We start from the raw sequence: 56,261 nt of genomic DNA on the forward strand, positions 1-56,261 counted from the left end.
CTTGACCAGGTTTTTCATCTGCTGAGTCACGTAGGTCGATAAGCCGTTGAGCTGGCCCATCTGCACGTCCAGGGCGGTGTAGCGATCACGCAGGCGCTTCTCGGTCAGGCTGACCTTGGTTTCGAGTCGGTCAGAGGCTTTGCCGTTGTCGTCGATGCTCTTCTTCAAGCCTGCCTGACGATTGGTCAATCGGCCATCTGCTCCCAAGACCTGGTCAGCAAAGCTGCGCAGTTGCTGGGCCAGGCCATTGTTGCTGCTGTTGGCGCTGTCGGTGCCCATGAACATTTGCTTCAGATTGCTGAGGTCGCCTAAGGCCGCGTCGAGTTTGGTGGCGTTGAGTTTGAGCGTGCCATCAGCACTGGGATCCAAACCGATGTCAGACAGGCGGCTGAACTTGCCGCCCAAAGTGGTGGTGCCCGCAGCGACCACGCGCATTTGGAAATTGACGCTGACCACGGTTGTTTCGCCTTGCAGAGGACCGGCTGTTTTATTGCCTGCGTCGTACTTGGTTTGATCTCGCATCAAAGTGGCCACCGAGTTGTAGGCGGTCATGAAGTCGTTGATGGTTTTCTTGATGGCCTCTTTGTCTGCGCCAATCGCAAGTGTGACTTCGCTGCTGGTGGTCTTCTGCAAACCAATCGTCAGCCCCTCGATGGAGTCCTTCAAAGTATTGGTCGGCGAATCGATCTTCAAACCATTCAATAAGACATCGGCGTTGTTGGCCGATTGGTCTTTTTTCATGATGGCCAGGTCGCCACCCGGGTCATAGGCCAAGGAGGACAGGCCATCGTTGTCAACGACGCCATCCGCATCCAAGACGCTGATCTTGAAGCCATTGCTCTCGCCGGTTTCGGTTGAACGCATTACCAAACGGGAGCCACTGTTGTCGGTCACGATGGAGGCTTGCACACCGGCACCGGCCGCATTGATCTTGTCGCGAATCTGACTTAGCGAGTTGGCACCATCGGTGATGTCGATGGACACAACCGAAGTTCCCGGCTTGGGAGTGAAGGTCGGCAGGCCCGGAGGGTCGCCCGGAGCAGGGGCCGGAGCGTCGGTCCACTTGCCGAGATCGATGGTGATGCGACCTTGCCCAATGGGGCCGGTGCTGGGAAGTACTTTGCTGGACAGCGATTGAACCGAAGCCAAACGGTTGACCTGCACTGAAATGTTGCCGGCTGGCGCACCAGCGCCTGTGTTCACCGTGACCGCTGTGGCGTCACTGGACGTTCCTAAATTGGCGCCCCATGTGTTCACCGAGGTCAGTTTGGCCGCGGCATCGCGCATGGCCGAAAGTGCGGCTTGCACCTTGCCATACGAGGACAGCTGGGTTTGCAGTTTGTCGGTACGGGTTTTGAGCTGATTGATGGGGGTGCGCTCGACGGCGACCAACTTACCAATCAACGACTCAATATCGAGCCCACTGCCAATTCCAGCTGACGTGATGCTAGGCATGAGAAAGCTCCAAAGCACGCTGAACGTGCAAAAGACCGATAGGCAAAAGCTCTATCGGCCAAATGATTGAGTAACTTGAGGGTGCAAAGACACCTCTCACAAAGAACTTAGCCCTTGAGCAAGGACAGAACCTGCTGCGGCAACTGGTTGGCCTGCGCCACCATTGCATTGCCGGCCTGCTGAAGAATTTGAGTGCGGCTGAGGTTGGATGTTTCCGCGGCGTAGTCCGCATCCATGATGCGGCTGCGGGCCGCGCTTTGATTCTCGACCGACACCTGCAAATTGGAGATCACCGCTTCAAAGCGGTTTTGCGAGGCACCCAGCGTTGCTCGCTGGCTGCTGATGGTGTTGAGCGCAATGTCGATGTTGTCGATCACCACCTTCAGGTCAGCCGTGGTCGACGCATTGGTAATGGCTGAGCCAGTCACCGCAGTCACGGTCGCGTCTTGCGTCAGGTCGGAGGTGGTCACCGTGATGGTGTCTTCCGCGCCGGTGTTGGGGCCGACTTGGAACTCCTGCGGCAAGGTGGCATCGGCGCCAAGGATCTTCTTGCCGTTAAAGGTGGTGCCGGCCAGCACCCGCGTGATTTCATTGGCGAGTTCGCCGTACTCCTTGCCGATCGAGTCCAAGTCGGTGGTGGTGTTGGTCGCATTGCGAGACTGCACCGACAACTCACGCATCCGCTGCAAGGTATCGCCAACTTTGGCCAATGCGCCTTCAGCCGTTTGCGCCAGCGAGATGCCGTCATTCGCGTTTCGGATCGCCACGTTCATGCCGCGGACTTGCGCATGCATACGTTCCGCAATTGCGAGACCGGCCGCATCGTCCTTGGCGGAGTTGACACGCATACCCGAGGACAGACGCTGCATCGACACCGCCAGGGAGCCTTGCGACATATTGAGATTGCGCTGCGCATTCAGCGAGGCAATATTGGTGTTAATGGTCTGGGGCATTTGAGCACTCCTACTTGTTCCGCTAACTTCCGGTCGAGCCGGCGTCTTAATGCAGCTACTGCCCCTGGGGCTTCGCAGCTACTTAACCGCCCGGCCTTTTCAAGACAACTGCCATGTCTGGCCGTCACTTGCTCCGAACGTCGGGCTTGTCATGTGATTCAACCCGATGAACAAATTCTCTGAGTGCTTGAGCTTTTCAAAAGCTCGAATAGCGGGCAAAACAACGCGCATAAAAAAGCTCCGCGCCCGACCAGGGGACGGGGCGCGGAGCGCGAGGAAACTCTGATGAGAGTCGCAGCGCCAGGGCTGCGAAGGGTCAGGTCTTGCGTCCTGACCCGGTTGGCGTTCAGCTAATTAGCCGCCGCGCAACAGCGACAAGACCTGCTGCGGCATCTGGTTGGCCTGCGACACCATCGCCGTGCCAGCTTGCTGCAGAATCTGCGCTCGGCTCAAGTTGGCGGTTTCCGAAGCGTAGTCCGCATCCATGATGCGGCTGCGAGCGGCACTTTGGTTTTCCACTGACACCTGCAGATTGGAAATCACCGCTTCAAAGCGATTCTGCGCCGCGCCCAAAGTGGCACGAGTAGAGCTGACCGTATTGATCGCGGAATCAATGTTATCGATTGTGGTCTTGAGGTCGGCGGTCGTTTTCGTGTTGTCGATCACATCGCCGGTCACCGCGGTGATGGTGGCTTCCGTGGTCATATTGGTGGTCGTCACCGTGACCGAGTCATTGACCGTCGTGTTGGCGCCAATCTGGAACTCTTGAGCACCCGCCGCACCTGCCAGCACGGCCTTTCCGTTGAAAGTGGTGCCGGCCAGAACGCGTTGGATTTCAGCGCCGAGTTCGGTGAATTCTTTGCCGATTGAATCCAGGTCGGTGGTGGTGTTGGTGGCGTTGCGGGCCTGAACACCCAGCTCACGCATGCGTTGCAAGGCGTCGCCCACTTTCGACAATGCACCTTCAGCGGTTTGCGCCAATGAGATGCCGTCATTGGCATTGCGGACCGCGACGTTCATGCCGCGAACCTGAGCTTGCATACGTTCTGCAATTGCCAGGCCGGCGGCATCGTCTTTGGAGGAATTGACGCGCATGCCGGAAGACAGGCGCTGCATCGATGTCGCCAACGAAAGCTGTGTATTTGAAGCGTTACGTTGAGCGTTCAGGGAAGCAATGTTGGTATTGATGATGGAGGGCATTTTCAATCCTTTCGGTGTCTATGACTTGCCGGAAACCCGGTCTCACGGTTCGATAACTCAGCTGCTTGAGGAGGCAGCTTTGCCAGCAGTTGGTCAGACGAATCTGTGCCTTCTGCACCGTCCGCGTCCTGCCGCTGCACTGGGGCGAAATGCCCTGTGTACACGGCCGGCTGACCGGACCACGTAGTCCATTCACTTCCTCGGACCCGTTGGTTTAGTTATCGGAGACACATTGGATTGACTTGAATTCTTTCTTAGTAAAAAGACGCCGCCGAAGCACTAAAAAATAGCTAAAGAATTTCAATCGGCGGCGTCAAGGGGCTTGTGCTGGAGGGGTGAGACTTTCCGTTCCTGCGACGACGGGGTTACTCAGGGCCAGCGTTGCTGGCCCGGGGTCATCGAAGAAGCGACAGGACTTGCTGAGGCATTTGATTGGCTTGTGCAATCATGGCCGTGCCTGCTTGCTGCAAGATCTGCGAGCGACTCAGGTTGGCGGTTTCCGTCGCGTAATCCGCATCCAAAATGCGGCTGCGGGATGCGCTCTGGTTTTCCACCGACACCATCAAGTTAGAGATCACCGCTTCAAAGCGATTTTGCGAAGCACCCAGCGTAGCTCGGTTGGAGCTGACTGTGTTGATCGCCTTATCAATATTGTCGATGGTGGTCTTCAGGTCCGCGGCGGTCTTGGTGTTGTCGATGACGTCATCGGTCACCGCCTTGACGTCGGCATCGCCAGTCAGATCGGTGGTCGTCACCGTGACCGTATCGTTGGCGGTCGTGTTGGCGCCAATTTGGAACACCTTCGCTCCTGCGCCGCCGCCGAGGATGGCGGTGCCGTTGAAGGTCGTGCCGCCCAGAACCCGTTGAATTTCCGAACCCAGTTCTTTGAATTCCTTACCGATGGAGTCCAAGTCTTGGGTGGTGTTGGTGGCATTGCGGGCCTGCACGCCCAACTCACGCATACGCTGTAGCGAATCGGCGACCTTGCCGAGTGCGCCTTCAGCCGTTTGCGCCAGCGAAATGCCGTCATTGGCGTTGCGCACCGCCACGTTCATGCCGCGCACCTGGGCGCTCATGCGTTCAGCGATGGCCAGGCCGGCGGCGTCGTCCTTGGCGGAGTTGACACGCAAACCTGAAGACAGGCGTTGCATGGAAATCGACAGGGAGTTTTGCGAGGTCGCAACATTGCGTTGCGCATTCAGAGAGGCAATATTGGAATTAATGATTGCGGGCATGATGTGCTCCTGTTTCAGCTACAAAAGTTCCCGGCTAAGCGCCGACGTGATTCGGACGTTCAAAGTGAACATCCGGGATACGGGCCTGAAGTCTTACGACCCAAACCCGCCTCGCCCGGCGCCAGTTAACCGTTGCAGCCCCGCACCTCAAGATTGGGGTGCTCAACTAGCGGCCTCCTTACCGGACCACGTGTTCCGTTTCCAGAACCCGTTGAGAGTGGTATCGGACAACGCCAAGTAGAACTTAAGCGCTGTTTGTCAAGAGGCTTGATCTGTTGATAAGCGCCGGGGTTTTGGCTCTGTTCCTGATTTCGCTGAAGGTGCTCATTTTTTGAGCAGTGCGGTCGGGATGCTGGCCTGGCGGCGCTGGGGGCTGAGGGTACTGGCTCGGGCGATATCCTTTTTCCGAAACTGATGTGTTTGGCTGAAACAGCAGCGCATTTGCTTTTGCGCTGAGGGAGAGCTGTCAGGAGGAGCATCCTGTTCATGCGCTCTGACTTGTTTTCGGCAGCAAAGCTCAGGCAGAGCTTTTGAGAAAAGGCGGCTAGCGGGCGCTATTCCTTCGATTGAAGTGGTCCGTCGATCCTAAAGTTAGGGCCATTGCTGTCGAGTCGTGTGCGCATCGCGCGCTTCCTGATCAGCAAGCGTCCAGGCCTGGTTCGGCGATAAACGGACCGACGCCGATAGAACTGATCTTGAAAGACCCGCTCGGTGAAGCGCTGCCCGAATTGCAGCGCGCTGAGCGATGACCGAAGCTCAAACCCGGAGAATCTCATGCAAGCAATGTCGCAATCCAGTTCGAAAAAGGGCAAGCGCTCCGCTCAGGCCGCTGTATTGCCGCCCAAAGAAAGTGGCATCAGCGAAGAGGCCGCATTTTTGCTAGCTCGCGCCCGCAATATGGCTTTTGCTGAAGCGGCCCAAGGTCGCATCGGCAATGGGCTGTGCTTGTTGCAAGACGCTCTGGAAACAGAGCCCATGGCGCATGACTTGCTTAGCGACATGGCTGCCTTGCTGCTCAGCGCCGGCGAACTGACCCATGCCGAGGCTTATGCCCGCAAAGCTTTGGACATTTCGCCTGAGCATGGTGCCAGTCTCTACACCCTGGCTTTTTCTCAGTCGGGCCAGCAGTCGCCAGAAAAGGCGCGCGAGACCCTGCGCCATTTGCTGCAAGGCGATGCGCTGCGCAGTCTCATGCAAGAAGCGCCCGACCTGCTGCCGGTGGCCATGACCGAGTTGTCGCGCTTGGACGGTTTGCTGGGCTGAGGCCCGAGGCCAACAGCTGCGGCTCAGGTGTCGAGCCGCGCTGCGTTGGCCAATATGTTCAGTGCCAAGACTTTTTTCTTGGCGCCGGTGATCTCACCGGGTTTACCGCACAGACCCGTGCCTGACACGCGAAGTGTTGCGCAGCCCCTGAAGCAGCCGCACTAGACGGCCCTCTGCCTGGGAAGGCAGAGTTAAACAGGGGCAGGGTTGTAGGAATTTGCCTGACAGGGGTGAGAGACAAACAAGGACTCAAGGCCTGGATTTGGGCTGATGTTCCGGGCCTGTTTGGATCTTCACAATTCGTTCCAAGTTGTTACGAATCGTGAAGTCCAAAACCTGGAGCCGCCAAATGAACGCAGACCAAATCCTCGCCGAAATCCGTGAAGCCAATCTGTCTTACCTGATGCTGGCGCAGAACCTGATCCGCGCTGACCGTGAGCAGGCGCTGTATCGCCTGGGCATCTCCGAAGACACCGCCACGCTGATCGCCACACTGAGCCCCGCTCAGCTGATGAAGATTGCCTCCGGCAACACGCTGCTGTGCCGCTTCCGCATGGACGACGATCTGGTCTGGGGTTTGCTGACCAGCCACGGCAAGTCGGCCGCCAACGACGGCGTGTCCCGCCTGCATGCTTCTATCTTGATGGCCGGCCGCCACCAAGAAGCCGCCTGATTCCAGACCTTCCCCGAACCTCTTTCTGACCGAGACCCCATCATGCGCAACAAGAGCATCGTGACCGAAGCCCGCCAAATCGAACGTGCGGTGACCCTGATCAACCTGGGCGCGCGCCTGCAGGTGCTGGAGTCGGAAACCGATATGTCTTACGAGCGTTTGCTGCGCCTGTACAAGGAAGTCTCGGGCAAGAGCCCCAGCAAGGGCCAGCTGCCGTTCTCGACCGACTGGTTCATGACTTGGCAGCCCAATATTCACGCCTCGCTGTTCTTGAATGTGCATGAGTACCTGAACAAGGTCTCGGAGCTGGACGAGATTGATGCGGTCATCAAGGCCTACCAGCTCTACCAAGAGCAGACGCAAGCCCAGGGCCTGGAAGCGATGTTGTCCATCACTCGCGCCTGGCGCCTGGTGAAGTTCATCGACAACGGCATGCTGACGATGACCAAGTGCTCGGACTGCGGCGGCCACTTTGTGACGCATCCGCACGAGATTGCGCGCCACTTTGTCTGCGGCATGTGCAACCCGCCGGCCCGCGCTGGCAAGGGCCGCGCCCAGGGTTCGATTCAGATGCACTGAAGCCATGCCTAGTTTGAATGGCAGCGGCCATGGGGGCGTAGCGCCTCGCCGGGTCTGCTTGGTGGTGATCGCCCGCGACGAAGCGGCACGCATCGAGCGGCTGCTGCAAAGTGTCAAACCTTGGGTTGATGAAATGCTGGTGCTGGACACCGGCTCGAAGGACAACACGGCGGCTTTGGCCCAGTCTCTGGGCGCCAGGGTCGAGCACTTCTCTTGGTGCGACGACTTTGCCGCCGCACGCAATGCCGCCTTGGACGCGGCGGGCGCCGATTGGCATCTGGTCTTGGATGCTGATGAGACCTTGATCTCCGGTGGTGAAGCTCTTTTGGCCCTGCGCGGGCTCAAGCCTGATTTCGTGGGCAGCATCGATTTTCTCGACCACTTTGAGGACGGCGCCAGTCGCCAGGCACACGCCCGGCTCTCGCGTGTGTTGCCGGGCTTTGTGCGTTACCAAGGCCGTGTGCATGAGCAGCCTCAGCATCAGCTGCCCATCCGTGCTTTGGACCTAAAAGTGGCCCACGACGGCTATTTGCCCGAGGCACTGCTGCGCAAGCGCGGTCGCAACGAGGCCTTGCTCCAGCGCGAGTTGCAAGAGCGGCCCGCCGACGCCTATCTCTGGTACCAATGGGGCAAGAACTGCGCGGTCTATGACGACCATGCAGGAGCCGAGGCTGGCTTCTCTCAAGCCACTGAGTTACCGCACCCCGAGCAGGGCTGGTGGCTGGATCTGGTCGCCCGGCGCCTGTATGCCCTCAAGCAATTGAAGCAGCACGAACTCGCCATGCAGTTCGCCGAGTCGCAACTGCAATGCTGTGCCGAATCGCCCGACTTCTTTTTTGCGCTGGGCGATCTTTTGCTCGACCTTGCCGCGGACACGCCGGCGCAGGGCGATGCCTTGTTGCCGATGATTGAAGACGCATGGCGGCGCTGCCTTGAAATTGGCGAGCGCCCCGATCTGAGCGGCGCGGTGGCAGGCCGTGGCAGCCACCTCGCGGCCCACAATCTGGCTTTGGTGTTGGAGGGTACAGGCCGCGGAACTGAGGCGCAGCATTTGCGTCAGCTTCATGCGCTTGGCTGATCATCGTCAGCGCAGCTGAATTGGCTGGCGCAGAACGCTTTGATCGATCGTTCAAGTCTGTCTGCTGAGGCTCCAATCCGATCTAGTGAGAACGGGCAATCCATGCCCCGCAGCAAGAGAGGTTCAGCGCGATGTCGAAATTCAGTCCGCAGGCGCAAGCGCCGCGCTATATGCAGAGCTTTCAATGCGTGGGGTCTGCATGTGTTGAAACCTGCTGCGCCGGTTGGCAGGTCAATATCGACAAAACGACCTACCAGAAGTACCAGGCCGTCAAGATCGAACCCCTGGCCGGGAAGTTGCGTCAGCATGTGCACAAGGCCAGCGGAGCTGCGCGCAACCTTGGTTACGGCGTGATCGAGCTGAAGTCTGAAGAGGCTTGCCCCTTTCTAGATCAGGCCAAGCTGTGCAGCATTCAAACAGCGCTCGGGCCAGAGGCCCTGTCGCGGACCTGTAGCGACTACCCACGCATCTACACCCAGGACGGATCACATCTTGGCCTGAGCGCCAGCCTGAGTTGTCCTGAAGCGGCCCGAATAGCCTTAACGCAGCCAGATGCACTGGAGATGGAAAGCCTCACGCTGCCTTTTGCCAACCCAGGTTTGGTGCCCGTCGGACGTCGGCTGGCGCCGCTTGCGGCGAATGAGGCTGATCCAGTGAGACGCCACGCGAGCCTCCTGCGGGAGGCTTTGTTGACCTTGATTCGTCAACCGGGTCTGAGCGCAGCCCAGGCCATGGTGGTTTGCGGCATGTTGTTGCGTCGGGTTGCTAAATCAGTCAGCGCCGATGAGATCGCGATTGGCCAGCAGGCTGAGCAGATGCAAGACCCCACGAGCGTGGCCGAGCAAGGCATGGCGGATGCCATGGCTCACTACCTGAGCCCCGAGTTCCTGTCGCGCGCACCTGGGCAGCTGCGCGCATTGCCGGTGCTCAAAGAAGTTCAATCCGCGCTCTTGATGGGGGCGACCGAGCAGTTCTTGTCACAGCATGGGGGGCGCGCTTCGTTCCGCTTGCTGATGAGCGAGGCGGGGCCGGGCTTTCAGTCGCCAGGCGCGGGCTTGGCGCGCTTTGCTGAGCTGGATGCCGCTCAGCCGCATTTGCTGAAGAACTATCTGCTCAACAGCTTGATCGGTGACTTGTTTCCTCGCAATGGCGCGGCTGAGCTGGAAGAAGAATTCATGGCGATCGCGGTGCGCTTCGCTTTGATCCAGTTCTATCTGAAGGGCTTGGCTGCCAGGGCTGAACACGACTTTGGCGCTGACGATTTTGTTCGCGTGGTCTATGTGGTGGCCCGCAATATCGAGCACAACCGGCGTTTCATGCCTACGGTGCTGAAGGCGCTGCGCGATCAGGATGCGCTGCGCTTGGAGGTGCTGGTGACGCTGGTCGGCTGAGGCTTGAGCCTCAGGTCTCGCTGGAGGCGGCGGCCTTCACCCGGTTCGCCACCACCAGCAAAGACATGCGGTTGAAGAACCACATGCCTTCCACCGCCCAGGGCGTGAACTTGCGCAGCACATTGCTCAGGGTGTAGGGCGTGTACCAGCAGTTGTGGTCGGGGTGTACCACTTCCACAAAGGTCTGCGCGCCGCTGCTGTAGTCGAAGTGGCGGCGAAAGCAGCTGTAGGCGTCGGGCACCGTGATCGCATACTGATCCGCGCCCAGTGCGTCCAGATGGCGGAAAAAGCCCTCGACATCGGGCACATGTTCCAGCACTTCGGGCACCAGCACCAGGTCGTATTGGTCTTTGACCTGACTCCAATCAGAAAAGAGCCGTCCACGCAGATGCGGCTGCATGCTGCTGAAGGCTTCGTGGTTGATGTCGAAGCCGTCGAGCTGACAAAGCGGATCCAGGCGCAGATGCAAAGACTGGTTCAGATCGGTGATGGGCCAGTCCACGCAACCGACATGCAGCACCCGTTTGCCCTCGCACATGGGGCCAAACACCTCCATGCGCGACTTGCCCACCAAGTCTTCTCCGACCCAGGTTTTTTGCACAAAGTAGGGCGCGTGCGCGTGCTCCAGCGCAGACACCGGCGTTTGCGGAACTTTCTTCATCGTCGACGTCATTCAGGCCACCTTTCGCTTGTGCAACTCGTCATAGCACTGCAAGGTGCTGCCCCAGGCTTGGTCGGCGAAGGGCAGGGCAGGGCCGCTGTACTGCGCGCCGCTGAAATGGTTTGGAATGAAATAGTGGCTGGGCCAAATCGTCAATCCGGCGTATTGATGCATGCGGTGGCACTCGGTCAGGAATAGCGGGCCGACACTTTGCCAGGCCATGCGGTCGTCCACCCGTTCGGTGTTTTGCAGATCCAGAATCATCTGGCCGAAGAAGGGGTTTTCCGGCACCGAGGCCACATAGCCGGCGGCAATCAGACCGGGCCGTGCCAACTCGTTCTCCCAGCAGGCACAAGCCTCACCTTCGAACAGCCAGGGCTCCAGGGGGCGGCGGCAAACGCTGTCGGCGTCCACCACAAAGCCACCCTCCTGGTAGAGGATTTCCCAGCGCATCAAATCGGCCACGCCATTGAGTTCGCGCCGAGACATATCTCGCATGTGGCGGGCATTGATCCAGCCATAGTCGGCCAACTCAGCATTGCCCCAGACCTTCAGCGTCCAGTCGGGATTGAGATCGCGCCAAGTGGCGATGCAGTTGTCGGGCCGCTTGCTTTCGTCGCCGACCCAGATCACATGCAGGGTACGTGGAATCATCGCTTTGCTCCACAGTCAAAACAGATCTGCAATCTAGCGGCAGGCTGCTTCGGCCAAAGCTGAGATAAGGCCTGACTTCGCTTCCTACATTCCTACAAGGAAAAATTGCCGCTTTGCCCGGAAAACTGCGGTTTACCTGGGAGGGCAAGGCCAGCGCAGGGCAGGGTTGTAGGAATTTGCCTGACAGGGGTGAGAGACAAACAAGGACTCAAGGCCTGGATTTGGGCTGATGTTCCGGGCCTGTTTGGATCTTCACAATTCGTTCCAAGTTGTTACGAATCGTGAAGTCCAAAACCTGGAGCCGCCAAATGAACGCAGACCAAATCCTCGCCGAAATCCGTGAAGCCAATCTGTCTTACCTGATGCTGGCGCAGAACCTGATCCGCGCTGACCGTGAGCAGGCCCTGTACCGCCTGGGCATCTCGGAAGACACCGCCACGCTGATCGCCACACTGAGCCCGGCTCAGCTGATGAAGATTGCCTCCGGCAACACGCTGCTGTGCCGCTTCCGCATGGACGACGATCTGGTCTGGGGCTTGCTGACCAGCCACGGCAAGTCGGCCGCCAACGACGGCGTGTCCCGCCTGCACGCTTCTATCTTGATGGCCGGCCGCCACCAAGAAGCTGCCTGATTTCAGATATTCCGACGAACCTCTTTCTGACCGAGACCCCATCATGCGCAACAAGAGCATCGTGACCGAAGCCCGCCAAATCGAACGTGCGGTGACCCTGATCAACCTGGGCGCGCGCCTGCAGGTGCTGGAGTCGGAAACCGATATGTCTTACGAGCGCCTGCTGCGCCTGTACAAGGAAGTCTCGGGCAAGAGCCCCAGCAAGGGTCAGCTGCCGTTCTCGACCGACTGGTTCATGACCTGGCAGCCGAATATCCACGCCTCGCTGTTCTTGAATGTGCATGAGTACCTGAACAAGGTCTCGGAGCTGGACGAGATTGATGCGGTCATCAAGGCCTATCAGCTCTACCAAGAGCAGACGCAGGCGCAAGGCCTGGAAGCCATGCTGTCCATCACTCGCGCCTGGCGCCTGGTGAAGTTCATCGACAACGGCATGCTGACGATGACCAAGTGCTCGGACTGCGGCGGCCACTTTGTGACGCATCCACACGAGATTGCGCGCCACTTTGTCTGCGGCATGTGCAACCCGCCGGCCCGTGCTGGCAAGGGCCGCGCCCAGGGTTCGATCCAGATGCACTGAAACATGTCGGCGAGCCCAATCTTGCCGATCGCGCCCAAAAGACTTGCCGCCGGGATTGCCCCGCTGATGCGTTGGCCGCTGCCGGCGCTCTTCAGCTGGGGTGCTGCTTGGGCGGCATTTCTTTTCTTGTCGCGCGCCGGCCTGGGTCTTCTTGCGGCCTTGCTGCTGGCGAGCGCCGTTGGAGCGAGCCTGGCTCTGCTGCACTCAGCCCGTTGGCGCCGCATCATGGTGGCCTTGGGCTTTCCTTTGTCTGTGCTGATGTCCGGCCAACTTACGGCCATGCCGGCGTGGACCTGGTTGCTGCCCCTGGCCTTGTTGGCCTTGGCCTATCCGAGCCGCAGCTGGGGCGATGCGCCGCTATTCCCCACCCCTCGCAACGCCTTGGCCTCTTTGCGCGAACTGGCCCCGCTGCCCGAGGGCGCGCGGCTCTTGGATGCGGGCTGTGGCTTGGGCCACGGCTTGCGCGAGCTGAGGCGCGCCTATCCTCAGGCCCGCATCGAAGGCATCGAGTGGAGTGGCTTGCTGGCACTGGCCGTTGCCTGGCGCTGCCGCTGGGCCAAGATCCACCGGGGTGATATGTGGGCGCAAAGCTGGCGCCCTTACGCCTTGGTCTATGTTTTTCAGCGGCCGGAAACGATGGCTCGGGTGTGGGCTAAGGCCTGCTCCGAATTGTCGCCGTCGGCCTGGTTGGTCAGCCTGGACTTTGCTGTTCCCGAGCAAAAGCCGAGGGCGACGCTGGCATTGCCGCGCGGGCACAGTCTTTGGATTTACCAGATTCCCGCCAAGCAATGAGCGCGTTAGCACGGTCAAAACCGCTCAGATGCAGGGATTGAGCCCCCACGGCTGACGGCACACTCAAGAGCCATCAATCCCCGCCGATATGGGCAGGGAAGCATCACTCAAAAAACACTATGTTCGTCATCATCGGCTGGGCCATCTCCATGGCTTGCATCTTCGGCGTCTACATTGCCCACGGCGGCAATATCAGCGTCATCTTGCATGCCTTGCCATTTGAGGTCACCACTATTCTGGGGGCCGCCATCGGCGCCTTTCTGGCGAACAACCAGATGAAGGTGGTGAAGGCGGCCGTGGCCGGCTTGGGCAGCTGCTTCAAGGGCAGCAAGTTCAGCAAGGCCCGCTATATGGAGCTGCTGGCGCTGATGTATGACATCTTGCAAAAGGCCCGCAAAGAGGGTCTGATGTCGATTGAAAAAGACGTCGAAGACCCGCACTCCTCGCCGCTGTTTCAAAAATACCCAACCGTTGGCAATGACCACCATGTCACCGAGTTCATTACTGATTACCTGCGCATGATGGTGTCCGGCAATTTGAACGCGCATGAGATCGAGTCGTTGATGGATGCTGAGATCGACACTCACCACGCCGAAGAGCACGCCGCCGTGGCCGCGCTGCAGCGCATCGCCGGCGGCCTGCCCGCCTTCGGGATTGTGGCGGCCGTGCTGGGTGTGGTGAACACCATGGGCTCGGTGGGCCAACCACCCGCCGTGCTGGGCGGCATGATCGGCTCCGCGCTGGTGGGTACGTTTCTGGGCATTTTGATGGCCTATGGTTTCGCCGAGCCACTGGCCGGTTTGCTGGAGCAAAAAGTGGAAGATGCCGGCAAAGAGTTGCAGTGCATCAAGACCACCTTGCTGGCCAGCATGCAGGGCTACGCGCCCCAGGTGGCGATCGAATTCGGCCGCAAGGTGCTGTTCTCGGGCGATCGCCCCAGCTTCTCTGAACTCGAAGGTCATGTGAAGGGCAAGAAGTGAGCCTTGTCGTCCTTCATGCTTTGCAACGCTTGATGACTGGACTCGAGGGAGGCTGTCATGGCGGGTGACGCCAAAAAGCTCCAGCCCATCATCATCAAGCGCGTCAAGAAGGGCGGCCATGCCGCGCATGGCGGCGCGTGGAAGATTGCTTACGCCGACTTCGTGACGGCCATGATGGCCTTCTTTCTTTTGATGTGGCTGCTCGGTTCCACCACCGAGGGCGACAAGAAAGGCATTGCCGACTACTTTGGCTCACCCTTGAAGGTAGCCATGCAGGGCGGTTCGGGTTCCGGGGATTCTTCGCATGTGGTCAAGGGAGGCGGCAAGGACCTCACCCGTGAGACCGGCCAGGTCAAGTCGGGCGATGTCGAGGCCAAGCAGCGCAGCTTCAGCCTACGCGCCTTGAAGGAAGAGCAGCGCAAGGCCGAGCGCGCTCGACTTGAGCAGTTGAAGGAAAAAGTCGAGGAAGTGCTGGCCAGCAACCCACAACTGGCCACCATGGGCGGGCAGATCCGGCTCGACATGACCAAAGAGGGCTTGCGCATCCAAATTGTTGACGAGAACAATCGAGCGATGTTTGACAGCGGCAGCGCGGTGGTCAAGCCCCATATGCGTCAATTGCTTCGAGAGCTGGGTTCCGTCTTGTCCGAGGTGCCCAATCGACTGACGCTGGAGGGGCACACCGACGCGCAAGCTTTTCCGGGCGGTGATCGAGGCTATAGCAATTGGGAATTGTCCGCCGATCGTGCCAACGCTTCGCGGCGAGAATTGATCGCCGGGGGCCTGCCCGAGCCGCGTACATTGCGGGTTCAGGGCTTGGCCTCCAGCAAGCTACTGGACAGCAAACAGCCGGAAAGTCCGATCAACCGACGTATCAGCATCATCGTCATGAACCGCGACGCGGAAGACGCCGTTTTAAAGAACTTGCCCCCTGATGAACCGGCCGGTGAGGGCGATGATGCGAATGCCGAAAAAAGTCCCTCAAGTTCTGCCCCCAAGCCCCGATAAATCTCTCTAGCCCTTGCGAGGAAAGCCATGAGCACAGACATGAAATTTTTGGTTGTTGACGACTTCTCCACCATGCGGCGTATCGTGCGCGGCTTGCTGAAGGAGATCGGCTACAACAACTGCGAAGAAGCCGAAGACGGGGTTGAAGCCCTGAATATGCTGAAGCAAGCCAAGTTCGACTTTGTAGTCAGCGACATCAATATGCCCAATATGACGGGTTTTGAATTGCTCAAGGCCATCAAGGAAGATCCCAATCTGAAGCACCTGCCGGTGCTGATGGTGACCGCCGAAGCGCGCAAAGAGGACATCGTGCTGGCTGCCCAGTCGGGTGCCGCCGGGTACATCGTCAAGCCTTTCACCAAGGCGACGCTGGAGGAAAAAGTCCAGAAGATCATGCAAAAACTGGCCGCTGCGGCCTGAGCGGGGGGAACACCATGTCGATTGATCAACTGAGCAAATTGAATGTGGGCACCGACCCCTTGTCGGTGTCTCCCGAGGTGTTTCAGCAAATCGGCACCATCACCCGCGTGCTGCATGACACCATGCAGCAACTGGGCGTCATGCCCAAGTTGCAGGTCGCAACCGATGGCCTGCCCGATGCCCGCAGCCGCCTGAGCTACATCGCTACCAAGACGGCAGCCGCAGCTAACAAGGTGTTGAATTCGGTCGACCAGGCCAAGGAAGACCACGCCTTCATCTCCAAGGCCACCAATGAAATGGCCGCGGCTTTGGTTGCTGACCCCGTCAAGGCGGTGGCCAGCGGTGCGGTGTTGAACTTCGTTAAAGAAGTCGATGCCCGTACGGCGCGGATTGACGGCCACCTGACCGACATCATGATGGCGCAGGACTTCCATGACCTGACGGGTCAGGTGGTTGCCAAAGTGGTGACTTTGGCCAACGATCTAGAAGACAGCCTGGTCAAGCTCTTGGTGTCCATCGTGCCGCCCGAGCAGCGCGAGAAAGTGGACCCGAACATCTTGCAAGGCCCCGTGGTCAACCCCGAAGGCCGCACCGATGTGGTGGCCGATCAGGGCGAAGTGGACGATTTGCTGGCCAGCCTCGGTTTCTGACCCCTCGGCCCGCATCAAAAGAACCCGCATCAGGCGGGTTTTTTGTTTTTTGGAATGCAGCTTTCGGCAGAGGCTGAAGTTGGCGCATTGCAGTCCATTGTTTGGGCGGTGCTCAGGCCACTTGGGGGCTCTGCGCCGCTCCTGTCCCCCGCCCCGGTCTTCGCCCGGGGCTCCACCTTTACCTCGCGTCGCAAAGCCCCCAAGCGTCCTGATCCAGCGAGGCCGCGCGACTTCGACGCGGACGCACATCGATGGAACTGCCGAGTGGCGTCGGGGGCGTGACTCCGGGAGGTAAAGGAGGAGTCGGCGCCTGCAAGGCGACGGCGGGGGACAGGAGCGGAATTACGCCCCCGATGGCGCTCGGCACCTACCCATCCGCCGAAGACCGCTAAGTGCCAAAACCAGACTGAGTCCTAGTCGAGGCAAGCTCTTGCCTTGGCCTCGCTTTTGCTGTCGGTACTTTGTCACGCCAAAGGACGGCCTGTTTTACCGATCTTTTCTGGCTTAAGTTTTTGCGGCCACCGCGAACAATGGATCTGCGGGCAATTTCTATGCTCGCCAAGCTTCCATTGCCATGGCCGACCAAGACGCACAAGACAGAAATTTACCGGCCTCAGCCAAGAAGATCGAGAGATCTCGGGCTGAGGGCCAGCTGCCGCGTTCGCGGGATCTGCCTCATTTCGCAATGATGTTGGCGGGCGGCGCGCTGCTCAGCGTGGGGGGCCCGCGCATTGTGGATTCGCTGCAGCAAATGCTGATTTACGCGCTGCATTTCGATGCCAGCATGTTGGCGCGGGCTGACTTCATGGGCACACGCCTGATGGACCTGACCCTGCGCTTTTTGGCCCTGATGTTGCCCATCAGCCTGTTTTTGTGCCTGGTCGCGGTGGCGAGCAATATCGCCTCAGGCGGCTGGAACTGGACCATGAAGCCCTTGGCGCCGAAGTTCTCGCATCTGAATCCGATCAGCGGTTTTGGTCGCTTGTTGAGTGGACAGGGCGTGGGCCAGGCCATGAAGGCGGTGGTCTTGGCTTTGGTGCTCGGTGCCATTGGCGCGGTGGTGCTGAAGGACCGCATGGCCAGCTTCGTGGGCATCATGTCGGTGCCTTTGCCTGCGGCCTTGGCCTATGCGGGTCACCAATTGATGGGCGGCGCAGTGTTTCTGGGCATTGCGCTGGCCTTGTTTGCGGCCATCGATGTGCCCTTGCAGCGGCAGCTCTATATGCGCCGCATGCGCATGACCCGTGAAGAGGTCAAGCAAGAAATGAAAGAGGCCGAGGGTAACCAGGAAATCAAGGCCAAGATCCGCGCCAAGATGCGGGAGGCCTCGCGGCGCCGCATGATGGCCGCGGTGCCCACGGCCGACTTGGTGGTGATGAACCCGACCCACTATGCGGTGGCCCTGAAGTACGACGACGCCAGCATGGCCGCCCCGCGCGTGGTGGCCAAGGGCGCCGATCTGCTGGCGATGAAGATCCGCGATCTGGCCAAAGAGTCCAAGGTGCCGGTGTTGCAGTCGCCAGTGCTGGCGCGGGCGCTGTATGCCCATGCGGAGCTGGACAAAGAAATCCCGGTCAGCTTGTTCTCCGCCGTGGCCCAAGTGTTGGCCTATGTCTACCAACTGAAGGCCGCCATGGCCGGCCGTGGACCGAAGCCGGATCTTCCGAACCCACCGGTGCCACCGGAACTGGACCCGCACAACAAACCTGGCTCGGGCTTGCCAGCCGACCCCGATCTGGAAGGTGACGAAGAATAATGAACGCGCTGATCGCTCAATTGCAGACCTTGTTGGGGCCACGGGCGGCCGTGCTCGGCGCCCTCGGCGCCCCAATCGCCGTCATCTTGGTGTTGTCCATGATGGTGCTGCCGCTGCCCCCGTTTGCACTGGACCTGATGTTCACCTTCAACATCGCCATGGCGGTGATGGTGATGATGGTGGCGGCCAATATGGTCAAGCCGCTGGACTTTGCGGCCTTCCCAACCGTGCTGCTGCTGACCACTTTGCTGCGCCTGTCGCTGAACGTGGCTTCCACCCGCGTGGTGCTGATGGAAGGCCACACCGGCACCGGCGCGGCCGGCAAGGTCATTGAGGCCTTCGGGCACTTCTTGATCGGCGGTAACTTTGCGGTCGGTTTGATCGTGTTTGCGATTCTGGTGGTGATCAACTTCATCGTGGTCACCAAGGGTGCGGAGCGGATTGCTGAAGTCGGCGCGCGTTTCACCTTGGACGCGATGCCCGGCAAGCAGATGGCGGTAGACGCCGACTTGAACGCCGGCCTGATCAACGAGGCCGAGGCCAAGCGTCGCCGCGCCGAGCTGGGCGACGAGGCCGACTTCTTCGGCTCCATGGACGGTGCCAGCAAATTTGTGCGTGGCGATGCGGTCGCGGGCATGCTGATTCTGGTCATCAACATCGTCGGTGGCTTCATCATCGGCATGGCCCAGCACGGCTTGTCGGCCGGCCAGGCGGCCGATTCCTACATCTTGCTGGCGGTGGGCGATGCGCTGGTGGCTCAGGTGCCGGCCTTGCTGATCTCGGTGGCTGCCGCCATGGTGGTGTCGCGCGTCGGCACCGACAAAGACATCGGCAGCCAGATCGGCCGCCAAGTCTTCGGTTCGGCCAAGTCACTGGCCATCACCGCGGGCGTGATCGGCATGCTGGGCCTGATTCCGGGCATGCCGCATCTGGTGTTTCTTTTGATTGCCGGCGGCATGGGCTATCTGGCCTGGTGGCTGCGCACCCGCGATCAAGCGCAGGAGCGGGCCGCCAAAGCCAGCGCTGCCGCGCCAGTGGTGCCGACCGGCGAGCCCAATGGCGAAGCCAGCTGGGACGACCTCATTCCCATCGACACCTTGGGGCTGGAAGTGGGCTACCGCCTGATCAGCCTGGTCGACAAGGCCCGAGAAGGCGACTTGCTCAGTCGCATCAAGGGCGTGCGGCGCAAATTCGCACAGGAGGTGGGCTTTCTGCCGCCTGCGGTGCACATCCGCGACAACCTGGAGCTGCGGCCCAGCCAGTACCGCCTGAGCCTGCGCGGCGCCGTGGTGGGCGAGGCCGAGGCCTTCCCGGGCATGTGGCTGGCCATCAACCCCGGGCACGCCACCCAAAAGCTGATCGGCACCCAGACCACCGACCCCGCTTTCGGCCTGCCGGCGGTCTGGATCGAAGACCGGCAAAAGGAAATGGCGCAAATGGCTGGATTTACCGTGGTTGATTGTTCGACCGTGGTGGCCACCCATCTCTCACACTTGATGCAGGTCCACGCAGCTAAGTTGCTGGGCCGGGTGGAGACCCAGGCATTGGTCGAACACCTGACAAAACAAGCGCCCCAACTGATCGAAGACGTGATTCCAAAAATGGTCGGCATCGCAACATTGCAAAGAGTTCTCCAGCTGCTGCTGGAGGAGGGCGTGCACATCCGTGACATGCGCTCCATCGTCGAGAGCATTGCCGAGAACGGCGCTGCCGCCAATGTGGCCAATGACCCGGCCGAGCTGGCCCGTCGCATCCGCACCCACATCGCCCCGGCCATCGTGCAGCAGATCTACGGCCCCGTGAAGGAGCTGGACGTGATCGCTCTGGAGCCTGAGCTGGAGCGTCTGGTGACCCAAGCCCTGAATTCCCCCCACGGCGCTGCCCTGGACCCCGGTGTCGCCGACACCCTGGCCCGAAGCGCTGCCGAAACCTCGCAAGCCCAGGAAGACCGTGGCGTACCGGCCTGCCTGCTGGTGCCCGACCTGATCCGCGCTCCTATGGCCAAGCTGCTGCGCCGCGCTGCGCCGCGCCTGAAGGTGCTGGGCCACAGCGAGATTCCTGAAACTCATTCCATCCGTATCGGTTCCATCATCGGAGGCACCGTATGAAGAGCCCCAACGCTCGCATTCGCTCGCTTTCCCCCGAGGGGTTGCTGGCCTCCTTTGAGGCGGCTCGGCAGGAGGCCTTATGAACGTCAAACGCTTTACCGCTAAAACCTCCCGCGAAGCCATGGCCCTGGTGCGCCGGGCCTTTGGTGATGACGCCGTGGTGCTGTCCAACAAGCCTTGCGCCGAAGGTGTTGAGGTCTTGGCGATGGCACCGGAAGGCATGTCGCAAATCGAACGCGTGGCGGCCACCGCCCCGCGCGTGGCAGCACCCAGCCGTGTGCAGGCCCGTCCAGTTGCTGAAGCGCCCGAAGCCAACGCCTCGCGCAGCTTCGCGGCCCGCACCGGTCAGCGCCAGGAACCCAGCTTCGGCTATGCCGACCCGGTGGCCGGCGAGGTCGACCAAGACGTGCAGACCCTGGCCATGAGCACCTTGTCCTTCCAGGACTATGTGCGTGAGCGTGTGCTCAAGCGCCGCCAGGCCGAGCTGGAGGGTAAGCCTGATCCCATCCACAGCGCTGCAGCGGCCGAACCGGCCTTCGAGCAGCCCGGTGTCAGCTCGATTGCCGCCATTCGCCAGCAACGCGCCCAGGCGGCCTTGCAAGCGATGCAGCCGCGCCGTGCTGAGGCTGCGCCGATGCCGCAAGCGGCAGCGCCTGCTCGACGTGCGCCGCCCGTCCTGCGCGACGAGATCCGCGTGCCTGCCATGCAGCGTGATCTGGCTGGCTTGTCCGAGATGGGGCAGCTGAACGAGTTGGCCGATCTGCCCAACCGTGGCCGCCGCGATCAGCAAGACATGATGAATGAGCTGCGCTCGATGAAGGGCCTGATCGAAGAGCGCTTCGGCGCCCTGGCCTTTATGGAAAAGCTGCAGCGTCAGCCGGTGCAAGCTCGCCTGACCCAGAAGCTGCTGGAGATTGGCTTCTCGCCCGCGCTGGTGCGCAAGCTGGTCGAAGGCTGCCCTGCCGAGTTCAAGGGCGGACCCCATGAGGCGGCCGATGAAAACAGCTGGGCTGCCAATGTGCTGTCTCGCAACCTGATGACCGACGAGGCCAGCCCGGCCTTGGAAGAGCAGGGCGGTGTGTTCGCCCTGATCGGCTCCACCGGTGTCGGCAAGACCACCACCACCGCCAAGATTGCTGCCGCTTTCGCCACCCGCTTCGGCGCTGCCAATCTGGGCCTGATCACGCTGGACGCCTACCGGGTCGGCGCTCACGAACAACTGCGTGCTTATGGCCGCATCCTGGGCGTGCCGGTGCACACCGCGCATGACCGGGCTTCGCTGGAAGACCTGCTCGAGTTGTTGTCCAGCAAGAAGATGGTGCTGATCGACACCGCCGGCATGGCCCAGCGTGACAGCCGCACCAACGAGTTGTTGGACATGCTGGCCCACCGCAGCGTGCGCAAGATTTTGGTCGTCAATGCCGCTCAGCAAGGCGAGACGATTGAAGACGTGGTCACTGCATGGCGCGCGTCTGAATGCCACGGCGTGGTCTTGTCCAAGATCGACGAAGCCGTGAAATTGGCGCCTGCGCTGGACACCTTGATCCGCCACAAGCTGAAAGTCTTGGGCGTGACCAATGGTCAGCGCGTGCCAGAAGACTGGCACCGCCTGTCGTCTCAGGCCTTGGTCCAGCGCGCCCTGCGTGCAGTGGCCGCCGGCGCTTGGCGCATGGACAAGGCAGACGTCAACCTGATTTTCGCTGGTGGGCCCGCGCTTGGCCCGCAGCACGCGGCAGCGATGGGTGTCTTCTAAGCCGCCCCGCCGAACGATCAAAGAATTGGACTGCACCATGCGCGACTACGCTCTCCCTCATCATTCCTTGGCTCCTCAGGATCAGGCCGATGGCCTGCGCCGCCTGTTCGCCAGCTCCCGCGTGCGCTTCATCCCGGTGGTCAGCAACCCACATGTGGTGGGCTCGGGCGTGCTGCTCGAAGGCCTGTGCGCGGCGTTCGCTGAGCTGGGCTTGCACACCTTGGTGGTGGACGCCGGTGAGTCTTCGCCCAAGCCTTCGGAGTTGGCCCAGGTGGACCTGAGTTCTTGTGTGGACCGCTTGTCCAAAGACGTGTCCTACTTGGCCGCGCGCGGCCTGCCGATGCGCTATATCAACGCCAACGGCTCGGCTGCTCAGTTCCTGGAAGCGGTGACCGATGCCGCGCCGCACGCCGATGTGGTCTTGCTGCATGCCAGCGCTGCCGAACTGGCCCGTGTGGTGGCCTTGCGTGAAGTGCGCCCGGTGCTGCTGGCCGATACCGATTCGCAAAGCGTCACCCATGCCTATGCCGGCATGAAGTGGCTGGCCAGCCGCGCCGGTCTGATGGTGTACAGCCTCTTGCTGGCTTGCTCACCGCAGCTGCGCCTGTCGGACCGGATTGCGCAGCAGATCAGCAGCTGCGCCGATGGTTTCCTCGGTGCCGTGCTGCGTGACTGGGCCTGCATGGACCCGAAATGCCCGCCGACCGCGCCGATTGCCCCTGAAATTCGGCATCTGGCGCGTGAGCTGTTGATGGCAGCGCCCCCCGGCGCCGCTTTGGAAGCCTCGGTCAATGCCAGCCCACTGCGCCCCGCGCAGCGCTCGCCGTATTTGTCCGCCGCCACTGTTTGATTGCTGCTGGAGCTGATGATGTATACCGCCAAAGGCCGCCTCGATAATTCCTCGCTCATCAAGCAATACAGCCCCTTGGTGCGACGACTGGCGCATCAGATGATCGCCAAGCTGCCCGCCAACGTCGAGATCGATGACCTGATTCAGGTCGGTCTGATCGGCCTGAGCGACGCGCTGTCGCGTTTCGACATCGGTCAGGGCGTGCAGTTTGAAACCTTTGCCACCCAGCGCATTCGCGGCGCCATGCTCGACGAGCTGCGCGGCGGCGACTGGATGAGTCGCGGCACGCGCCGTCAGCAACGCGAGATCGAAAGCGCGGTGCGCAAGCTCGAACAGCAACTCGGCCGTGCGCCGGTGGAAAGCGAGATCGCCGCCGAAATGGGGACCTCGCTGGCCGAATACCAAGACCTGCTGGGCAAGGTGCGCGGCACGCAGCTGGTTTATTTGGAAGACATGTCGGGCGACGAAGGCGACGAAGACTTCCTCGACCGCCATGTGGCCGACCACAGCAACAACCCCATGCTCAAGCTTCAGGATCACCGCATGCGCGAAGCGTTGGTGGCCGCCATCAAGAACCTGCCGGAGCGTGAGCAGTACATGATGAGCATGTACTACGAGCACGATATGAACCTGAAGGAAATCGCGGTGGTGCTGAAGGTCACCGAGTCGCGCGTGTGCCAATTGCACAGCCAGGCGATTGCACGACTTCGCGTCAAGCTGCGCGACTGGTAAGGTTGACTTGTTGCAGGACGCAGAGAGGCCGCCGACATGTTCGCGGCCTTTTGTCCTTGGTGAGAATGACTGACAGGCGTGCACCAAGCACCCGCAGGGAGACACGATGATGGCTTTCTGGAAGAGGCGCAGCGCCGAGCCCGTTGCATTCAAGGGGGCGGCGTCGGCTGCCTCTCCGGATGCCGAGCGCCAGGATCAGCGCCAGCATCAACTGGTCCGTGATATTGCGCAGACGGTCTCCAGCGTCGGGCGAGATGCGGCGGAAGTTCGCGGCGTTCTTGAGGATACGCAAAAGGTCGTGATGTCCCAGGCCCAGGCCATGGGTGCTTTGTCGAATGAGCTGAGCGAGGTGCGCAGCGCGCAGCAAGTCATCAGCCAAGCCACCGAGCAGTCACGCGCGGCCGTGGGGCGCGCCAGCCATGCACTGGAAGGCGTGGGCCACGAAGTCGCCGGCATTGTGCAAACGCTGCGGCAGGTTTCCGATGCGGCCTCCGAGATCACCAAGATTGCCTTGCAGACGCGCTTGGTGGCTTTCAACGCTTCAGTGGAAGCTCGCCGGGCCGGCGAGGCCGGGCGAGGCTTCGGTGTTGTGGCCGACGCGGTGAAGGATCTGGCCGGCAAGGTGGAGAACTCATCGAAGGCCATCATGGGCACGGTGCTGGCGCTGGATGGCCGCATCGAGGCCTTTGCGCGCGAGTTGCGCAGCGATGCGTCGCAGGCGCAGCAAAGCGCCATCCATCAAGCCTTTGCTGAAGTGCGCAGCGACGTAGCCCAGATCGCCGCCTCCGCCCAACAAAGCGAGCACACGGTGAAATCGTTGTCCGGCCGCGCCAACGACTTGGAGCAAGAGGTGCAGCAGGCCATGATCAGCCTGGATACCGCGTTTTCTTGCAGTGATCGTTTCTTGAAATTGTCGGAGCAACTGATCGAGAAAATCGCGGGCTCGGGCGTCGAGGTGGAAGACTCGCCTTATATCCAGGCCGCCCAAGAAGCCGCCATGGAAATCAGCCAGTTGCTTGAGCAAGCGCTGGAGCGCGGCCAGATCGATAGCACCAAGCTCTTTGATGAACAGTACCGCCCGATTGCTGGCACGCAACCGGCTCAGCATCTGACGCAGTTTGTGGAGCTGGCTGATCGCCTCTTTCCGACGGTGCAAGAGCGACTGCTTGGTTTCTCCGCGAAGGTGGTGTACTGCATTGCCGTGGACCGGAATGGTTATGTCGCCACCCACAACAAGAAGTACTGCCAGCCGCAGCGCAGCGGTGATTTGGTCTGGAACACGGCCAACAGCCGCTACCGCCGCATCTTCAACGACCGTACCGGCTTGGCCTCCGCCCGAAATCAGCGGCCGTTTTTATTGCAAACCTACCGGCGCGATATGGGAGGCGGCAATTTCGTACTGCTGAAAGAAGTGTCGGCGCCCATCATGGTGAATGGGCGGCACTGGGGCGGATTACGCTTGGCCTTCAATTTCTGAGGGAAGCTCAGTATTCAAGGCGCCACACAAGCGCGGTTCTTGCCGGTGTGCTTGGCTTCATAAAGCGCCACATCGGCACGGTCCAGCGCCGCTTCCAAGGTCTCGCCAGGGCGGAAATGGGTGACGCCGGCCGAGAAGGTGATGAAGACGTCTTTGCCTTCATGCAGGAACAAGCTGGTCGAGAGCGCGCGTTGCAGGCGCTGCAAGACCGCTTGGGCCTCGTCCAAGGGCGTAGCCGGCAACATGAGCACAAACTCCTCGCCGCCGTAGCGCGCCACCAAGTCGCCCGGACGCAACTCTTTGGAGACGCGCTCGGCCAATGACTTCAAGGCTTGGTCGCCGGCGCCGTGGCCGAGCGAATCGTTCAGGCGTTTGAAGTTGTCGATGTCCAGCAGCGCCAAGGCGATGCGCTTGCTGGCCGGCACCTCGGCTGCGTCGTCGCCAGTTGTGCTCTCACCGGCTTCGCGCTCGATCTTGGCCTGCTCAACCGCAAAGGCCGCCAACAAGCCGCGCCGATTGGCAATCTGGGTCAGTTGGTCGGTTTGCACCTCGTTCGACAAGCGGCGCAGTTCACCCTCGAGTTCTTCCACGCGCTGGCTCATGCTGCTGGCGCGCTCGTTCTCCAGCGTCAGTCGCTCCTGGGTTTGCCGCACCAAGGTCTGCACGCTGCGGCTTTCTTCCACCATCTCGCGCACCACACCGGCCAAGCTCTCCAGCGAGTCCGCTTTTTCGATCACCTCGGCGTAACGGCCGACATTGTTTTGGAAACGATCGGTGTGCTGACCCAATTCGCCCAACTCGGCCAGCATTTGGTGGATCAGCGATTTGAGCGAGTCGCGCGCGCGGCTGCGTTCTTCGCGCAGGGCGCGTTGGCGCTCGCGGGTGCCCCCCAGCATCTCAGTGACCGATCGCACGCCGCGGCCACTCAGGCCTTGCTCCAGCGTGTTGTTCATCGCCTCGCATTGGCCGCGCGCCCAGGAGTCGTCCTCCGCCAAATCGACCAGGCTGGCGCTGAGTTCCCGGCACAACTGGCCCAACTCATCAAACATATGTTGGCGATGGTCCAGCATATGGCGGGCTCGCAGGCACAGTGCTTCCATCTGCGCTGCTCGCTCGGGCGTGGCACCAGCGCCTAGCAATTCCTTTTGGGCGGCATTCAGCTCGTCCATCAGCTCGGCGGCATAGCCTTCCTTGCTCTGCAGCGCGTGCTGAACCGTGCCATGCAGTGAGGTGCCAATTTGCGGCCAGTTTGAATGCGTTGAAGCAGCTGTCGAAGGCGCGAAATCTTGGGGTCTAGCCCCGGCAGGCATGGGTGCCAAGTTCAGCAAGGGCTCTGCGGAATCCTGCTCGTTGCGGCTGTCCGGGAAATCGTCTTCCTCTTCTTCCATCATGAACTGCGTGGGCGAGCCGCTGCTGGCGCCCGAGTCATCATCCGAGGTGCTGATATTGGCGTCAGCCACATCGCTGTCCCAGCTGCTGACCAATTGCTGCATGCGCTTGAGCATGCGCTTGGCATCGCTGCGGTTGTTCTCCAAGACCCGCTGCAAGCCGTCTTTCTTGCGCGCCAAGGTCCATTGCCGGCCACCTCGTTCCAGGCCTCGCACCAGACGTTCCAGCACCTGGGCCAGGGCCTCGGCTTGCGCGGCTGGGCCCTCGGTTTGCTGCAGTTGTTCAACTTGACGCACGGCGTCGTCCCAACGGCTCTCTCGCACACAGACTTGCAGGTCCATGCGCGCCTGGTTGCTGCCAACGCCCAGATTGGTCAGTTTGTTGATCAGGTTCTGTGGGCCGTCAGCCAAGCTCGAAGGCGCGGCTTCGCTGCCCGATTCAACGGCATAGGCGCGGGCATAGTTTTCCGGCGTTGGCTCAAGCTGCGCCTGCGCCAGCCGCAGCAAAGCAGCTTTGGCGATTTGGGCCGCGGGAGCCCCTGCAGGCGAGCGTGACGGGGAGGGGCGACGTTGCTCGTCCATGCCTTGTTCCTAAGTCCTAACGAAGTCCACCAACGGGGTAAAACGCGTCCGGGGGCGGCAGTTCGCCGCCGTTCTCAAGCTCGCCCTTGGCGCGCGCGATCCACGGCGCTTTGCGCGGTAAAACGGTTTGGGCCAGCCACAGCTCCACCTCTTCGGGCGGCAGCGGCTTGCTGAACAAAAAGCCTTGCATCAGGCTGCAGCCCAGGCGGTGCAGTACGTCCATTTGACGCATGGTTTCCACGCCCTCGGCAATCACGCGCAAGCCCATGGCGCGGGCCAGGGCGATGATGGCGGTGACCACCGCCGAGCTCTGCGGCGTGATGCCCAGATCGCGCACAAAAGTGCGGTCAATCTTGACTTCGGAGATCGGCAGCGTCGTCAGATAAGCCAAGGACGAATAGCCGGTGCCGAAGTCATCGATGGAGATCTCCACACCGACTTCGTTCAGACGGTGCAGCGCGGGAATCACGTTCTGCAGGTCTTTCATCAAGTTGTTTTCTGTGATCTCTAACTGGATCGCCCGGTGCGGCACGCCGTAGGCACTGACGCATTGATGAATATGCTCAACCAGGTCGGAGCGCTCAAACATGCGGCTGGGCAAATTGACCGCGATGGAGTCCGAGAATCCAAAATTCAGCTGCCAGATCTTGGCTTGGCGCGCGGCCTCTTTCAGCGCCCATTCCGACAGCGGTACGATCAAGCCGGTTTCTTCGGCCAGCGGGATGAAGTCGCCAGGCGGCACCAGCTTGTCGCCGCGCTTCCAGCGCATCAAGGCCTCGGCGCCCACCATGCGGGCGCCGCGCACATCGATCTTGGGCTGGTAGTGCAACACGATCTCGCCGCGCTCCAGCGCCTTGTGCAGGGCACTTTCCAGCTCCAGCTTCTCGCGGCCTCGGCCGGCCAGCTGTGGGGTGTAAAGCGCCGAGGCATTGCGCCCTTGCGATTTGACCGCGTACATGGCGACGTCGGAATTGCGCAGCAGGTCGGCCATGGTTTGGCCGTCGCGTGGGTAGATGGCAATACCAATGCTGGCGGTGACAAAACACTCTTGACCCGACAGAAAGATCGGCTCCCGCAAGGCTTCCAGCACCCGCTCGGCGACGCGCTCAGCATCACTCTCATCGGCCACTTCAGGCAGCAGGGCGACGAACTCATCGCCGCCGAGTCGCCCAACCGCCTCCAATGTGCGGTGTGAGCGTCCGCCAATGGTTTCGAGCATGCCTTCCATGACTTGGTCGGAGTGGCGCACGCAGCCGCGCAGGCGTCGACCCACTTCGACCAGCAACTCATCGCCGGCCGCATGACCGAGGGTGTCGTTGATGATCTTGAAACGGTCGAGGTCGATCAGCAACAGGCCCACTTCATGGCCGCCGCGGCGTGCTTGTTCGATGGCTCGCTCGACCCGCCAGATCAGCTGGCGTCGGTTTGGTAAGCCAGTCAATGCATCGAAATGGGCGAGCTGCCGGATGCGGTCCTCCGCATGGCGCCGGTCGGTCACGTCCTGCATCACGCCGGTGTAACCATTGGCATTGCCGAGTTCATTGAATTCGGGTTCGGCTTCGATATGGACCACGCGTTGGCGGCCATCGAGCAGGGTGACCGGCAGATCGGTCACCAATACCGAGTTGTGCGCAATCACATCACGTAACAAGCGCAAGAACAGCTCGCGTTCCTCGCGCGGCACCATGCGCATCACGCCAATGAAGTCGAGCCGTTCATGCGGGCCGCGGCCAAACACGCGCAGCGCCTCGGCTGCGAGGGTGAAGCCGCCACCCGCATACCACTCAAAGCTGCCCATGCGTGCCAGGTCTTGCGCACGCGCGAGCCGTGCCTTGCTGCGTTCAAGCTCGATGCGGGTGCGCGAGCTGCGCAGCAAATAGCGCAGCCGTCCGGCCAGCAGACTCCATTGTGGAGACTTGACGAAAAAATCTGTCGCGCCGACTTGGTAGGCGTGATTGATCGAGGCCTCGTCATCCAAGCCCGTCAACATCAGCACGGGGGTTGATTCAAAGCCGGGCTTTTCACGCAGCAGTTTGCAGGTCTCGAAGCCGTCCAGTTCCGGCATCAGCGCGTCCAGCACGATCATGTCCGGCACGGTGGAACTAATCAAGGCCAGCGCTTGCACGCCGCTCTGGGCTTCGGTGACCTCAAAGCCGCGTTCGCGCAAAGCGACCGCGGTCAGCAGCAGATTCACCTCGTCATCATCGACGAGAAGAATTTTCGGCTGTTCGGGCAGGTCCTTGTCCAGAAGAGAGGCTTGAACTTTCATGTGGGGTCTGGCGAAAGGTCCAGCAAGGCCTGCCGCACCAAGGCGATTTGCTCAAGCATACCGTCAAGCAGCGGGCTCAGGCCCTCGGTTTGGCCGATTCGCGCCATGGTTTCAATGGCGGCGCAGCGTTCCGCCAAATCCATCGCACCCAGGCTGGCCGAGGAGGACTTCAGCGTATGGCTTATATGCCTCACCACGTTCAAATCCATCGGCTCAGTGCGGGCTTTGTCCAGCTCCGGCAACATCCGTTCTAGCGCCTTCAGATAGGCAGCGACCACCCGTTCAATCAATTTATTAGCGCCGCTGGGGTCGAGCTCTTGCAGGCGGGCCAGTGCGAGCGGGTCCAGGCAAGGAGCAGGGGAGTTAGGACGGGTCATGGGGCTTCCATCTTGCGATGAGCGCGGCGAATTCTTGAGAGGCGAGTCAAGCTTGCCATTGTCATGTAGCGGGACCGGCGGTGGATCGCTTTTCAGCATAGCGGACGTGATGAAAAAGGGGATTGATCAGGATTCAAAGCTGTTGGCAAAAAAGCCTTCTGGTCCGCAAAACTAGCACTCCAGGACCGCCGCAGATCCAAGCGAGAGAGCGGACTGTAGCCTCAAGAAGTCCGCCGTGGCCTTGATTTGCAGTCAAGAAGACAGAAAAGTCCTCGCGACTGCGCGCCAAGTGCCCAAGGCCCTTCAAGCGGATTCATGCCATATCGGCAGCGCCGCGCCTAACTTGAGTCATCCGGAGTGGCCAATTGCCTCCGTACAATGATTCGTATGAATAGCCTCAGTGACGCACGCAATGCAGCACAACGCTCGCCCCGATGGCGTCGCGCGCTGTGGCTGGCATTGGGCTTGGGCGTAGCGGCCTTGGCTTTTCTAGCGTTGTTTTTCACAGCCCAGCCCAGTGAGGGCTGGAGTGGCTTGGGCGTGGCCAGCTTGTTGCTGGCTTTTCTTTGTTCGGCCCTGGTCCTGCTGGGCATGCTGGGTTTGGGCTGGCATCTGGGCGTGCGTTTGAGCCGGCAGCAACTCGGCGAAGCATTGCGTGAATCGCGCATGCAAACCCAGGCTTTGGCGCAATTGCGCAGCGACTATTTGTGGTCCAGCGATGCCGAACATCACCTGGTGCGTTGGCAGGCCCCGCAGGCCGGCCCCGTTTCGAGCTGGGTGGGGACGGCCTCAACCGAATGCCTGTGGCAACGCTTTGCCTTGCAAGACCATTCACTCAGCGGTGCGCAAACGGACTCGGGGGCAAGATCTGACCCTTGCGAGGCTTTGCGCCGCGAGTTGTCCCGCGGTTTGGCCACGCTAGATCTTCGAGTGGTGGCGAACGATGGGGGACAGCGCGTCTGGCGTTTGCGAGCGGTGGCTCAGTTTGATGCGCAGGGCCGCTTCAGTGGTTACCAGGGTTCGGCCCAGGAGTTGGCTGAGGCTTCGACCACGTGGCTGGATGCTTTACCAGGGCCGGCATGGTTGCTGAAAGGCCTTGATGGTCATGGCAACGCTGCCGACGGGCGCCCCGAGCTCAGCCTGACTGCGCTGCAGGTGAAGGCCATGAATGCGCAGGCGGTCGCGCTGTTGGGCTCTGAACTGGGGCTCGGCAAGCCTTGGTCGGAGTGCACCGCGCAACTGTCCCCGCTCTTGGGTGAGGTGCTGGCCAAGCATCCACCGCGCACCTTCATCGACGCGACAGGTAGCTACCAGTTGGCGGTACTTTGGCCGCAACTGGAGTCTCCGGCTGAGGCCTTGCGCGATGAAGCCGCCTCACAGGCGGCCCATGAGCATGAGTCTTTCAGCTACACGGTCTCGCATGATTTGCGCGCACCACTGCGGGTGGTCGAGGGCTTTGCCCGCATTCTGAAAGAAGACTATGGCCGTGTGCTGGACCGCATAGGCAACGATCACCTTGACCGGGTGATGGGCGCTGCCGCGCGTATGAACAGCATGATTGATTCCTTGCTGTCCCTGGCTCAGTTGTCAGCGCAGCCGCTGTCACGCCAGCCGGTCAATCTCTCGCAGTTGGCCGGCTTTGTGCTGGAGGAATTGATGCGTGCCGTCCCTGATCGGCAGGTGTCGGTCCATATCCAGCCGCATATGCTGGCGCAGGGTGATCCGACCTTGTTACGCATGGTCTTGGAGAACCTGTTGGGCAATGCCTGGAAGTACAGCAGCAAGCGTGCGCAGGCGCAGATTCGCTTTGAGGCCTTGCAGGAATCGGGTCAGTGGATTTACCGGGTCAGCGACAACGGCGCCGGTTTCGATATGCGCTTCGCCGACCGCTTGTTCGGGGTCTTCCAACGCTTGCACAGTGCCAGTGACTTCCAGGGCACCGGCGTCGGCTTGGCTTCGGTGCGGCGCATTGTGCGGCGCCATGGCGGCGAGATTTGGGCCGAGTCTGAAGTGGGCGAGGGCGCTCGCTTTTACTTCACATTGGCCGGCTGAGCCAGCATCTCTACGGCCTCTACCAACATGCGGGCCTGGGTTTCCAAATCACGCCCCTCGGTGCTCGATAGCTTTTGCAAGCGCTCGTAGGCATCCTGCCGATTCAAGGAGTAGCGGTGCATCAGCACGCCGATGGCAAGTGCCACCATTTGCTGCAGCACCAAATCGGTGGCGAGACTGTTTGAGTCGCCGCTCGGCTGCTCTTTGCTGCTGCTGCTGGCGGCTTGCGACATCTTCCGATTCGCAAACGCGGCTTCCACGGCCGGGACGATTTGATGGATATCCAGCGGTTTGACCAGATAGGCAACAGCCCCTAGTTCCTTGACTTTGGCCACCGTTTCTTCGTCGGCAAAGGCGGACAAGAACATGAAGGGGATGTGCAGATACTCGCGTAGATAGGCGGCGACATCAAAGCCGCTCAAGCCCTCCATGCGGATATCGAGCAGGGCCAACTCGGGGCGGTGCTCGCGTGCCAGCAAGATGGCATCGTCGCCATTGTCCGCGTCGATCACTTCAAAGCCGGCCTGCGCCAAGCCATAGGTCAGCGTCGCCAGAACCAGGCGGTCATCGTCGACTACGAGTATCTTGCCCTTGTTGCTCACCGTTGGAGGTCCCCCGCTGTGCTGTCTCTTCGCCGGCTGAATACCGGTTTTATAGTGCCATTGTCACCGAAACCGGCCAAGCACTTGCCCCGACTCGTATTTCGGCTTTTTTCAGCCCAGCGGCAGACTGACACTGGGTGACAGTAAATCGACTCGGCAGACCACCGACTCTTCGCGTTGCGTCAAGTTCAGTTGGGCGGTGCGACGCGGCAGCAGGGCTCTGACCAGACCCAGTCCAGAGACGCCGCCTGGCACCTGGTTCAGGCTGAAGTCCGGAGGCAGCTGGCCCAGGTTGACGATTTCGACCGCCACACTGGCTACATCGCAGATCAAGGTGCAGTGCACCTGACCGTCCTGGCTGTGCTTGATGGCATTGGTCAGCAATTCGTTCAGAGTCAGCGCAATCGGGATGGACTCGGCTTCGGGCAAGGCCCAGTCGTTGACGCGGTCAGCGGTCGCGCCTTCGATCTGGGTGACGATGCTGCGTCCATACATGCGCTGCACCGAGCCAATGATGGCATCCATCACCCGACGCACTTTGAGCGGGCCTGAACTGCCCACTTGTAGTCCGTAAACCTGCGCGATGGCATGGACTTGACCAACCGCCTCGTTGATGACCGGCGCCACTTCGGGGCGGCGCGCGGCAATTTGCTGCAAGAGACCAGCCACGCCTTGCAAATTGTTTTTGATGCGGTGATGCACCTCGCGCACCAGCAACTCGCGTTGCGAAATTGCGGCCTGCAGGCGAGCCTCTTCGGCCGCTCGGTGCTCGGTCACGTCGCTGGCCACCAGCAGCAGTTGTTCGGGCTCTCCGTCCTCGATGCCTTCCGCGCCTTCGGTGGTGCCGGCAAGATGCAAGAAGCGCGCATCCCAGACCCGCATTTGTTCACCGCTGCCGAGCTTGTACTCATGCTGTGTGACGGCGCTGGCTTGAAGGGCGGCCAACATATCGCGGCGAATCAGCTCGCCTTGCTCGCGCCCGAACAGGTCCTCGGGGCTGGCGCCCAGCAATTCCTCTTCGCTGCGGCCGGCCAAGCTGGCGGCGGCTTGGTTGATCTTCTCCACCGCCAGGGTCTTGGCGTCGTGCAAGCTGATGGCCAGCGGCGCGGCTTCGATGATGCGGCTGAGCGAGGCCTGCGCTTGCAGCGTTTGGGCCTCGGCTTGCCGGCGACGATCAATGTCCAGCAAGGCATAGGTGAGTTGACGGCCGGACGCGCGTGAACCGGTGACCACCACATTGCCCACCACCCAGAATTCGCGGCCATCGCAGGCCTTCAGCTTGCACTCGAAGGCTTCGGCTTGGCCCTCGGTCAGCTCTTCCAAGTAATGGGTGTGGCGGAAGGGGTGGTCCGAGGACGGCGTGGCCACCACGCTCATCGGCAGGCCGGCAAAGTCATTCAGGTCGCCGCCAAACATGCGCCGCGCCGAGCGGTTCATCCATTCAATGCCGCCGCGTCCAACCGTGACGATGCCGACCAGCACCGAGTCCAGCACTGCGCGTTCGCGCTCGGTTTGCAACATCAGTGATTGCTGGGCTCGCCAGCGGTCGTCCACATTGACGTAGGTGGCGATCACGCCTTCGTCGGGCGCGCCGGGGCGCATCACCCGTTTGCTGATTTGCATCCACAAAGCGGAGCCGTCGCGGCGGCGTACTCGGCGCTCGCCACGCCACAGGCCCTGGGTTTTCAAGGCCTGCTCGACCGCTTCGGTTTGGTTCTCAAAATCGAAAGAGGTGTCAAACAGCTCCTGGTGGGCCAGTCCACTGAGCTCATGGATGCGGTAGCCGGTCAGATTGGCCAAGGCGTCATTGGCGCGTGCAACGCGTCCACCGCGCAGAATCGCAATGCCCACATCCGAGAGGCTGAACATCATTTCGCGGTCCTGTACCAGCGCTTCCAGCTCGGCTTGCTGGGCTTTCAAACGACTGATGTCGCTGATGACGGCGATGGTCTCGGCCTGTGGCGGTGGGCCAGAGGCCGCGGGTTCTGCCTCGGTGTTGACCCGGCGCAGGCTCAAAGACAGCCAGCGCGGCTCGGCGGCTTCGGTGCCGACTTGCAAGAACTCGGCTTCAAAAGGCTGCTGGTCTTGCAGGCTGGGCAAGGCGGTTTGGATTTTTTGCGCCAGCTCGGGCAGGGCGGCGAACAACTGCGCAATCGGTGCGCCGGCGGCCGGGGTATCGCTCAGCCCCAGCATGTGGCCGAAGCCATGGTTGCAGCGCAACAGCGACTCACCGCGCAAATAGGCCAGGCCCAGGCTGGCGCCATCCATGATGGTGGTCAGCTCGTGCAGCAGCTGCTCGCTGCGGGTCTCGGCCTGCGCTTGGGCGGTTACGTCCAGCGTCACCACCGAAGTCGTGCGTTGGCCGGATTTCAGCTGACCAGGCTCGACCCGCGTCAACAGCCAACGCCGACCCAGCTCCGGATGCCGAACCGCATAGCGCACCTCGATACGCTCGCCTTTTTTCAGCGCCTTTTGCAGCTTTTCAAATTCGGGCAGCGAGGCGGTCTCGACGATGTCGCGTCCAATACCCTGCAGCCCGGCCAGGGGATTGCGAGAGCTGGCCGGGCTGACGCCGCCGCTGCTATTACCGCTGCGTGAGCTGCGCGGGCGCAACCAACCGGCGTCTTGCTGAAAAGTCGCCAGGCCGACGCTGGCGGTGTCCATCAAGGCGTCTAGCTGTTGATGGGCCAGATCGCGCTCTTGCTCGAACGTATGGTCTTCCAAGGCCGCCAAGAAGCGCCGCGGCAGGCCGGGGCGCGTCGGGCTGAGGGCCTGCACCCGGCCTTGCAGCCAGTGCAGCCGACCGGTGGGGCCCGGCAGGCTGGCTTGAGTGACGATGAAGGCTTCGGGCGAGTCCAGCTTCAGCAGCGCTTCCTGCACTTGGCCATGCTGCCAAGCCAGCAAGGTTTGCAAGGCCGGGTCGGCCTCGTGCAGTGCGCTAGGCACTTGCAAGCAAAGCGCGGCGAATGCGCCATTGCTCTTCAAAAGCAGGCCATTGGCGTCAAACAGCACCATGGGGGAGGGGCTGAGCTTGAACCATTGGTTCAGTTCGGCCAGCTCGCGCGCCACCACTTCGTTGGCGCAGGCTTGTAGCAGGGCTTGGCTGTCTTCGACTTCGGTGACAGGCGCTGGTGAAGCGGCATGGCCTGGCTTTAGCTTGCCGCGCGGTTTTTCTTCCGGGCGTGCATGCAGCAGCCAGCGTGCCGCGTCGTCCGGGCCTTGCGGCTCCAGGGCCACCAGGGTCAGCAGGGCGCGCTGACCGCCGGCCAACTTCAGGCCGGTGGCGGGCGGGCCTTTGCGGCCGTCGAGTAAGGCGCGGCTGGCCAGTCGCAGCCAGTCGCCCAGGCGGCCGCCATGGCTGGTGTGCAGACCGTGCAAGCCTTTGCCTGGACTTTGTCCGGGCGCGTGGTCCAACATTTGCACCGCACCGCTGTTCGCCTCCAGCACTTGCAGCGCTTCATCCAGCAGCAGCACCGGATCGCTGATCAAGTTGAAAAGGCCGCGCAAGGCGGCCTGATCTTGAGGCAAGAGGGAGAGTTGATCCGTCGACATTGGCCGCGAGTTTACGGGCAGCTTGGCAGCGCAGGTCGTATCTGGTTGAAACGGCCCGCCGCTGAGACCCTCACTCCAGCTGCGAGGCTTTGTTCAGCGCCCGCAGCACGCAATGGTTGATTTCTTCCGCACCCAGCATCAATTGTTCGGCCGCCGCTCGGAAATCGAACACCGAGGCGTTTTCAATCGCGCGCACCAACTCCAGATAGGGCTGGAAGGGGCCGCTCTCGTCTACCAGGGCTTGGCGCACCCGCTCGGGCATGGGAATCGACTGCAGCAGCTTGGTGAAGGGCTGCTTCAGCATATGGTCGAGCAAGGAGAAGAGGCCGCAGATGAACATCTCATCACGTAGCTCCGAGTCGCTCATGCCCTTGGCCAGCTCTTCCATCAGCAGGCCGCGGCGCAGCGCGGCGTACATGATGGGGCGCATCGCATGGTCTTTGCTGGCGGTGGTCAGCAGCAGGGCCAGCCAACGCTTCATGCGGGCATAACCGAGCAACATGATGGCATGGCGGAAGGACGAGACCTCAACGGGCAGCCCAAAGGCCGCCGAGTTCAGATAGCGCAGCAGCTTGAAGGCCAGACTGGGGTCTCGCTTGAGCGTTTGCTCGAGCCGCTCGACATCCTCGCCTTGGTCAATGCGCGACATCAACTCCACAATCACTTGCAGATCGGCCTGCACCTCGGGCTTGACGCTGCCCGGAGGAGGCTCGAACGCGCCTTGCATCGGCCAGCCAATGACGCCCTGCGCACCGCGCTCGAAGGCCGCATCAATGGCCGCGCTCTCGCGCAGGCCAGCAATCAAGCGGGGCAGGCCGGTGTCTGGCCCGCCACGGCTTTCATCGTCGGGGTCGAGCACGGCGAACTTAAAGCAGGGCTTGGTTTCCGGTGGCAAGGCTTGTGCTACTTGACCTTTCAGCAGCAGGGTGATGCCCCGCTTCTTCATGGCGAGCAAAGGCTCGACATGAGCGGCATCGGTGGCCATAAAGGCGGGCACTTCCAGCATCAAATTGGCGCTGGGCTCGCTGCGCAAGAGGCTCTCGAGCAAGTCTTCGCTGAGTACATTGAGGATGACCGGGCCAGCACCGGCCGGCCACACCTCGGCCACGGCGGCCAGCAATTCGATGGCCTCGAGCTTGGCGTCCGGGCGCAGCGGGATGACAGTCAGGCGGGTCGCCGTGACCATGCGCTGGCGGTCGATTTGAGGGGTGTAACCGAGCGCCACAGCGCCCAGGATCGAATGATTCATGAAGAAGGACTCAGCAAGGAGCAAATCGAGAAACTGGTGGAGGACTTGAAGGTCATCACTCAGGTGTTGATGTATTGGAACAGCGACATCTTCTGCACCATGGCATAGGTTTTCAAGGCGGCGTCATAGCCCGATTGCTGGTTCTGGAACTCTGAAATACCCTGCACCATGTCCAGGTCCTCGGCTGCCGAACGTTCAGACTGGTTGTATTGCTTCAAAGCGGCCATGCGGGCTTCGGTGCCGTCCAGATTGTTCAGCCGTTCGCCCAACTGGCTGCGTACATTTTGCAGGTTCACCATCACCGCGTCGAGATCGCGAATGCGGCCGGTGTTGGACTGAGTGATCTCTGGCCCGCTCCGCAAAGGGGTGCGCAGTTCTGCCACTGTCCGGTCAAGCACGTCGAAGAGCTTGAGCGAATTGGTCGACGGCTTGATTTCGAATTGATCCCCATCCACCGGCTCACCCGAGATGGTCGTGGCAATACCGTCAAATGAGATCGCCTTTCCAGGTGTAAAGGGGCCGGAGAAGGCAACGCTGCCCAGATCCGTATTTGTGACCGTGATCGTGGCGCCGGGGCCGGTGCCGCTAATCTGTAGCAGGTAGTTGTTGCCCGTCAGCTGCGAGGGGTCTGCCACCCGCCCAGAGTCAATCCAGCCCTTGGGTGCCGCACCGGGCGGGGCTGAGATCGGGTTGGGCAAGGGACCGGTTTCAAAATTGCCATTGCCGCTGCGAGCTTGCTCGAAAGCCATACGGCCGTCTACGGTCAATGGAAAGTTGTCGATATTGCCGGTTTGGATCGAACCTGACACTCCGTTGAAGCGCACGCCGCCCGCCTGGTCGAGGAATGGCGGGTCGCTGGAGCCCTGGCCCGAGAAGAGGAAGCCGCCGGCGCCATCGCCACGGTTGGCAATCGCCAGCAATTGGTTGCGCAGGCCGGCAATTTTGTTGGCCAGACCGGCACGTTCGGCGTCGCTGTAGCTGGCGTTGCCGGCCGCGACCATGGTCTCGCGCATTTGCTGCAGCAACTCATTGGCGTCGCCGAGTGCACCTTCGCTGAGCGTCATGCCGTTGCGGCTGGCTTCTAGGGCTCGCTGATTGGCTTCGACCCGACCAATGGTGGCCATCGCCCGCTCGGCACGTGCAGCGCCCGTGGGGTCATCGCTGGCCATCGAGATCTTCTTGCCCGAGGTCAGTTGGGTCTGCGACTCCTGCATTTTTTGCTGACGGCGTTGCAGGGTCGAAATACTGGCGTCAAAGAGATTGGAGGTGGACAAGCGCATGGTGAAATCTCCTGGACCGGTTCAATCCGTAGCGATGGGGTGGCGAGGCGCGGTGCGAATCAGCGGGAAGTTCAAGAAGACTCAGCGCTGGGTCAGGCGCATCAACTCATCGAACATCGACTGAGCCGCTTGCAGCACCTTGGCTGCGGCCTGGTAACCCTGTTGGAACTGCATCAGTCGCGAGGCTTCCTCGTCGATATTGACGCCGGCCTGGCCGGCTCGGGTGGACTCCGCATCGGCTGCCACCGCCACCGAAACGCTGGAAAGGTAGGTAGCGCCTTGAACCCGAGAGCCAATCTCGCTCATGGTCGCTGCATAGGCTTCGTTGATGGTTGAGCCGACGGCCAAGCTGCCGTCCGGCAGCAGGCGCTGACCGACAAACTTTTCGCCCTGAATGTTCAGGAAAGCTTTTGCATTGCCATTGTTGGTGGCCGGAAACTTGGTCTTTTCTAGCAGGATGGTGTCGTTCTTGCGCGGCACGCCGTTCAGGCTCAACTCGAAGCCGAGATCGATGGGGGGTACCGCATTGGGTTCATTGCCAATGCGCTGTCCGGCCGACCACGTGCCGTTCAGGACGGAGCCGTCTGCCAAGGTCAAGGTGTACTGCACCTTGGCCGCATCGGTGGGATCTGGGTCGCCGAAGGTGATGGTCATTGGCGCTTGGTTGACGTCAAGCTTGCCATTGACCGCATACAGCGAATTGACCGTGGTCGAGCCTTTGTTGTCGATGTTGGTGGTGGCGGTCATCGGTGACGCCGCAGCGATGCCGGAGGTGGAGTCCAGCACCCGCTTCATATCGATGGCTGCTTGCGCCACGGGCTCCAGAATGAAGGAGTCCCCGATGCCGGGCGCCGCCGAGGTGAAGTCGATCTTGAAACCGTCCACCGAGTCACCGTCAAATACCGTGCGTTTGCTGCCGTCACTGAGCCGGGTCAGTTGATAGGCTCCGGCGGCACCTGAAGGGTCCGGTTCTAGCTTGTAGGCACTGGCTTGTAACTGGCTGGCATTGTTGATGCTGATTTTGACGCCGGCGGTGAAGCTGCCGTCCGGGTTGCGCGCATTGGTATTAGCGGGCAGGGCGCGGGCCGCACCGATGCCGAAGATGGGCACACCTTTGCCTGGCGGGTTGGACAGATCCAAGCCTAGTGCTTGCTGATCATTGACCCGTGCAGTCAAAGCCGATGCCATTTGACCGAGCAGATTACGGGCGTCTTGCAGATCTTTGTTTTGGTATTGCAAGAGAGCGGTCAGCGAGCCGCCCGTCAGCACGCTTTCGTCCAGGGTCAGGTTGCCATTGCTGTTGACCATGCTGAGGGCGGCACGGCGGTCGTCATAGGGGTCGGGCGTGACGGCCAGTTGCTGCGCTTGCGCACCCAGCACCAGTCGCTGTCCACCACCAATGAAGACGCCCAAGGTACCGTCGTTCGCAGCGAGCGTTGTGACCTGGATGTATTCGCTCAGTTTCGAAACCAACTGATCCCGCTGGTCCAGCAAGTCGTTCGGTTCGTGGCCGGTGCCATTGGTGCGGGCGATCTGGTCGTTGGCAAATGCGATTTGTTTGCTCAGCTGATTTACCACATCGATATTGGCCTTCAAGTCGCTGACCACGCCGGATTGCAGGTCCGCCAGTTGCTGGCCGGCGCTGGAAAAGCGGGAGGCCAACTCCGTGGCTCGACCCATTACCACCTGGCGGGCCGAGGGGTCAGCGGGGCGGCTGGTCACGTCCACCATGGCGCTGAGAAACTGCCCAGCGGCGGCGCCCAGGCCGGTCTCTCCGGGGGGGAAGAGCTTCTCCAATTGCGACAGCTGGCTCATGCGAGTCGAGTCCATGCTGGCGATCGATTTGGTTGCGCCTGCTTGGCGGGTCAGGAATTCGTTGTGTGAGCGCTCCACCGTCTGCACATTGACGCCCTTGCCGAAGAAGCCGGCTCCGGTGAACTGGCCGTCCGGCGTGGTCAATACCACAGATTGGCGCGAGTAGCCCGGCGTGTTGGCGTTGGCAATGTTCTGGCCCACCGCTTGCAAGGCCGCCTGATTGGCGAACATGGCGCGGATGCCAATTGAAAGCAGGGCTCCCATGCGGTGTGCTCCTAGGCCCTATTCGTCAAGCCAGGGCGCGCTGTACGCGCACCGTGGTGTTGATGACGCGGGCCAGTTTGTCGGCGTATTCGGGGTCGGTGGCATAGCCGGCTTTTTGCAGGCCGCGAGCGAAACCTTCGGCGCTGCCGCTTTGGGCTTGGGCCACCACCTTGCTGTAGCGCTCATTGCTGCCGATCAGCTTGGCATAGTCCTTGAAGGCTTCTTCGTAGCTGCCGTAGGCGCGGAACTTGGCGGTGACCTTCTGGGCCTTGCCGTCGATGAACTCGGTGGTTTGTACCTCGGCCACCGGCCCCGTCCAGCTGGACGTGGCCTTGATACCAAAGACATTGAAGGACGGCGTGCCGCCTGCACCGGTGATCTCACGCTTGCCCCAGCCCGATTCATGGGCGGCCTGGGCCAGCATGAAGCTGGCTGGAATGCCGGTTTGCGCTTCGGCGGCTTTGGCCGCGCTGTCATGCTTTTGGATGAAGCTTTGTACATGCGGCGCCACGCCCTTTTTGGCCAAAGCGGGCAGGGGCTGCAGCGTCTTGTCGCTGGCCTTGTCTTGAATTCCCATCTGACGCTGCAGTTGGCGCTGGATGGCGTCGGACAAGCCGCCGGGCAGGCCGCTCATCTTGCCGGCGAACTGCGTGTCCAGCATCTCTGTGCCCATTTGCGTGGCCGAGTTGTCCATCATGCCGGTGGCCATGGTGGAGGCGCGCATGCTCTTCATCACTTCTTGCATGAAGAGAGATTCAAACTGCTTGGCGGTTTCGCGAATGCTGGACTTGGGGTCGCGCGCGGCCGCGCCTTTGAGCGCTTCGATTGAGCGCATGTCCACATTCAAATTGCCGCCGTTGCTGGCATTGCTGGCATTGCCAACGCTAAAGCCGCGGTTCGAGTTGCTGCCCAGGCTGCTGGGGCCGCCTGGGTTGATGGGGAGTGGGGATACAGCCATGTCAAATCACCTCAAGCTCGGCGTTCAAGGCGCCGGCGCTTTTCATCGCCTGCAAAATAGCCAGCAAGTCTTGCGGCGTTGCACCCAGTGAATTGAGGGCCTTCACCACATCGGCCAGCTTGGCTCCGGCCGGCAGTTGGATCAGGTTGCCGGGGTCCTGTTTGATCGAGATGTCGGTCTTTTCGGTGACCGTGGTCTGTCCACCTGCCATCGCGTTGGGCTGGCTGACCTGCGGCGTCGAGGTGATGGTGACGGACAGATTGCCGTGCGCCACCGCGCAGGCGGCCAAGGTCACGGCTTGGTTCAGCACCACCGAGCCGGTGCGAGCGTTGATGATGATGCGAGCGGCGGGTTCGGCCATATCGAAGGCCAGGTTTTCCATATCGGCCAGAAAGTTGACCCGCTCATTGGGGTCGATGGGGGCGCGTACCCGCACCACGCGGCCATCCAGGGCCTGGGCAACGCCGGTGCCCTTGGCGCGATTGATGGCCTGAGCGACAGCGCGCGCGGTGTTGAAGTCGGCCGAGTTCAGGTCGAGCTGGATGAATTCACCGCTTTGCAGCGGTGTGACCACGCTGCGCTCGACCAAGGCCCCGCCGGGAATCCGTCCGGCGGACAGGTGATTGACCTGAACCTTGGAGCCGCCGGCGGAAGCGCCGGCCCCGGCCACGATCAGATTGCCTTGGGCCATGGCATAGACCTGGCCATCGGCGCCGCGCAGCGGGGTGGTGATCAGGGTGCCGCCGCGCAAGCTCTTGGCATTGCCGATGGAGGCCACATTGATGTCGAGTTGCTGGCCCGGCTGTGCAAAGGCGGGCAGCTGAGTGGTCACCATCACTGCGGCCACGTTCTTGGGTTGCATGGTGACGCCGGGCGGCAGCGTCACGCCGAACTGCTGCAGCATGGCAGCCAAGCTCTGGCCGGTGAAGGGAGATTGAGTGGTTTGGTCCCCGGTGCCGTCCAGGCCGACGATCAAACCGTAGCCGGTCAGCGCATTGCTGCGCACGCCTTGCACGGCGGCCACTTCCTTGATGCGGGCGGCTTGGGCGCTTTGCGCCAGGCCCAGCAAGCCGAACAGGGCGCAGACCAGCGAGAGGGTCAGGCGGAGAGCGGCGCGGGGCTTGGGTGTGGAGGTGGTTTGCATGATGGTCGTGAAGGGGGACTTCTACGACCGATTCTGCGCAAACTTAAGTCGGCGAAAGGTTCAAAAAGAACCGTGACAACCAGCCTATTCCATGGGCATCGGCAGTGGCGCCGCGACCCTTTTGTTCAATCCGGACATTGGCCACCGAGGCCGAGGCCACGGTATTGCCCTGGGTGATCATGTGGGGGTCGACCTGGCCCGAAAAGCGCAGCACGTCGACGTTGTGGTTCACGCCGATCTGCTTTTCGCCGCTGATCATCAGGTGGCCATTGGGCAGAACGGCGGTGACCACGGCGGTGATGGTTCCGGAGAAGTCATTCGAGTTCTCGTTGGTGCCTTTGCCGGTGGACTTGGTCGCGGAGCTGCCGGTAGCCGTAGCGCGCGCAAAGGCCGCGGGGCTCACAAAGGGAATGGCGCTGACCGAGCCGCTCAGTGAGCCGCTTTTGTTCAACTCGCTGGTGGACGTTTGGCTGGCGCTGATTTTTTCGACGATCTGCACCACCAGGGTGTCGCCCACCAAGCGTGCACGGTGATCTTCGAACAAAGGGCGGTAGCTGGCCGCTTGGTAGATGGCGCCATTGCTGGGCGGCATCACCGGCAGCGAGGGCAAATGCACCACCGGCGGCGGCTGCATTTCGACCTGGGGCTCGCGGTAAAGCGTGCCGCAGGCGCTGAGCAACGCGGGGAGGGTGGCCGCCAGAAGGCTTTGCCGAAGGGCGTGTGCGTGTGTCATGAAGAAGCCCTTTATCAAATCTGCGAGAGCTTTTGCAGCATCTGATCCGAGGTCTGGATCGCTTTCGAGTTCATTTCGTAAGCGCGCTGGGTTTGGATCATGGCCACCAGCTCCTCCACCACATTGACGTTGGAGGTTTCCACATAGCCTTGCTGGATGGCGCCCAAACCATTGGTGGTGGGCGCGCCGGTAGCGGGCGTGCCGGACGCGCCGGTTTCTGCAAAGAGGTTCTGGCCCTTGGGGTCCAGACCGGCCGGATTGATGAAGTTCGCCAACTGAACCTGGCCGAGGGTTTGGGGCACCGCTGAGCCGGGTACGGTGATGCTGACCGTGCCGTCATTGCCGACCGTCAAGCTCTGTGCATTGGCGGGCACGGTGATGCCGGGCAGCACGGTGTAGCCGTTGCTGGTGACGATCTGACCAGCGTTGTCGAGCTGGAAGGACCCGTCACGGGTGTAGGCGGTGGTGCCGTCCGGCATTTGCACCTGGAAGAAACCATTGCCTTTGACGGCCATGTCCAGGTTGTTGGTGGTCTGCTGCAGATTGCCCTGGCTGTAAATTCGCGCAGTGGCGACAGGGCGCACACCCAGGCCGAGCTGCAGGCCGGTGGGCATCTGCGTCTGCTCGGTGGTGTTGCCTCCGCTTTGGCGCAGGTTTTGATAGATCAAATCTTCAAAAATCGCATGCGAGCGCTTGTAGCCATTGGTGGAGACATTGGCCAGATTGTTCGAAATGGTGTCCAGCTGGGTTTGCTGGGCTTCCATGCCCGTTTTGGAGATATGCAGTGATCGCATCATGGCGGCGGTCCTCGGTTGGTCGCTTTAGCTGTTGCCCAGCAGCTTGGCTGATTGCTGGCCCTGGGTTTGAGCGATTTGCAGCAACTTCATTTGTTGTTCGAACTGGCGGCCGGCCGCGATCATGCTGACCATGGTGGCGACCGCGCTGACGTTGGAGCCTTCCAAGGCGCCGTCTTGTAAACGGGCATTCGCATCAGCGGGCAGCTGTTCGCCTTCACCGGCGCGGAACAGACCATCGGTGCCGCGCGTCAGCGGTGCTTCGGGCGTCACCATCTTGAGTCGGCCGACCGTGGTGGTGGTACCTCGACTGTCTTTGGCGCTGATGGTGCCGTCGCTGCCGATGGAAAGCTCGCTGTTCTGCGGCACATTGATCGGACCGCCATCGCCCAACACCTGCAAGCCATTGCGCAGCACCAGCAGGCCTTCGGCATTGACGTCGATGGCGCCGGCGCGCGTGTAGGCCTCGGTACCGTCGAGCGCTTGTACTGCCAGCCAGGCCTTGTCTTTCATGGCCACGTCCAGGCTGCGGCCGGTGGCAGTCAGCGCGCCGCCATCCGGGTTGTAGCCGGTGGTGGTTTCCAGGGAGTAGACCCGCGTGCTGGCGCCGCTGCCATTGACGGGCACGGCTCGAAACGCTTGCAATTCCTCGCGAAAGCCATTGGTCGAGACATTGGCCAAATTGTTGGCCAGAACGTCCTGACGCTGCATCGCGGCCTTGGCCCCGGCCATCGAGAGGTAAATCATGCGGTCCATGGCAACTCCTGCTCAGTGCGCGGCTTGTGTCATCAACGCAGGTTGACGATGGTCTGCAGCACCTGGTCTTGCGTTTTGATGGTCTGCGCGCTGGCCTGATAGGCGCGTTGCGCCGTCACCATATTGACCAACTCGGCGGTCAGGTCCACGTTAGATTCTTCCAATGCGCCCGATTGCAGCGAGCCCAGGTTGCCGTCGCCGGGTACGCCCACCACCGGCTCGCCGGAGCCGAAGGTGCGCGACCAAACATTGCCGCCCATCGGCTGCAGGCCTTGCGGGTTGCGGAAGCTGGCCAATTCAATGCGGCCGGCGGGTTTGGACTGGCCGTTCGAGTAACGCGCCATCACGATGCCGGTGTTCTCGATCAGAATGCCGGATAACTGGCCCGGCGCGTAACCGTCTTGGGTCAGGTTGGTGACGGCAAAGCTGGAACCGTTTTCAGTGGCGCCGGTCAGATTCAGCTGAATGCCGGGAATGTCCAGCGTAGCCGCTCCGCGAGAGTTGACGCCGGCCGGGACATCCATATTGATGGGAGCCGTGGGGCTGGTCGCCTTGCCGCCATTGCGGGGGAAGGTGATGGTGGTGTAAGGGGTGGTCGGGTTGCCGGCAGCATCGGTGGCGATCGCGGCCCCCGATGAGTCCGTGGTGAAGTTGGCACCATTGGCTGTGGCGTAGACGTTCCAGGTGGTGCTGCCGTCGGCCGCAGGGTCGCTCTTTTGGAAATAAAAGGTGACGGCGACGTCTTGACCCTTGGCGTCATAAGCGGTCAAGGAGGTCGCGTTGTTGTAGGTTGCTGGGCTCTTCAGATCGATGCCGGTACCGGTGCCGCCCGGCGCGGTGGTCTTTGAGCGTGAATCCAGATTGAACTCGGTGACGATGACGCCGGTGGTCTTGGGCGCAATACCCGAGGTGGGTAGCTTCATCGGTTGCGCCAAACCCGGTTGAATGACGCCCGAGGCGTCAGCCGGATAGCCCAGCAGCTTGAGCTGGTCGTTGTTGACCACATAGCCATCTTTGCTCAGCTTGAACTGGCCGTTACGGCTGTACATCACCGGGTTGACACCGTCGCTGACTTGAAAGAATCCGCCGCCGTTGATGGCCAAGTCCATAGGACTTTCAGTGGTGGTGATATTGCCCTGGGTGAATTGCTGGGCCACGGCAGAAAGCGCGGTGCCGATGCCAACCGGGCTGCTGCCGGCGCCATTCAGCGAGCCGGCGTACACATCTTTGAATTCGGCGCGAGAGGCTTTGGAGCCGTAGGTGCTGGCGTTGGCAATATTGTTGCCGATCACGTCGAGATTGCGGCTGGCACCGTTCAAACCGGAAAGGCCTTGTTGGAAGCTCATGGTGAATCCTTGCGAAGCTACTGGAGGAGGGCGGCGGGGAGGGCCGCGCTCAATCGTCTATTTATTGATCAGTCAATCGATCAGTCAATCGTCTTGACGGCGCCGTAGTCCACCAAGCCGGCGTTCTTCAATTGCAGTTGCAAATGCGTGCCTCCGGTGTTGACGGCCAGGACCTTGTCCATGGAGAAGGGTGTGCTGGGGATGGTGCTCGTGCCTTTGCTTGCGGTGATACGGAATTGGTACTTGGCGTCCGGGGTTTCTTTGCCGCCTTCCCACTTGAAGGTTTGGCGACCCTTGCTTTGGGCACCCAGTTGCACCGTGTCCACGATGCCGCCAGCGCCGTTCAGCACCTCCAGCTTGACTTGGTCGGCCGCCGAGTCGATGGTGTAGCCGCCTTCGCCCACGCCGCCCACCATATTGAGCTTGTTGCCCTCCACGGTGACGGGGCGCCCCACCAGCGAGACGCTTTGCAGCGCCTGCATCTGGGTGAACTGGCTGGACAGATTCTTGATGCTGGTGTCCAAGGTGCTGACGCCGCTGACCGTCTGGATCTGCGCCATCTGGCTGGTCACCTGGGCGTTGTCCATCGGATTCATTGGATCTTGATTCTTCATCTGCGCCACCAGCAGCTTGAGGAAGCGATCCTGCGTGTCGGCCGCATTTTTGGTGCTTTGCTGCGGGGTCGCAGTCGGTGTCTTGACGATGGTGCTGACGTCCATGATGGGCCTTTCGGGTCAATCGGGTCGAGGGAGGGCAGGAGGAGGCCAAAGCCCTCAGGACTGACCCATTTGCAGGGTTTTGAGCAGCAGGTTCTTGGCGGTGCTCATCACTTCAATATTGTTTTGGTAGGAACGCGAGGCCGAAATCATGTTGACCATCTCCTCGACCGAATTGACATTGCTGTAGGTCACATAGCCTTCGGCGTCGGCCTTGGGGTGTTTGGGGTCATGCACACGGCGGCCGGGCGTTTGGTCCTCGCTGATCTCGCTGACCTTCACACCGGCGCTGCCGATGTCGTTGCCCGCGCCCATCAAGGCAGTTTGGAACACCACTTGCCGCGCTTTGTAGGCTTGGCCGTCCGGGCCGGCGACGGTGTCGGCATTCGCCAGATTGCTGGCCACGACGTTCAGACGCTGGCTTTGCGCACTGACCGCGCTGCCAGAGACATTGAAAATTTGGAACATGGACATGGTTAACTCCTTGGCCGGGCGCTGGGTGCTTGGGTCTTGTCAGGGTGGGGCGATCAGGCCATGCATCAAGCCGCGCATCACGCCGCGTTGTGCGACTTCATCGCATCCATCGCGGTGCGAACCGAGCCGTTGATGAAGCGCAAGGTGGCTTCGTACTTCACCGAGTTGTCCGCAAAGCTGGCGCGCTCGCGGTCCATGTCCACCGAGTTGCTGTCCATATTGGTTTGTGCGGCGGTCGAGAACAACAGCTCCGATTCACGGCGGCTGCCGATTGACAGCGCCAAGTGGCCGCTTTGGGTGCGCGCCAGATTGCTGGGGCCAGCGCTGGCGCCCGCGGTACCGGGCGAGCCCGTGTTGCCAGCGTATCCAGCGCTGCTGGCCGACGTGGCTTCACGCAAGGCACGAGAGAAATCCATATCTCGGGCCTGGTAGCCCGGGGTATCGGCATTGGCAATATTGCTGGCCAGCAAACGCTGCCGCTCGGACCGCAAGGCAAGCGCTTGGGTCTGGAAATTCAAGGCATCGGTGAGTCGGTTCAGCATGATGTGTTCCCCTTTTCGCTGCCGGGTCAGGCTGTCTATTCCTTGGCTCTGGATCAGTGCCGAATGGGGAATAGGCGATGTGACCGGATTGTGTTTTCGCGCTGTCGAAAACATTAGCGGGAATAGACAGGGCTTTGTTGCGCATTTCCAGCCGAGGACTGCCGGTCTTGAGGCCTACAGTTCGGCCATGTTTCAGATTCGCCCTCCGTCCATGATGCAAGCCCGCCCTCCAGTGCTCCGCGCCGGCCGTGTTGGCCGTTGCGTGGTCGCGGGGCTGGTTTTGTCTGGCCTGACGGTGCTTCAGGCTTGGGCGCAGCCGCCAGTGCAGCTAGAAGCTCAGACGCTGAGCGCAGATTTGCTTTCTCAGGTTCAGCAAGTGGCTCAAGCGGGAGCCCGGGGCGGTTTGCCGGCCCAGGCACGCGTTGAGGTTCAGGTGGGCGTCTTGGACCCTCGCTTGAAACTGGCGCCCTGCGCCGTGGTGCAACCCTATTTACCGCCCGGCTTGCAAATGTGGGGTCGCACCCGCATCGGACTGCGTTGTGCCCAAGGGCCGGTGCGCTGGAATGTGAGCCTGCCTGTCACGGTCAAGGTGTACGCCAAGGCGCTGGTGGCCAACGATGCCCTGGCAGCCGGGACCCAGCTGACTCAAGCTCTGCTTGGGACGGCCGAAATAGACATAGCTGCCGAAGCGGGCGCGGTGTTTACCGATGCCGCCAGCCTGACTGGACGCACCTTGGTCCGACCCTTGGGGGCGGGCGAGGCCGTGCGTAGCGGCAGCTTGAAGGCTCGTCAGTGGTTTGCTGCGGGTGACACGGTAATGGTGCGGGCCGCAGGTCCCGGCTATTCTGTGGCACGGGAAGGGCAAGCCATGGCGGTGGGTTTGGAAGGACAGAACGTCAAGGTTCGATTTGAGAGCGGCCGGATTGTGACCGGTCGGGTAGTCGGTGATCGACAGGTGGAGGTGCTGCTATGAAAGCGCTCCGCTCACAGCCTTTGATGCTCGGAAAAATGATGCGCCCTGGCTTCGCAGCCATGGCCATGGGAAGTCTTTTTGTCGAAAGTTCTAAAGTTTTCATGCCCTGCGTCGATACACCGGAAAACCTGGAAAGGTTTGGGCCTGTCCCAAATCTATGGAGAACACCATGAAGATCGGTAACAGCCATGAAGTTTCGTCGGCAGCGCTGGGGGCGGATAAAGCCTCCGCTGCTCAAACGGGACGGGCCACTGCTGGCACAGCGCAAGCTGGCACGGCATCCGTCGGCGCCAAGTCGGCGCCGGAAGCCAGTGCCAAGCTGGAGTTGTCAAGCAATGCCAAGCTTTTGTCGGGCGTCTCGGAAGACGGTAGCTTTGATTCCGCCAAGGTCGAGCGCATCTCGCAGGCCATTGCGGACGGCAAGTTCACCGTCAATGCCAATGTGATTGCCGACAAGCTGATTGCAAATGCTCAGGAAATGCTCAGTCGCATGACGCCTCATTAAGGCGCAACGTGGCAGATGGCCTCGGGCCATGGTCACCGACCGGGTGTTTTCGTTTTTGTATTCCAGCGCGTCATGATGGACGCGCTCTCAACGCCTGATGGCGGGGATAGTCATGCAAGCTTTGCCTTCCTCAGACCCGAATGCTGCTGCGGTCAGTCAGCAACTGGAACAGCCCCTGCTGGAAGTGGAGAGCTGCTTGAATCTGTTGGGCGATGCACTGCTGCGTCGCGACACTCAGGCGATTGAGCAATACGCAGCCAAGCTGCACCAATCGCTGGCCCAGGCCATTGTCAGCTTCAGTGAAGCCGCTCGCAGCGGCGCCGTGCCCCCGAATCTGCGCCACCGCCTGGCTTTGGCTGGCGGCCGAGTGGCAGCTCAGCGCGAGTCGCTGGCGCGTGCCACCGCCGCGCTGGATCGCGCCATTGATGTTTTGATGCCCGGCGAAAACACCGGCCTGTATTCCTCGCTCGGCAAGAACGAGCGCAAGACGCTGGGCGGCTCGGTACAGGCCTGACGCTCATCCTCCAACGGATACAGCCCCTGCCCGGCGACACCTGTCGCTGCTCAGGGGCTTTTTATCGCGTGGCTTTTTGCCGAACGCTGTCCAGATAGGCGTGGCCATCCGGCGGCAGACCGCTGCGCTGTGAGGTCCAGATCATCTCGCCCAAGCTATCCATGGCGGCGTGGTGAGCCTCGTGCAAGGAGTTGCGCTTGGCGGCCAGCAATTCAATCGCCTGACGAATGCCGTGCGGCTGGTCAATCGACTGCTGCTCGCTGATGGTCAGGTGCATGGATAGATGCAAAAAAGGGTTGGTGCGCCCCTCTTCCACGCTGTAGACGGCAGCTAGCGCCGCTTCTTCATCGGCCAGTTCGGCGTGGTATTCCGGATGCTGGGCGATCCAGTCGGCCGCAATCACCTCCATAGGGATCAGTGGCAGGCCGGCTTGCAGCTTTTGGTAGGTGGCGCAGAAAAAGCGACGCACCTCGAGTTGGGATGGAGCAAACATGAGCCATTGTCGCCTTTAGTGCTCTTCCGGGCGGGCCCAAGGTCTATCGGCACGCTGCTGGCGCTGTGCTTTGGCCTGTTCGCGCTCTTGGGCGAACAATTCCTCCAACTGCTGGCGTGCTTCTTTGGCCGCGGCGATCAAGGCCTTGGCGTCTTGTTGCAGCGGCACCATCTGCTCCAACTGCTCGACGTTGTGGCGCCTGAAGCGCCAAGCCAGTTGACGGGCGGCATGCGGCTGTAAACCGAGCAACTCTAAAGTCGTGCGGCCGCTCATCAGGGCCGCATCCAGGGTCTCGCGCTCGATCAGCGTGACGCCGAGTGCACGCAGCTGCAGGTAGTGACGCACATTGCGGGCCCGGGCCACCACTTGCAAATGAGGGAAATGCTCGCGGGCCAAGGCGGCAATCGCCAGGCTTTGCGCCACATCGTCTACCGCAATCACCAGTATCTGGGCGTGCTCGGCGCCGGCAGTGCGCAAGAGATCGAGCCGCGTGGCGTCGCCAAAAAACACCCGCCAGCCGAATTTGCGCAGCGACTCCACCGCCTCGGCATCATGGTCCAGCACCGTGGCTTGGAAACCGTTGGCATACAGCAAGCGACCCACAATCTGCCCGTAGCGCCCAAAGCCCGCGATCAAGGTCGGCGCTGGCTCTGGCGCGGCTTGTTCACCGCCCGGCACGGTCTTGCGCGCCAGCTTGGGCAGCAGCAAGCGGTCGGCCAACAAGAGTAGGGCCGGTGTGCAGGCGAGTGACAGCGCCACCGCCGCCACCAAGGCTGAGTTTTGCGCCGCGCTGATCAGATTGGCTTGCTGCGCCAGCTGAAACACCACAAAGCCGAATTCCCCGCCTTGCGCCAGCAGGATCACAAACACCGGCCGTTCCAGCACTGGAATCTTCATCCAGCCCGCCATCAAGCTCAGCAGCAAGCCTTTGCACAGCAGCAAGGCAGCCAGCAGGCTCAAGACCAAAAGCGGCTGTTCGGCCAAGACCGACAAGTCCAGACCCATGCCGACGGCGATGAAGAACAGACCCAGCAGCAGGCCCTTGAAGGGCTCGAGATCGGTTTCCAGCTCGCGCCGGTATTCGCTCTCGGCCAAGAGCACGCCGGCCAAAAAGGCCCCGAGCGCCATGGACAAGCCGACACTGTGCATCAAGGCCGCCGTGCTCAGTACCAGCAGCAGCGAGGCTGCAGTGAAGATCTCGGGGGTTCGGCTGTTAGCGATCCAGCGCAGCGCCGGACGCAGCAGCAGCCGCCCGCCCAACACGATGCTCACAATGGCCAGCACGGCTTTCAAGGCTTGAGTGCCGCTGCTGCCAGAGCTGGCCGGCAGGTCCACGGCGCTCGCGCCTTGCATGGCCATGATGGGCACCAAGGCCAAGACGGGAATGGCGGCAATGTCTTGCAGCAAGGCCACGCTCAAGATGCTTTGGCCTGCGGTGGTGCGCCCCAAATTGCGCTCGGCCAGCACGGCCAAAGCCACCGCCGTGGATGACATGGCCAGCCCTAGGCTCAAGACCAAGGTCATCGGCCAGGGCCAGCCCAGGGCCAAGCCCAGCGCCATCAAGAGCGCGGTGCAGCCCAGCAATTGCAGCGAGCCCCAGCCGAAGATCGGGCGGCGCAGCGCCCACAGTCGGCTGGGTTCCAACTCCAGGCCTACCAAGAACATCATCAAGACGACGCCGAACTCGGCGACCTCCAGAATGGTGGAGGGGGCGCTGACCAAGCCCAAGACGCTGGGGCCGACCAAGACGCCGGCGATCAAATAGCCCAGGACGGAGCCCAGCCGCGCCCAGCGTGCCAGCGGTACGGCGATGACGGCGGCGCCCAAGAGCACCAGCGGCAAATGCAGCCAAGAACTCTCAGTGCTCATCGTGGCAGCTCCTTGACTGAGGATTCGGGCCGTTCGTCCCGCGGCACGGGCGGCGGGGCTAGCGCTGTGTCAAAGCCCTCGCACCAATGCGGATAGTTCAAGAGCTGCTGTGCGAAGCGCAGGCTGTGCTGCTGCAATTGAGCGTCGTCCACGCGGTGCGCTCCATGCAAGATCAGCGGCGGCATGAAGCGCATGCCGCAAAGGCGAGCGGTCTGAGCTTGCGGCAACAAGAAGTCGGCTACCGCATGCTGATGGTGGCCGCTGGGGCTGTAGTCTTGCTCGGCGCCACCGCTGGAGCTGACCAGCCACAAGTCCTTGCCTTGCAGGGCATTGCCGCCTGGGCCGTAAGCCCAGCCGAACTGCAAGACCTCATCCAGCCAGAGCTTGAGCAGGGCCGGCATGCCGTACCAATGCAGCGGATGCAGCCAGACCAGCAACTGCGCCTCGGTCAAGGCGGCTTGTTCGGCGGCGATGTCGATGCTGTAGTCGGGGTAGAGGCGGTAGAGGTCTCGGCATTCGATAGAAGGCGAGTTCAGGCCTTCAGCCGCGGCCTGCAGCGCACTGGCCACGCGCGAATGCGCGAGCTCGGGGTGGGCCAGCAGGATCAGAATCTTCGGTGCTGTCATGGTCGGTGGGCGTGGTGGCGGCTACGATTGCGTGTTGAATGGATAGAAGCAAGGAGCAGACATGCCCGTCATTCTGGTCGCCAACCCCAAAGGTGGGGTCGGCAAAAGTACGGTAGCGACCAATATCGCGGGTTTTCTGGCCCGGCGCGGTCACAAGGTCATGCTCGGCGACGCCGACAAGCAACAGTCCTCGCGCCGTTGGCTGGGCCAGCGCCCGGCCGAATTGCCCGCGATTCAGGGCTGGGACTTTGACGATGAAAAGACCGTCAAGCCGCCCAAAGGCGTCAGCCATGTGGTCATTGATACGCCCGCAGGACTGAGCGGCAAGTCGCTGAAGTCGCTCTACAAATTGGCCGACCGGATTGTCATCCCGCTGCAGCCGAGTTTGTTCGACATCCAAGCGACCTTTGATTTCGTGCGCAAGCTGAATGACTTTCGTGAACAGAACCTTCGCGCCGACGCTGGGCCTGAGCTGGGCATTGTGGGCATGCGAGTCAAGGACGGCACCTTGTCGATGCAACAGCTGCAAGGCTTTCTGCCCGAGCTGGGCGTGCCGGTGCTGGCCTTGTTGCGCGACACCCAGAACTATGTGCAACTGGCTGCGCGCGGCTTGACCATTTGGGATGTGGCGCCGAGCCGCGTAGAGCGAGATTTGAGTCAGTGGCAAGAGCTGGGTGTTTGGCTGGATGCGCCGCGCGAATGAACTTGATGACTATTGCCCGGCGAGCTGCGCTGGAATTGGCGGGCTTGAGGGCCACTTCAACGGCCCTGTGAGTGAGCCGACTGGCCTATCATCTGCCAGATTGAAATCTGCTGACGCTGATCGCAGTTTCGGCTTTGAAATTTACAGAAAAAAGGGGACTGGCATGAAGGTCTTGCTGATTGATGATCACCCGCTGATCTTGTCGGCTTTGCAGTCGGTCATTGAGAGCCTGGAGGAGAGCGTGCAGGTGGTGGGCGCAGAAAGCGCTGCGGCTGCGCGCGCCGCGCTGAGCGCCCATGAGGGTTTTGATCTGGTCTTGCTTGATCTGCAACTGGGCGACGCCAGTGGCTTCGAAGTGCTGGATGAGTTCCGCGCGGCCTATCCGGCCTTGCCGGTGGTGGTGATCTCGGCCTCGGACCGGGCCAGCGATGTGATCCGCGCCATTGATCAAGGCGCGATGGGCTTCGTGCCCAAGCGGGCCGGCACCGAGCTCTTGTCGCAGGCGCTGAAGTTGGTGATGGCGGGCGGCATTTATGTGCCGCCCATGAACCTTGGGCCAGAGGCCAGCCCACCGCCGAGCAAGGCGGCCGTGGCTAACGCCAAGCTGCAGCAGATTCAGCAGCAGGCTTTAGCTTCCAACTACCAGTCCTCCACAGGGCTTGAAAGTTTGGCTCTGACGCCGCGCCAGACCGATGTGCTGGCGCTGCTCTTGCAGGGCAAACCGAACAAGATCATTGCGCGGGAGTTGGGGGTTTCGGTGGAAACCATCAAGGACCATGTGGCCGCCGTCTTGAAGGCGCTGGGCGTGGGCTCGCGCACTCAGGCCGTCTTGGCCGTGGGCCAGATGGTGCAGCGACAGCCAGATGCGCATTTCTCGACCTGGCGGGTCGCTCAGCCCTGAGGTGAGGGCGAGTCGGCTGACTGGCTCAGGCCTGCGACGTGTAGGCCAGCCGCACGTAGATGGGCGCGAAAGCCTCGGCCTGCGTGATCTCCAGCAGGCGCTCACGCGCCAGCTCCAGCATGGCGATAAAGGTCACCACCAAGACCGCCTGGCCACGGCTGACATCGAACAGATGTTCGAATTCCAAGAAACGCTGGCCTTGCAGCCGGCGCAGCACGATGCTCATGTGCTCGCGCACCGACAAATGCTCGCGGCTGATTTTGTGATGCTGGTTCAGCTTGGCGCGGCGCAAGATATCCAGCCAGGCGTCGCGCAGATCAATCGCCTCCACATCGGGGAAGCGCGGCTGTAGCGACTGTTCGATATGGACCTGGGCGCGCAAGAAGTCGCGCCCCGCCACCGGCAAGGCATCCAGCCGCGCGGCGGCGAGCTTGATCTGTTCGTACTCCAACAAGCGCCTCACCAATTCGGCACGCGGATCTTCGGGCTCTGCGCCGTCCTCGGTCTTCTTCGGCGGCAAGAGCATGCGCGACTTGATCTCGATCAGCATCGCCGCCATCAGCAGGTATTCGCTGGCCAGCTCCAGATTGTGTTTGCGCAGCTGATCGACGTAGCTGAGGTACTGACGGGTGACGTCGGCCAGCGGAATGTCGAGGATGTTGAAGTTCTGCCGCCGAATCAGGTAGAGCAGCAGGTCCAGCGGGCCTTGGAAGGCTTCGAGAAAGACCTCCAGCGCATCCGGCGGGATGTAGAGGTCCAGCGGCATCTGGAACAGCGGCTCGCCGTACAGGCGCGCCACCGCCACCGTGTCCACTACCTCGGGCATGCCGGGTGGGTCAGGGAGGCGTTGCAGATCTTCGCTCAGCGCTTCGGCTGCTTGCTTGGCGGGCAAATGCTCAGGGTGCGGCTGAGCGGACAGCTCATGCGAGGGCTGCGTCATGGCGGTGCCTGGCGAGGCAGAGCCCGAGCTTTACTTGGCCTTGGTCTGGTAGACGTAGGGCTGCTGGGCCACGCGAGCGCTGCGGAAGTCGGCTTGTGCAGCGCGGTCCACGGCCTTGTCCCACAGCAATTCGCGGCCTTGGCGCTGCTCTTGTTCCAGCGTCGGCTTCTTGGCCTTGAGCTCATCGATGAAGCTGCTGGCTTCGGACTTGTAAGGCTTCCAGAACAGTGGCATGGCTTTGGGTGGTGTGGCGTGAAAGGAAGGGATTTTACAGTGCGGAGGCTTGGCTTTGACGCAGCCAAGTGCTGAGATCGGGCTGAATGCCCTCAGGCCCCAAGGCATCGGCCAAACCGCCGCGTTGAATCAAGCTGGCCGGCTGTGGATTCAGGCCGCAAAGCACCAGCGCTTGGCCTTGTCGCTGCAGGGTGCGTTGCAACTGCTGCAAGGCGTCAAGTCCTGAGGTATCAATGGAGATCAGCTTCTCGGTGTCCAGCACCAAGACGCGGCAGGGCGGCTTCACTTGTTCGGCTAGCCCTTCGACCTTGCCGACCGCGCCAAAGAAAAGCGAGCCGTACAAGCGCATCACTTGGGTGTCGGCCGCCAAGCCAGGCAAGGCCACCGGCTCCACCCGGAACAAAGTGCTCATGCGGTAGATGAAAAAGACGCAGGCCAGGATCAGACCCACTTCGACCGCCACCGTCAGGTCGAACACCACGGTGAGTACAAAAGTGCCCAACAAAATGGTGCGGTAGGGCAGGCTGAAATGGCGCAGCCGTGCGAATTCATGCCATTCGCCCATATTCCAGGCCACGACCAGCAAGATGCCGGCCAGAGCCGCCAGGGGGATGTGCACCGCCAAGGGGGCCGCCACCAGCACGATCAGCAGCAGGCTCAGCGCGTGCACCATGCCGGCTACCGGGCTGCTGCCGCCGGCGCGCACATTGGTGACGGTGCGTGCGATGGT

General features: G+C 61.5%; 53 protein-coding genes (2 of these 53 cut by a window edge). 24 read left to right on the forward strand and 29 right to left on the reverse strand.

Annotated elements, in window-relative coordinates:
• The 4 genes from fliD to LNV06_RS18950 all read right to left on the reverse strand — a co-directional run.
• On the reverse strand, positions 1–1,455 hold the 5' portion of the coding sequence (gene fliD, locus LNV06_RS18935; protein ID WP_263539859.1) for a flagellar filament capping protein FliD. It extends 3 nt beyond the left edge of the window; only the first 1,455 of its 1,458 coding nucleotides appear in the window; the start codon lies at positions 1,453–1,455; the stop codon falls past the left edge of the window.
• A 107-nt stretch (positions 1,456–1,562) separates the two neighbouring features.
• On the reverse strand, positions 1,563–2,408 hold the full coding sequence (locus LNV06_RS18940) for a flagellin N-terminal helical domain-containing protein (RefSeq protein ID WP_263539860.1): 846 nt from the start codon (positions 2,406–2,408) through the stop codon (positions 1,563–1,565).
• Positions 2,409–2,762: 354 nt separating this feature from the next.
• Positions 2,763–3,608: a flagellin N-terminal helical domain-containing protein gene (locus tag LNV06_RS18945; protein WP_263539861.1), complete on the reverse strand. Its 846-nt coding sequence runs from the start codon at positions 3,606–3,608 to the stop codon at positions 2,763–2,765.
• A gap of 395 nt (positions 3,609–4,003) precedes the next feature.
• Complete coding sequence (locus LNV06_RS18950; RefSeq protein WP_263539862.1) at positions 4,004–4,843, reverse strand: flagellin N-terminal helical domain-containing protein; 840 nt, start codon at positions 4,841–4,843, stop codon at positions 4,004–4,006.
• 774 nt (positions 4,844–5,617) lie between these two features.
• Here LNV06_RS18950 and LNV06_RS18955 point away from each other — a divergent pair.
• The 5 genes from LNV06_RS18955 to fliB all read left to right on the forward strand — a co-directional run bounded on the left by LNV06_RS18955 (position 5,618) and on the right by fliB (position 9,827).
• Entirely contained in the window at positions 5,618–6,106 is a 489-nt protein-coding gene (locus tag LNV06_RS18955; protein ID WP_263539863.1) for a tetratricopeptide repeat protein, read from the forward strand.
• Positions 6,107–6,455: 349 nt separating this feature from the next.
• Positions 6,456–6,779 carry a flagellar transcriptional regulator FlhD gene (flhD, locus tag LNV06_RS18960; protein WP_263539864.1) on the forward strand — a complete coding sequence of 108 codons (324 nt, stop codon included), beginning with the start codon at positions 6,456–6,458 and terminating at the stop codon, positions 6,777–6,779.
• Positions 6,780–6,821: 42 nt separating this feature from the next.
• Positions 6,822–7,358: a flagellar transcriptional regulator FlhC gene (gene flhC, locus LNV06_RS18965; protein WP_263539865.1), complete on the forward strand. Its 537-nt coding sequence runs from the start codon at positions 6,822–6,824 to the stop codon at positions 7,356–7,358.
• A gap of 4 nt (positions 7,359–7,362) precedes the next feature.
• A complete protein-coding gene (locus LNV06_RS18970) occupies positions 7,363–8,436 on the forward strand; it encodes a glycosyltransferase (RefSeq protein ID WP_263539866.1) in 1,074 nt (357 codons plus the stop codon).
• Positions 8,437–8,567: 131 nt separating this feature from the next.
• Positions 8,568–9,827 carry a flagellin lysine-N-methylase gene (fliB, locus tag LNV06_RS18975; protein ID WP_263539867.1) on the forward strand — a complete coding sequence of 420 codons (1,260 nt, stop codon included), beginning with the start codon at positions 8,568–8,570 and terminating at the stop codon, positions 9,825–9,827.
• A gap of 10 nt (positions 9,828–9,837) precedes the next feature.
• Here fliB and LNV06_RS18980 read toward each other — a convergent pair whose 3' ends face one another.
• Both LNV06_RS18980 and LNV06_RS18985 read right to left on the reverse strand, forming a co-directional pair.
• Positions 9,838–10,488: a methyltransferase domain-containing protein gene (locus LNV06_RS18980; protein ID WP_263539868.1), complete on the reverse strand. Its 651-nt coding sequence runs from the start codon at positions 10,486–10,488 to the stop codon at positions 9,838–9,840.
• A gap of 12 nt (positions 10,489–10,500) precedes the next feature.
• Positions 10,501–11,142 carry a glycosyltransferase family 32 protein gene (locus LNV06_RS18985; protein ID WP_263539869.1) on the reverse strand — a complete coding sequence of 214 codons (642 nt, stop codon included), beginning with the start codon at positions 11,140–11,142 and terminating at the stop codon, positions 10,501–10,503.
• A 308-nt stretch (positions 11,143–11,450) separates the two neighbouring features.
• Between LNV06_RS18985 and flhD (LNV06_RS18990) the strand changes: the two genes are divergently transcribed.
• The 13 genes from flhD (LNV06_RS18990) (at position 11,451) to LNV06_RS19050 (ending at position 24,880) form a co-directional block, all read left to right on the forward strand.
• Complete coding sequence (gene flhD, locus LNV06_RS18990; protein ID WP_263539864.1) at positions 11,451–11,774, forward strand: flagellar transcriptional regulator FlhD; 324 nt, start codon at positions 11,451–11,453, stop codon at positions 11,772–11,774.
• Positions 11,775–11,817: 43 nt separating this feature from the next.
• On the forward strand, positions 11,818–12,354 hold the full coding sequence (gene flhC, locus LNV06_RS18995) for a flagellar transcriptional regulator FlhC (RefSeq protein WP_263539865.1): 537 nt from the start codon (positions 11,818–11,820) through the stop codon (positions 12,352–12,354).
• A 3-nt stretch (positions 12,355–12,357) separates the two neighbouring features.
• Positions 12,358–13,146: a class I SAM-dependent methyltransferase gene (locus LNV06_RS19000; RefSeq protein WP_263539870.1), complete on the forward strand. Its 789-nt coding sequence runs from the start codon at positions 12,358–12,360 to the stop codon at positions 13,144–13,146.
• Positions 13,147–13,265: 119 nt separating this feature from the next.
• Entirely contained in the window at positions 13,266–14,126 is an 861-nt protein-coding gene (gene motA, locus LNV06_RS19005; RefSeq protein WP_263539871.1) for a flagellar motor stator protein MotA, read from the forward strand.
• A 57-nt stretch (positions 14,127–14,183) separates the two neighbouring features.
• The gene (gene motB / locus LNV06_RS19010; protein WP_263539872.1) at positions 14,184–15,134 is read left to right on the forward strand and encodes a flagellar motor protein MotB; all 951 of its coding nucleotides are present in this window, start codon (positions 14,184–14,186) and stop codon (positions 15,132–15,134) included.
• A 27-nt stretch (positions 15,135–15,161) separates the two neighbouring features.
• Positions 15,162–15,554 (forward strand): chemotaxis response regulator CheY, encoded by a 393-nt coding sequence (gene cheY / locus LNV06_RS19015; RefSeq protein ID WP_263539873.1) that lies wholly within the window; start codon positions 15,162–15,164, stop codon positions 15,552–15,554.
• A gap of 14 nt (positions 15,555–15,568) precedes the next feature.
• A complete protein-coding gene (locus LNV06_RS19020; RefSeq protein ID WP_263539874.1) occupies positions 15,569–16,204 on the forward strand; it encodes a protein phosphatase CheZ in 636 nt (211 codons plus the stop codon).
• Positions 16,205–16,778: 574 nt separating this feature from the next.
• Positions 16,779–17,960: a flagellar biosynthesis protein FlhB gene (gene flhB, locus LNV06_RS19025; protein WP_263539875.1), complete on the forward strand. Its 1,182-nt coding sequence runs from the start codon at positions 16,779–16,781 to the stop codon at positions 17,958–17,960.
• Complete coding sequence (gene flhA, locus LNV06_RS19030; RefSeq protein WP_263539876.1) at positions 17,960–20,068, forward strand: flagellar biosynthesis protein FlhA; 2,109 nt, start codon at positions 17,960–17,962, stop codon at positions 20,066–20,068. The genes flhB and flhA overlap by 1 nt, the downstream gene beginning before the upstream one ends.
• 79 nt (positions 20,069–20,147) lie before the next feature.
• Positions 20,148–21,821, forward strand: a complete 1,674-nt coding sequence (gene flhF, locus LNV06_RS19035) for a flagellar biosynthesis GTPase FlhF (RefSeq protein WP_263539877.1) — start codon at positions 20,148–20,150, stop codon at positions 21,819–21,821.
• 37 nt (positions 21,822–21,858) lie between these two features.
• Complete coding sequence (locus tag LNV06_RS19040) at positions 21,859–22,671, forward strand: MinD/ParA family ATP-binding protein (RefSeq protein ID WP_263539878.1); 813 nt, start codon at positions 21,859–21,861, stop codon at positions 22,669–22,671.
• Positions 22,672–22,689: 18 nt separating this feature from the next.
• Positions 22,690–23,403 carry an RNA polymerase sigma factor FliA gene (locus tag LNV06_RS19045; protein ID WP_263539879.1) on the forward strand — a complete coding sequence of 238 codons (714 nt, stop codon included), beginning with the start codon at positions 22,690–22,692 and terminating at the stop codon, positions 23,401–23,403.
• Positions 23,404–23,509: 106 nt separating this feature from the next.
• Entirely contained in the window at positions 23,510–24,880 is a 1,371-nt protein-coding gene (locus tag LNV06_RS19050; protein WP_263539880.1) for a methyl-accepting chemotaxis protein, read from the forward strand.
• Between the two features lie 14 nt (positions 24,881–24,894).
• On the opposite strand, the gene LNV06_RS19055 is transcribed toward LNV06_RS19050, so the two are convergent.
• From LNV06_RS19055 to LNV06_RS19065, 3 genes are read right to left on the reverse strand one after another with little or no spacing between them, the layout of a single operon-like run.
• Positions 24,895–26,850, reverse strand: a complete 1,956-nt coding sequence (locus LNV06_RS19055) for a GGDEF domain-containing protein (RefSeq protein ID WP_263539881.1) — start codon at positions 26,848–26,850, stop codon at positions 24,895–24,897.
• 16 nt (positions 26,851–26,866) lie between these two features.
• A complete protein-coding gene (locus LNV06_RS19060) occupies positions 26,867–29,119 on the reverse strand; it encodes a putative bifunctional diguanylate cyclase/phosphodiesterase (RefSeq protein ID WP_263539882.1) in 2,253 nt (750 codons plus the stop codon).
• Complete coding sequence (locus LNV06_RS19065; RefSeq protein WP_263539883.1) at positions 29,116–29,496, reverse strand: Hpt domain-containing protein; 381 nt, start codon at positions 29,494–29,496, stop codon at positions 29,116–29,118. Before LNV06_RS19065 ends, LNV06_RS19060 begins: the two co-directional genes overlap by 4 nt.
• 387 nt (positions 29,497–29,883) lie before the next feature.
• Here LNV06_RS19065 and LNV06_RS19070 point away from each other — a divergent pair, with 387 nt between their 5' ends.
• Complete coding sequence (locus LNV06_RS19070) at positions 29,884–31,548, forward strand: sensor histidine kinase (RefSeq protein ID WP_263539884.1); 1,665 nt, start codon at positions 29,884–29,886, stop codon at positions 31,546–31,548.
• Here the strand turns inward: LNV06_RS19070 and LNV06_RS19075 are convergent.
• From LNV06_RS19075 to flgB, 14 genes are all read right to left on the reverse strand, one after another.
• A complete protein-coding gene (locus LNV06_RS19075; protein ID WP_263539885.1) occupies positions 31,527–32,150 on the reverse strand; it encodes an ANTAR domain-containing response regulator in 624 nt (207 codons plus the stop codon). The genes LNV06_RS19070 and LNV06_RS19075 overlap by 22 nt on opposite strands.
• 111 nt (positions 32,151–32,261) lie before the next feature.
• Positions 32,262–35,678 (reverse strand): PAS domain S-box protein, encoded by a 3,417-nt coding sequence (locus tag LNV06_RS19080; RefSeq protein WP_263539886.1) that lies wholly within the window; start codon positions 35,676–35,678, stop codon positions 32,262–32,264.
• A 94-nt stretch (positions 35,679–35,772) separates the two neighbouring features.
• The gene (locus LNV06_RS19085) at positions 35,773–36,951 is read right to left on the reverse strand and encodes an EAL and HDOD domain-containing protein (RefSeq protein WP_263539887.1); all 1,179 of its coding nucleotides are present in this window, start codon (positions 36,949–36,951) and stop codon (positions 35,773–35,775) included.
• Between the two features lie 59 nt (positions 36,952–37,010).
• Entirely contained in the window at positions 37,011–38,231 is a 1,221-nt protein-coding gene (gene flgL / locus LNV06_RS19090; RefSeq protein ID WP_263539888.1) for a flagellar hook-associated protein FlgL, read from the reverse strand.
• Positions 38,232–38,312: 81 nt separating this feature from the next.
• Positions 38,313–40,310, reverse strand: coding sequence for a flagellar hook-associated protein FlgK (gene flgK / locus LNV06_RS19095; protein WP_263539889.1), 1,998 nt, complete (start codon positions 40,308–40,310; stop codon positions 38,313–38,315).
• A gap of 25 nt (positions 40,311–40,335) precedes the next feature.
• Positions 40,336–41,145, reverse strand: a complete 810-nt coding sequence (gene flgJ, locus LNV06_RS19100; RefSeq protein WP_263540245.1) for a flagellar assembly peptidoglycan hydrolase FlgJ — start codon at positions 41,143–41,145, stop codon at positions 40,336–40,338.
• Positions 41,146–41,269: 124 nt separating this feature from the next.
• The gene (locus LNV06_RS19105) at positions 41,270–42,412 is read right to left on the reverse strand and encodes a flagellar basal body P-ring protein FlgI (protein WP_263539890.1); all 1,143 of its coding nucleotides are present in this window, start codon (positions 42,410–42,412) and stop codon (positions 41,270–41,272) included.
• Between the two features lie 43 nt (positions 42,413–42,455).
• Positions 42,456–43,145 (reverse strand): flagellar basal body L-ring protein FlgH, encoded by a 690-nt coding sequence (locus tag LNV06_RS19110; protein WP_263539891.1) that lies wholly within the window; start codon positions 43,143–43,145, stop codon positions 42,456–42,458.
• Between the two features lie 14 nt (positions 43,146–43,159).
• On the reverse strand, positions 43,160–43,942 hold the full coding sequence (gene flgG, locus LNV06_RS19115) for a flagellar basal-body rod protein FlgG (protein ID WP_263539892.1): 783 nt from the start codon (positions 43,940–43,942) through the stop codon (positions 43,160–43,162).
• 24 nt (positions 43,943–43,966) lie between these two features.
• Positions 43,967–44,695 carry a flagellar basal-body rod protein FlgF gene (gene flgF / locus LNV06_RS19120; protein WP_263539893.1) on the reverse strand — a complete coding sequence of 243 codons (729 nt, stop codon included), beginning with the start codon at positions 44,693–44,695 and terminating at the stop codon, positions 43,967–43,969.
• A gap of 32 nt (positions 44,696–44,727) precedes the next feature.
• Complete coding sequence (gene flgE / locus LNV06_RS19125) at positions 44,728–46,041, reverse strand: flagellar hook protein FlgE (protein WP_263539894.1); 1,314 nt, start codon at positions 46,039–46,041, stop codon at positions 44,728–44,730.
• Positions 46,042–46,121: 80 nt separating this feature from the next.
• Positions 46,122–46,760, reverse strand: a complete 639-nt coding sequence (locus tag LNV06_RS19130; RefSeq protein WP_263539895.1) for a flagellar hook assembly protein FlgD — start codon at positions 46,758–46,760, stop codon at positions 46,122–46,124.
• 54 nt (positions 46,761–46,814) lie between these two features.
• Positions 46,815–47,231 (reverse strand): flagellar basal body rod protein FlgC, encoded by a 417-nt coding sequence (flgC, locus tag LNV06_RS19135; RefSeq protein WP_263539896.1) that lies wholly within the window; start codon positions 47,229–47,231, stop codon positions 46,815–46,817.
• Between the two features lie 77 nt (positions 47,232–47,308).
• Positions 47,309–47,773, reverse strand: coding sequence for a flagellar basal body rod protein FlgB (gene flgB, locus LNV06_RS19140; protein WP_263539897.1), 465 nt, complete (start codon positions 47,771–47,773; stop codon positions 47,309–47,311).
• A gap of 187 nt (positions 47,774–47,960) precedes the next feature.
• Between flgB and flgA the strand changes: the two genes are divergently transcribed.
• The 3 genes from flgA (at position 47,961) to LNV06_RS19155 (ending at position 49,765) form a co-directional block, all read left to right on the forward strand.
• On the forward strand, positions 47,961–48,746 hold the full coding sequence (gene flgA, locus LNV06_RS19145) for a flagellar basal body P-ring formation chaperone FlgA (protein WP_263539898.1): 786 nt from the start codon (positions 47,961–47,963) through the stop codon (positions 48,744–48,746).
• 169 nt (positions 48,747–48,915) lie between these two features.
• On the forward strand, positions 48,916–49,251 hold the full coding sequence (gene flgM / locus LNV06_RS19150; protein WP_263539899.1) for a flagellar biosynthesis anti-sigma factor FlgM: 336 nt from the start codon (positions 48,916–48,918) through the stop codon (positions 49,249–49,251).
• A gap of 112 nt (positions 49,252–49,363) precedes the next feature.
• Positions 49,364–49,765, forward strand: coding sequence for a hypothetical protein (locus LNV06_RS19155; RefSeq protein WP_263539900.1), 402 nt, complete (start codon positions 49,364–49,366; stop codon positions 49,763–49,765).
• Positions 49,766–49,826: 61 nt separating this feature from the next.
• Here LNV06_RS19155 and LNV06_RS19160 read toward each other — a convergent pair whose 3' ends face one another.
• From LNV06_RS19160 to kefF, 3 genes are read right to left on the reverse strand one after another with little or no spacing between them, the layout of a single operon-like run.
• The gene (locus LNV06_RS19160; protein WP_263539901.1) at positions 49,827–50,258 is read right to left on the reverse strand and encodes a DUF1841 family protein; all 432 of its coding nucleotides are present in this window, start codon (positions 50,256–50,258) and stop codon (positions 49,827–49,829) included.
• Between the two features lie 15 nt (positions 50,259–50,273).
• Entirely contained in the window at positions 50,274–52,127 is a 1,854-nt protein-coding gene (gene kefC, locus LNV06_RS19165) for a glutathione-regulated potassium-efflux system protein KefC (RefSeq protein ID WP_263539902.1), read from the reverse strand.
• Positions 52,124–52,753 carry a glutathione-regulated potassium-efflux system oxidoreductase KefF gene (kefF, locus tag LNV06_RS19170; RefSeq protein WP_263539903.1) on the reverse strand — a complete coding sequence of 210 codons (630 nt, stop codon included), beginning with the start codon at positions 52,751–52,753 and terminating at the stop codon, positions 52,124–52,126. The genes kefC and kefF overlap by 4 nt, the downstream gene beginning before the upstream one ends.
• Positions 52,754–52,814: 61 nt before the next feature.
• Between kefF and LNV06_RS19175 the strand changes: the two genes are divergently transcribed.
• Both LNV06_RS19175 and LNV06_RS19180 read left to right on the forward strand, forming a co-directional pair.
• Positions 52,815–53,456 (forward strand): nucleotide-binding protein, encoded by a 642-nt coding sequence (locus tag LNV06_RS19175; protein ID WP_263539904.1) that lies wholly within the window; start codon positions 52,815–52,817, stop codon positions 53,454–53,456.
• A gap of 163 nt (positions 53,457–53,619) precedes the next feature.
• Positions 53,620–54,357 (forward strand): response regulator, encoded by a 738-nt coding sequence (locus LNV06_RS19180; RefSeq protein WP_263539905.1) that lies wholly within the window; start codon positions 53,620–53,622, stop codon positions 54,355–54,357.
• Positions 54,358–54,382: 25 nt separating this feature from the next.
• On the opposite strand, the gene LNV06_RS19185 is transcribed toward LNV06_RS19180, so the two are convergent.
• The 3 genes in view from LNV06_RS19185 to LNV06_RS19195 are tightly spaced (at most 34 nt apart) and all read right to left on the reverse strand, a layout consistent with a single transcriptional unit that may run on beyond the window.
• The gene (locus LNV06_RS19185; protein WP_411970136.1) at positions 54,383–55,297 is read right to left on the reverse strand and encodes a segregation and condensation protein A; all 915 of its coding nucleotides are present in this window, start codon (positions 55,295–55,297) and stop codon (positions 54,383–54,385) included.
• Positions 55,298–55,327: 30 nt separating this feature from the next.
• Positions 55,328–55,531 carry a DUF3460 family protein gene (locus tag LNV06_RS19190; RefSeq protein WP_263539906.1) on the reverse strand — a complete coding sequence of 68 codons (204 nt, stop codon included), beginning with the start codon at positions 55,529–55,531 and terminating at the stop codon, positions 55,328–55,330.
• A 34-nt stretch (positions 55,532–55,565) separates the two neighbouring features.
• A protein-coding gene (locus tag LNV06_RS19195; RefSeq protein ID WP_263539907.1) for a SulP family inorganic anion transporter crosses the window boundary here: on the reverse strand, positions 55,566–56,261 show its 3' portion. It continues 975 nt past the right edge of the window; the window shows 696 of its 1,671 coding nt (coding positions 976–1,671); its start codon lies beyond the right edge, outside the window — the gene reads right to left on this strand; it ends in the stop codon at positions 55,566–55,568.

Source organism: Paucibacter sp. Y2R2-4 (assembly GCF_025717535.1).
In the GTDB taxonomy this organism is placed as follows: Bacteria; Pseudomonadota; Gammaproteobacteria; order Burkholderiales; family Burkholderiaceae_C; genus Paucibacter_A.

Bases quoted from the DNA above. Each gene is read 5' to 3' on its own strand.
- kefC (WP_263539902.1), bottom strand. From the start codon at position 52,127: ATGAGCACTGAGAGTTCTTGGCTGCATTTGCCGCTGGTGCTCTTGGGC.
- flgF (WP_263539893.1), bottom strand. From the start codon at position 44,695: ATGGACCGCATGATTTACCTCTCGATGGCCGGGGCCAAGGCCGCGATG.
- motA (WP_263539871.1), top strand. From the start codon at position 13,266: ATGTTCGTCATCATCGGCTGGGCCATCTCCATGGCTTGCATCTTCGGC.
- LNV06_RS19190 (WP_263539906.1), bottom strand. From the start codon at position 55,531: ATGCCACTGTTCTGGAAGCCTTACAAGTCCGAAGCCAGCAGCTTCATC.
- flgB (WP_263539897.1), bottom strand. From the start codon at position 47,773: ATGCTGAACCGACTCACCGATGCCTTGAATTTCCAGACCCAAGCGCTT.
- flgA (WP_263539898.1), top strand. From the start codon at position 47,961: ATGTTTCAGATTCGCCCTCCGTCCATGATGCAAGCCCGCCCTCCAGTG.
- fliB (WP_263539867.1), top strand. From the start codon at position 8,568: ATGTCGAAATTCAGTCCGCAGGCGCAAGCGCCGCGCTATATGCAGAGC.
- flhC (WP_263539865.1), top strand. From the start codon at position 11,818: ATGCGCAACAAGAGCATCGTGACCGAAGCCCGCCAAATCGAACGTGCG.
- LNV06_RS19020 (WP_263539874.1), top strand. From the start codon at position 15,569: ATGTCGATTGATCAACTGAGCAAATTGAATGTGGGCACCGACCCCTTG.
- flgJ (WP_263540245.1), bottom strand. From the start codon at position 41,145: ATGCGCTCAATCGAAGCGCTCAAAGGCGCGGCCGCGCGCGACCCCAAG.
- LNV06_RS19000 (WP_263539870.1), top strand. From the start codon at position 12,358: ATGTCGGCGAGCCCAATCTTGCCGATCGCGCCCAAAAGACTTGCCGCC.
- flgG (WP_263539892.1), bottom strand. From the start codon at position 43,942: ATGATGCGATCACTGCATATCTCCAAAACGGGCATGGAAGCCCAGCAA.
- LNV06_RS19045 (WP_263539879.1), top strand. From the start codon at position 22,690: ATGTATACCGCCAAAGGCCGCCTCGATAATTCCTCGCTCATCAAGCAA.
- LNV06_RS19160 (WP_263539901.1), bottom strand. From the start codon at position 50,258: ATGTTTGCTCCATCCCAACTCGAGGTGCGTCGCTTTTTCTGCGCCACC.
- LNV06_RS19180 (WP_263539905.1), top strand. From the start codon at position 53,620: ATGAAGGTCTTGCTGATTGATGATCACCCGCTGATCTTGTCGGCTTTG.
- LNV06_RS19060 (WP_263539882.1), bottom strand. From the start codon at position 29,119: ATGAAAGTTCAAGCCTCTCTTCTGGACAAGGACCTGCCCGAACAGCCG.
- LNV06_RS19110 (WP_263539891.1), bottom strand. From the start codon at position 43,145: ATGACACACGCACACGCCCTTCGGCAAAGCCTTCTGGCGGCCACCCTC.
- LNV06_RS18950 (WP_263539862.1), bottom strand. From the start codon at position 4,843: ATGCCCGCAATCATTAATTCCAATATTGCCTCTCTGAATGCGCAACGC.
- flhF (WP_263539877.1), top strand. From the start codon at position 20,148: ATGAACGTCAAACGCTTTACCGCTAAAACCTCCCGCGAAGCCATGGCC.
- LNV06_RS19065 (WP_263539883.1), bottom strand. From the start codon at position 29,496: ATGACCCGTCCTAACTCCCCTGCTCCTTGCCTGGACCCGCTCGCACTG.
- LNV06_RS18955 (WP_263539863.1), top strand. From the start codon at position 5,618: ATGCAAGCAATGTCGCAATCCAGTTCGAAAAAGGGCAAGCGCTCCGCT.
- LNV06_RS18945 (WP_263539861.1), bottom strand. From the start codon at position 3,608: ATGCCCTCCATCATCAATACCAACATTGCTTCCCTGAACGCTCAACGT.
- LNV06_RS18980 (WP_263539868.1), bottom strand. From the start codon at position 10,488: ATGAAGAAAGTTCCGCAAACGCCGGTGTCTGCGCTGGAGCACGCGCAC.
- LNV06_RS18985 (WP_263539869.1), bottom strand. From the start codon at position 11,142: ATGATTCCACGTACCCTGCATGTGATCTGGGTCGGCGACGAAAGCAAG.
- flhD (WP_263539864.1), top strand. From the start codon at position 6,456: ATGAACGCAGACCAAATCCTCGCCGAAATCCGTGAAGCCAATCTGTCT.
- flgL (WP_263539888.1), bottom strand. From the start codon at position 38,231: ATGCGCTTGTCCACCTCCAATCTCTTTGACGCCAGTATTTCGACCCTG.
- LNV06_RS19155 (WP_263539900.1), top strand. From the start codon at position 49,364: ATGCAAGCTTTGCCTTCCTCAGACCCGAATGCTGCTGCGGTCAGTCAG.
- flgM (WP_263539899.1), top strand. From the start codon at position 48,916: ATGAAGATCGGTAACAGCCATGAAGTTTCGTCGGCAGCGCTGGGGGCG.
- cheY (WP_263539873.1), top strand. From the start codon at position 15,162: ATGAGCACAGACATGAAATTTTTGGTTGTTGACGACTTCTCCACCATG.
- flhD (WP_263539864.1), top strand. From the start codon at position 11,451: ATGAACGCAGACCAAATCCTCGCCGAAATCCGTGAAGCCAATCTGTCT.
- flhC (WP_263539865.1), top strand. From the start codon at position 6,822: ATGCGCAACAAGAGCATCGTGACCGAAGCCCGCCAAATCGAACGTGCG.
- LNV06_RS19070 (WP_263539884.1), top strand. From the start codon at position 29,884: ATGAATAGCCTCAGTGACGCACGCAATGCAGCACAACGCTCGCCCCGA.
- LNV06_RS19105 (WP_263539890.1), bottom strand. From the start codon at position 42,412: ATGCAAACCACCTCCACACCCAAGCCCCGCGCCGCTCTCCGCCTGACC.
- LNV06_RS18940 (WP_263539860.1), bottom strand. From the start codon at position 2,408: ATGCCCCAGACCATTAACACCAATATTGCCTCGCTGAATGCGCAGCGC.
- flhB (WP_263539875.1), top strand. From the start codon at position 16,779: ATGGCCGACCAAGACGCACAAGACAGAAATTTACCGGCCTCAGCCAAG.
- LNV06_RS19130 (WP_263539895.1), bottom strand. From the start codon at position 46,760: ATGGACGTCAGCACCATCGTCAAGACACCGACTGCGACCCCGCAGCAA.
- LNV06_RS18970 (WP_263539866.1), top strand. From the start codon at position 7,363: ATGCCTAGTTTGAATGGCAGCGGCCATGGGGGCGTAGCGCCTCGCCGG.
- LNV06_RS19175 (WP_263539904.1), top strand. From the start codon at position 52,815: ATGCCCGTCATTCTGGTCGCCAACCCCAAAGGTGGGGTCGGCAAAAGT.
- LNV06_RS19185 (WP_411970136.1), bottom strand. From the start codon at position 55,297: ATGACGCAGCCCTCGCATGAGCTGTCCGCTCAGCCGCACCCTGAGCAT.
- kefF (WP_263539903.1), bottom strand. From the start codon at position 52,753: ATGACAGCACCGAAGATTCTGATCCTGCTGGCCCACCCCGAGCTCGCG.
- motB (WP_263539872.1), top strand. From the start codon at position 14,184: ATGGCGGGTGACGCCAAAAAGCTCCAGCCCATCATCATCAAGCGCGTC.
- LNV06_RS19050 (WP_263539880.1), top strand. From the start codon at position 23,510: ATGATGGCTTTCTGGAAGAGGCGCAGCGCCGAGCCCGTTGCATTCAAG.
- flhA (WP_263539876.1), top strand. From the start codon at position 17,960: ATGAACGCGCTGATCGCTCAATTGCAGACCTTGTTGGGGCCACGGGCG.
- LNV06_RS19055 (WP_263539881.1), bottom strand. From the start codon at position 26,850: ATGGACGAGCAACGTCGCCCCTCCCCGTCACGCTCGCCTGCAGGGGCT.
- flgK (WP_263539889.1), bottom strand. From the start codon at position 40,310: ATGGGAGCCCTGCTTTCAATTGGCATCCGCGCCATGTTCGCCAATCAG.
- LNV06_RS19040 (WP_263539878.1), top strand. From the start codon at position 21,859: ATGCGCGACTACGCTCTCCCTCATCATTCCTTGGCTCCTCAGGATCAG.
- flgC (WP_263539896.1), bottom strand. From the start codon at position 47,231: ATGTCCATGTTCCAAATTTTCAATGTCTCTGGCAGCGCGGTCAGTGCG.
- flgE (WP_263539894.1), bottom strand. From the start codon at position 46,041: ATGAGCTTCCAACAAGGCCTTTCCGGTTTGAACGGTGCCAGCCGCAAT.
- LNV06_RS19085 (WP_263539887.1), bottom strand. From the start codon at position 36,951: ATGAATCATTCGATCCTGGGCGCTGTGGCGCTCGGTTACACCCCTCAA.